The sequence below is a fragment of the Pseudarthrobacter sp. MDT1-40-2 genome (genome assembly GCF_059383595.1).
Map to the genome: position 1 here is coordinate 787,496 of NZ_JBWZCL010000002.1, position 57,370 is coordinate 844,865.

52 protein-coding genes (1 of these 52 only partly in view) are annotated in these 57,370 nt (G+C 64.7%); 37 read left to right on the forward strand and 15 right to left on the reverse strand.

Annotation, left to right across the window (positions count from 1 at the left end; all coding sequences use genetic code 11):
• Positions 1-174: 174 nt before the first annotated feature.
• Entirely contained in the window at positions 175-1,494 is a 1,320-nt protein-coding gene (locus AC50X5_RS09900) for an MFS transporter (RefSeq protein WP_494975898.1), read from the reverse strand.
• Between the two features lie 346 nt (positions 1,495-1,840).
• On the opposite strand from AC50X5_RS09900, the gene AC50X5_RS09905 reads away from it, so the two are divergent.
• The 22 genes from AC50X5_RS09905 (at position 1,841) to AC50X5_RS10010 (ending at position 23,827) form a co-directional block, all read left to right on the forward strand.
• Complete coding sequence (locus AC50X5_RS09905) at positions 1,841-2,581, forward strand: IclR family transcriptional regulator (protein WP_494976089.1); 741 nt, start codon at positions 1,841-1,843, stop codon at positions 2,579-2,581.
• Between the two features lie 183 nt (positions 2,582-2,764).
• Positions 2,765-3,646, forward strand: coding sequence for a shikimate dehydrogenase (locus AC50X5_RS09910; protein WP_494975899.1), 882 nt, complete (start codon positions 2,765-2,767; stop codon positions 3,644-3,646).
• The gene (locus tag AC50X5_RS09915; protein WP_494975900.1) at positions 3,646-5,541 is read left to right on the forward strand and encodes a bifunctional sugar phosphate isomerase/epimerase/4-hydroxyphenylpyruvate dioxygenase family protein; all 1,896 of its coding nucleotides are present in this window, start codon (positions 3,646-3,648) and stop codon (positions 5,539-5,541) included. Before AC50X5_RS09910 ends, AC50X5_RS09915 begins: the two co-directional genes overlap by 1 nt.
• 64 nt (positions 5,542-5,605) lie before the next feature.
• On the forward strand, positions 5,606-6,391 hold the full coding sequence (pcaH, locus tag AC50X5_RS09920; protein WP_494975901.1) for a protocatechuate 3,4-dioxygenase subunit beta: 786 nt from the start codon (positions 5,606-5,608) through the stop codon (positions 6,389-6,391).
• Positions 6,392-6,394: 3 nt separating this feature from the next.
• Entirely contained in the window at positions 6,395-6,952 is a 558-nt protein-coding gene (pcaG, locus tag AC50X5_RS09925; protein WP_494975902.1) for a protocatechuate 3,4-dioxygenase subunit alpha, read from the forward strand.
• The gene (locus AC50X5_RS09930) at positions 6,949-8,382 is read left to right on the forward strand and encodes a lyase family protein (RefSeq protein WP_494975903.1); all 1,434 of its coding nucleotides are present in this window, start codon (positions 6,949-6,951) and stop codon (positions 8,380-8,382) included. Before pcaG ends, AC50X5_RS09930 begins: the two co-directional genes overlap by 4 nt.
• Entirely contained in the window at positions 8,375-9,199 is an 825-nt protein-coding gene (locus AC50X5_RS09935) for an alpha/beta fold hydrolase (RefSeq protein WP_494975904.1), read from the forward strand. The genes AC50X5_RS09930 and AC50X5_RS09935 overlap by 8 nt, the downstream gene beginning before the upstream one ends.
• Complete coding sequence (pcaC, locus tag AC50X5_RS09940) at positions 9,196-9,639, forward strand: 4-carboxymuconolactone decarboxylase (RefSeq protein ID WP_494975905.1); 444 nt, start codon at positions 9,196-9,198, stop codon at positions 9,637-9,639. Before AC50X5_RS09935 ends, pcaC begins: the two co-directional genes overlap by 4 nt.
• Before the next feature lie 97 nt (positions 9,640-9,736).
• The gene (locus AC50X5_RS09945; protein WP_494975906.1) at positions 9,737-10,936 is read left to right on the forward strand and encodes a thiolase family protein; all 1,200 of its coding nucleotides are present in this window, start codon (positions 9,737-9,739) and stop codon (positions 10,934-10,936) included.
• Positions 10,937-10,953: 17 nt separating this feature from the next.
• Positions 10,954-11,619 (forward strand): 3-oxoacid CoA-transferase subunit A, encoded by a 666-nt coding sequence (locus AC50X5_RS09950; protein WP_494975907.1) that lies wholly within the window; start codon positions 10,954-10,956, stop codon positions 11,617-11,619.
• Positions 11,616-12,314, forward strand: a complete 699-nt coding sequence (locus AC50X5_RS09955) for a 3-oxoacid CoA-transferase subunit B (protein WP_494975908.1) — start codon at positions 11,616-11,618, stop codon at positions 12,312-12,314. The genes AC50X5_RS09950 and AC50X5_RS09955 overlap by 4 nt, the downstream gene beginning before the upstream one ends.
• A gap of 26 nt (positions 12,315-12,340) precedes the next feature.
• On the forward strand, positions 12,341-13,156 hold the full coding sequence (locus tag AC50X5_RS09960) for an IclR family transcriptional regulator domain-containing protein (RefSeq protein ID WP_494975909.1): 816 nt from the start codon (positions 12,341-12,343) through the stop codon (positions 13,154-13,156).
• A 79-nt stretch (positions 13,157-13,235) separates the two neighbouring features.
• Positions 13,236-14,165 carry an aldo/keto reductase gene (locus AC50X5_RS09965; protein ID WP_494975910.1) on the forward strand — a complete coding sequence of 310 codons (930 nt, stop codon included), beginning with the start codon at positions 13,236-13,238 and terminating at the stop codon, positions 14,163-14,165.
• 124 nt (positions 14,166-14,289) lie between these two features.
• The gene (locus tag AC50X5_RS09970; RefSeq protein ID WP_493983281.1) at positions 14,290-14,631 is read left to right on the forward strand and encodes a non-heme iron oxygenase ferredoxin subunit; all 342 of its coding nucleotides are present in this window, start codon (positions 14,290-14,292) and stop codon (positions 14,629-14,631) included.
• Positions 14,632-14,657: 26 nt separating this feature from the next.
• A complete protein-coding gene (locus AC50X5_RS09975) occupies positions 14,658-15,848 on the forward strand; it encodes an NAD(P)/FAD-dependent oxidoreductase (RefSeq protein WP_494976090.1) in 1,191 nt (396 codons plus the stop codon).
• 145 nt (positions 15,849-15,993) lie between these two features.
• Positions 15,994-16,881 (forward strand): endonuclease/exonuclease/phosphatase family protein, encoded by an 888-nt coding sequence (locus tag AC50X5_RS09980; RefSeq protein ID WP_494975911.1) that lies wholly within the window; start codon positions 15,994-15,996, stop codon positions 16,879-16,881.
• Positions 16,882-17,229: 348 nt separating this feature from the next.
• Positions 17,230-18,660, forward strand: coding sequence for an MFS transporter (locus tag AC50X5_RS09985; RefSeq protein WP_494975912.1), 1,431 nt, complete (start codon positions 17,230-17,232; stop codon positions 18,658-18,660).
• Positions 18,661-18,989: 329 nt separating this feature from the next.
• Positions 18,990-19,202: a heavy-metal-associated domain-containing protein gene (locus AC50X5_RS09990; protein ID WP_494975913.1), complete on the forward strand. Its 213-nt coding sequence runs from the start codon at positions 18,990-18,992 to the stop codon at positions 19,200-19,202.
• On the forward strand, positions 19,199-20,191 hold the full coding sequence (locus AC50X5_RS09995) for a DUF8832 domain-containing protein (protein WP_494975914.1): 993 nt from the start codon (positions 19,199-19,201) through the stop codon (positions 20,189-20,191). Before AC50X5_RS09990 ends, AC50X5_RS09995 begins: the two co-directional genes overlap by 4 nt.
• A 72-nt stretch (positions 20,192-20,263) precedes the next feature.
• Complete coding sequence (locus AC50X5_RS10000) at positions 20,264-22,579, forward strand: heavy metal translocating P-type ATPase (RefSeq protein WP_494975915.1); 2,316 nt, start codon at positions 20,264-20,266, stop codon at positions 22,577-22,579.
• Positions 22,580-22,608: 29 nt separating this feature from the next.
• Complete coding sequence (locus tag AC50X5_RS10005) at positions 22,609-22,857, forward strand: YHS domain-containing protein (RefSeq protein ID WP_494975916.1); 249 nt, start codon at positions 22,609-22,611, stop codon at positions 22,855-22,857.
• A 91-nt stretch (positions 22,858-22,948) separates the two neighbouring features.
• A complete protein-coding gene (locus tag AC50X5_RS10010; RefSeq protein WP_494975917.1) occupies positions 22,949-23,827 on the forward strand; it encodes an alpha/beta hydrolase family protein in 879 nt (292 codons plus the stop codon).
• A 24-nt stretch (positions 23,828-23,851) separates the two neighbouring features.
• Here the strand turns inward: AC50X5_RS10010 and AC50X5_RS10015 are convergent, their stop codons facing one another.
• The 6 genes from AC50X5_RS10015 to AC50X5_RS10040 form a co-directional block, all read right to left on the reverse strand.
• Positions 23,852-24,193: a metal-sensitive transcriptional regulator gene (locus tag AC50X5_RS10015; protein WP_494975918.1), complete on the reverse strand. Its 342-nt coding sequence runs from the start codon at positions 24,191-24,193 to the stop codon at positions 23,852-23,854.
• Between the two features lie 260 nt (positions 24,194-24,453).
• A complete protein-coding gene (gene atzF / locus AC50X5_RS10020) occupies positions 24,454-26,325 on the reverse strand; it encodes an allophanate hydrolase (protein WP_494975919.1) in 1,872 nt (623 codons plus the stop codon).
• Positions 26,322-30,053, reverse strand: coding sequence for an urea carboxylase (uca, locus tag AC50X5_RS10025; protein WP_494975920.1), 3,732 nt, complete (start codon positions 30,051-30,053; stop codon positions 26,322-26,324). The genes atzF and uca overlap by 4 nt, the downstream gene beginning before the upstream one ends.
• A complete protein-coding gene (locus AC50X5_RS10030; RefSeq protein ID WP_494975921.1) occupies positions 30,050-30,727 on the reverse strand; it encodes an urea amidolyase associated protein UAAP2 in 678 nt (225 codons plus the stop codon). Before AC50X5_RS10030 ends, uca begins: the two co-directional genes overlap by 4 nt.
• Entirely contained in the window at positions 30,724-31,602 is an 879-nt protein-coding gene (locus tag AC50X5_RS10035; RefSeq protein ID WP_494975922.1) for an urea amidolyase associated protein UAAP1, read from the reverse strand. The genes AC50X5_RS10030 and AC50X5_RS10035 overlap by 4 nt, the downstream gene beginning before the upstream one ends.
• Before the next feature lie 58 nt (positions 31,603-31,660).
• Positions 31,661-33,172 (reverse strand): amino acid permease, encoded by a 1,512-nt coding sequence (locus tag AC50X5_RS10040; RefSeq protein ID WP_494975923.1) that lies wholly within the window; start codon positions 33,170-33,172, stop codon positions 31,661-31,663.
• A 218-nt stretch (positions 33,173-33,390) separates the two neighbouring features.
• Here AC50X5_RS10040 and AC50X5_RS10045 point away from each other — a divergent pair, with 218 nt between their 5' ends.
• From AC50X5_RS10045 to AC50X5_RS10060, 4 genes are all read left to right on the forward strand, one after another.
• Entirely contained in the window at positions 33,391-34,074 is a 684-nt protein-coding gene (locus tag AC50X5_RS10045; protein WP_494975924.1) for a TetR/AcrR family transcriptional regulator, read from the forward strand.
• Between the two features lie 105 nt (positions 34,075-34,179).
• Entirely contained in the window at positions 34,180-35,127 is a 948-nt protein-coding gene (locus AC50X5_RS10050; protein WP_494975925.1) for a diacylglycerol/lipid kinase family protein, read from the forward strand.
• Positions 35,128-35,198: 71 nt separating this feature from the next.
• Positions 35,199-36,107 (forward strand): aldose-1-epimerase, encoded by a 909-nt coding sequence (locus tag AC50X5_RS10055; protein ID WP_494975926.1) that lies wholly within the window; start codon positions 35,199-35,201, stop codon positions 36,105-36,107.
• 151 nt (positions 36,108-36,258) lie between these two features.
• Complete coding sequence (locus tag AC50X5_RS10060) at positions 36,259-37,335, forward strand: FUSC family protein (protein ID WP_494975927.1); 1,077 nt, start codon at positions 36,259-36,261, stop codon at positions 37,333-37,335.
• On the opposite strand, the gene AC50X5_RS10065 is transcribed toward AC50X5_RS10060, so the two are convergent.
• The 3 genes from AC50X5_RS10065 to purB all read right to left on the reverse strand — a co-directional run bounded on the left by AC50X5_RS10065 (position 37,332) and on the right by purB (position 40,489).
• Positions 37,332-37,835, reverse strand: a complete 504-nt coding sequence (locus AC50X5_RS10065) for a GNAT family N-acetyltransferase (RefSeq protein WP_494975928.1) — start codon at positions 37,833-37,835, stop codon at positions 37,332-37,334. The two genes, AC50X5_RS10060 and AC50X5_RS10065, sit on opposite strands and share 4 nt — an antisense overlap.
• 391 nt (positions 37,836-38,226) lie before the next feature.
• Positions 38,227-38,898 carry a histidine phosphatase family protein gene (locus tag AC50X5_RS10070; protein ID WP_494975929.1) on the reverse strand — a complete coding sequence of 224 codons (672 nt, stop codon included), beginning with the start codon at positions 38,896-38,898 and terminating at the stop codon, positions 38,227-38,229.
• Positions 38,899-39,046: 148 nt separating this feature from the next.
• Positions 39,047-40,489 carry an adenylosuccinate lyase gene (gene purB / locus AC50X5_RS10075; protein ID WP_494975930.1) on the reverse strand — a complete coding sequence of 481 codons (1,443 nt, stop codon included), beginning with the start codon at positions 40,487-40,489 and terminating at the stop codon, positions 39,047-39,049.
• A gap of 207 nt (positions 40,490-40,696) precedes the next feature.
• On the opposite strand from purB, the gene AC50X5_RS10080 reads away from it, so the two are divergent.
• Both AC50X5_RS10080 and AC50X5_RS10085 read left to right on the forward strand, forming a co-directional pair.
• Positions 40,697-41,038 carry a hypothetical protein gene (locus tag AC50X5_RS10080; protein WP_494975931.1) on the forward strand — a complete coding sequence of 114 codons (342 nt, stop codon included), beginning with the start codon at positions 40,697-40,699 and terminating at the stop codon, positions 41,036-41,038.
• Positions 41,039-41,094: 56 nt separating this feature from the next.
• Positions 41,095-42,438, forward strand: coding sequence for a hypothetical protein (locus AC50X5_RS10085; protein WP_494975932.1), 1,344 nt, complete (start codon positions 41,095-41,097; stop codon positions 42,436-42,438).
• A gap of 22 nt (positions 42,439-42,460) precedes the next feature.
• Here the strand turns inward: AC50X5_RS10085 and AC50X5_RS10090 are convergent, their stop codons facing one another.
• Positions 42,461-42,883: a phage holin family protein gene (locus AC50X5_RS10090; protein WP_494975933.1), complete on the reverse strand. Its 423-nt coding sequence runs from the start codon at positions 42,881-42,883 to the stop codon at positions 42,461-42,463.
• Between the two features lie 82 nt (positions 42,884-42,965).
• Entirely contained in the window at positions 42,966-43,970 is a 1,005-nt protein-coding gene (locus AC50X5_RS10095; RefSeq protein ID WP_494975934.1) for a LacI family DNA-binding transcriptional regulator, read from the reverse strand.
• 130 nt (positions 43,971-44,100) lie between these two features.
• Here AC50X5_RS10095 and AC50X5_RS10100 point away from each other — a divergent pair, with 130 nt between their 5' ends.
• The 5 genes from AC50X5_RS10100 to AC50X5_RS10120 all read left to right on the forward strand — a co-directional run bounded on the left by AC50X5_RS10100 (position 44,101) and on the right by AC50X5_RS10120 (position 49,908).
• Entirely contained in the window at positions 44,101-45,219 is a 1,119-nt protein-coding gene (locus tag AC50X5_RS10100) for a histidinol-phosphate transaminase (protein ID WP_494975935.1), read from the forward strand.
• A 145-nt stretch (positions 45,220-45,364) separates the two neighbouring features.
• Positions 45,365-46,621 (forward strand): pyruvate dehydrogenase (acetyl-transferring) E1 component subunit alpha, encoded by a 1,257-nt coding sequence (gene pdhA, locus AC50X5_RS10105; RefSeq protein WP_494975936.1) that lies wholly within the window; start codon positions 45,365-45,367, stop codon positions 46,619-46,621.
• Positions 46,621-47,601: an alpha-ketoacid dehydrogenase subunit beta gene (locus AC50X5_RS10110; RefSeq protein ID WP_494975937.1), complete on the forward strand. Its 981-nt coding sequence runs from the start codon at positions 46,621-46,623 to the stop codon at positions 47,599-47,601. The genes pdhA and AC50X5_RS10110 overlap by 1 nt, the downstream gene beginning before the upstream one ends.
• An 11-nt stretch (positions 47,602-47,612) precedes the next feature.
• Positions 47,613-49,226 carry a dihydrolipoamide acetyltransferase family protein gene (locus tag AC50X5_RS10115; RefSeq protein ID WP_494975938.1) on the forward strand — a complete coding sequence of 538 codons (1,614 nt, stop codon included), beginning with the start codon at positions 47,613-47,615 and terminating at the stop codon, positions 49,224-49,226.
• 43 nt (positions 49,227-49,269) lie between these two features.
• Positions 49,270-49,908: a phosphatase PAP2 family protein gene (locus AC50X5_RS10120; protein WP_494975939.1), complete on the forward strand. Its 639-nt coding sequence runs from the start codon at positions 49,270-49,272 to the stop codon at positions 49,906-49,908.
• Here AC50X5_RS10120 and AC50X5_RS10125 read toward each other — a convergent pair.
• The 3 genes from AC50X5_RS10125 to AC50X5_RS10135 form a co-directional block, all read right to left on the reverse strand.
• Positions 49,905-50,333 (reverse strand): universal stress protein, encoded by a 429-nt coding sequence (locus tag AC50X5_RS10125; RefSeq protein ID WP_494975940.1) that lies wholly within the window; start codon positions 50,331-50,333, stop codon positions 49,905-49,907. The two genes, AC50X5_RS10120 and AC50X5_RS10125, sit on opposite strands and share 4 nt — an antisense overlap.
• A gap of 74 nt (positions 50,334-50,407) precedes the next feature.
• Complete coding sequence (locus AC50X5_RS10130) at positions 50,408-51,700, reverse strand: aminotransferase-like domain-containing protein (RefSeq protein ID WP_494975941.1); 1,293 nt, start codon at positions 51,698-51,700, stop codon at positions 50,408-50,410.
• A 185-nt stretch (positions 51,701-51,885) separates the two neighbouring features.
• Positions 51,886-52,446, reverse strand: coding sequence for an NAD(P)H-dependent oxidoreductase (locus tag AC50X5_RS10135; RefSeq protein WP_494975942.1), 561 nt, complete (start codon positions 52,444-52,446; stop codon positions 51,886-51,888).
• A gap of 124 nt (positions 52,447-52,570) precedes the next feature.
• Here AC50X5_RS10135 and AC50X5_RS10140 point away from each other — a divergent pair, with 124 nt between their 5' ends.
• The 4 genes from AC50X5_RS10140 to AC50X5_RS10155 form a co-directional block, all read left to right on the forward strand.
• Positions 52,571-53,179, forward strand: coding sequence for a TetR/AcrR family transcriptional regulator (locus tag AC50X5_RS10140; RefSeq protein WP_494975943.1), 609 nt, complete (start codon positions 52,571-52,573; stop codon positions 53,177-53,179).
• Between the two features lie 311 nt (positions 53,180-53,490).
• Entirely contained in the window at positions 53,491-54,474 is a 984-nt protein-coding gene (locus AC50X5_RS10145) for an ABC transporter permease (protein ID WP_494975944.1), read from the forward strand.
• Positions 54,471-55,472, forward strand: a complete 1,002-nt coding sequence (locus AC50X5_RS10150; protein ID WP_494975945.1) for an ABC transporter permease — start codon at positions 54,471-54,473, stop codon at positions 55,470-55,472. The genes AC50X5_RS10145 and AC50X5_RS10150 overlap by 4 nt, the downstream gene beginning before the upstream one ends.
• On the forward strand, positions 55,469-57,370 hold the 5' portion of the coding sequence (locus AC50X5_RS10155) for an ABC transporter ATP-binding protein (RefSeq protein WP_494975946.1). 246 nt of this gene lie beyond the right edge of the window; the window shows 1,902 of its 2,148 coding nt (coding positions 1-1,902); its start codon is at positions 55,469-55,471; its stop codon lies off the right edge, out of view. Before AC50X5_RS10150 ends, AC50X5_RS10155 begins: the two co-directional genes overlap by 4 nt.

Genomic DNA, 57,370 nt, shown 5'->3' on the forward strand with positions numbered 1-57,370 from the left:
CTGTTATTGGAACGACGCATGTTCCCATCGCCGCAGGCGCGCCTGGGAAAAACGTAACATAACCATCACTACGGGGCCCGCACGTCTCCTTCGCCCTCGATCCTCTGGAGACACGGCGAAGGCCCGGCGCGTTGTTCACGGCGCCGGGCCAAGCCTTCAGGGAGCGGGACGGAGCTACTTCACACCAAGTTTCTGGGTGGGGACCCTGAATGTTTCCTTGGCCGTGAGTGCCGAGATGGCTGCGATGGAGCAGATGACGGCCGTGAAGATGCTGATCTGTACCCAACCGCCGGGCCTGATGCCGCCCATGGCTGCCACGATGGCCGGCGCAAAGCCTGCCATCAGGAAGCCCAGTTGCGTGCCGATGGCCAGGCCGGAGAAGCGGACCTTGGTGCTGAACATCTCCGCGTAGAAGGACGGCCAGACGGCGTTCGAGGCTGCGTAGCCGCAGGAGAAGAAGGCGATCGCGGCAAGGAACATCAGCAGCACGCTGCCGGATTCCAGGCTGAGCAGAAACACAGGAGTCAGGACTGCGCTGGAGATTGCGCCGTAGATGAAGACCGGCTTGCGGCCGATCCTGTCCGCCAGCATGCCAAACAGCGGCTGTGTCCCCAAGGCCACCAGGTTCGCGCCGACAACGAGCCACAGCGTGGTGGTGCCGTCCACTCCGGCCACGGTCTTGGCGTAGCTGATGGCCAGTGTGCCGAACACCGTGGAGACGGCGGCGATGAAGGCGCAGCAGACCACACGGAGGACGTCGCGCCAGTGGGTCTTCAGGAGGTCGGCCACGGGGAGCTTGGAGATCTGGGCGGTCTTTTGGGCTTCTTCGAATGCCGGCGGTTCGTGCAGGGTGCGGCGGATGAAGAACGCGACGATTACCACCACGGCACTGAGCCAGAACGGAATGCGCCAGCCGATGCCGTACTTGATCTCGTCAGGCAGTGCGAGCACCGGGATGAAGACGAGGGCTGCGAGGATCTGGCCGCCCTGCGTGCCGGTGAGGGTCCAGGAAGTGAAGAAGGACCGCCTGTTGTCCGGCGCGTGTTCCAGGGTCATGGAGGAAGCGCCGGCCTGCTCGCCCGCCGCTGAGAGGCCCTGGCAGAGGCGGGCCACCACCAGCAGCGCAGGCGCCCACCAGCCGACTGTGTTGAAGTCAGGGAGGCAGCCAATAAGGAAGGTGGAAGCGCCCATCAGCAGCAGTGTGAACATCAGCACCTTCCGCCGGCCTACCCTGTCACCGAAATGGCCAAGAATAACGGCCCCCACCGGACGTGCAACGTACGCGAAGCCGAACGTTGCGAAGGACATGATGGCGGCATTGGCATCAGCATCCGGGAAGAAAACCGTGGGGAAGATGAGGGCAGCTGCCGAACCGAAAATGAAGAAGTCGTAATATTCAACGGCGCTGCCCAGGAAGCTGGCGACGGCTGCCTTCTTAGGTGTCCCGCCTTGGGTAGCAGTACCCGCCCCGGCGGACGGAAGTGTCTGGCTCATGGAGTTCCTTTGATGTGACTACGTTGTCGCGGAATGGTGACGCTAGGATCTGGGGCCGCATCTGCCGCAGCCGGGGTTGGTGGCTGGTACGTGCTAGGCGGCAATAGCCCCATGGAAACGGACCCGTAGCCACATGGTGAGAGCTACTGGTGCGATACAGCAATAATGACTGTGAGTGGGATCACCTGTCAAGAAAAACAATCACCATCTAGAAATAGTTCTCACGATGTGGCAACATCGACTCATGAGTGTGAACCAAGACACAGCCACTGACCTGACTGACGCAACGGAAGTGGAGTCCGGCACTGAAGCCGGCGCCGCATCTGTCAAGACCGACCGGACGGACATGGTGGGCAAGGCCCTGGGCCTGCTGGTCCTTCTTGGCGACGAGCCGCGGGGCGCCACTGCCGCCGAGCTTTCGCGGCGGGCCGGCTTACCGTTCAGCACCACGTACCGCTTGCTGGGTTCACTGACGCGGGACGGGTTCGTGGACTATGAGGAGGACGGCCGCCGCTACCACCTCGGGCTTCGGATTTTCCAGCTGGGCCAGCGGGTATCCAACCATCACGGGTTCGCAGGCACGGCGATGCCTATCCTGCGCCGGGTCACCGAGGAGACCGGCGAGGCCACCATCCTCAGCGTCCGGGACGGCCACCACCACCTCACGGTGAACAAGGTTGACGGCCCGCAGATGTTCCGTGTCACCAGTGATCCGGGCCATCTGGGCTCGCTGCACACCACCGCGGTGGGCAAGGCCCTGGTGGCCTTCGCAGAGGACTCCGAGCGGGAGGCTCTTCTGGAGGGGCTTGAGCTGAAGCCCCTAACTGAGCGGTCCATCACGGACCGGCAGGCTTTCCGTGCCGAAATAGAGCGGGTCCGCAGCCAGGGCTACGCGGTAATGGATGAGGAAAACGAAATCGGCATGCGGGCCGTCGCCGTGCCGCTGCTTAACTCCCAAGGGCAGGCATTCGCATCCCTTGCCACGGCTGTTCCTGTTTTTCGGTTGAGCCTTGAAGCGTTGGTGGCACACGTTCCGCTGCTGCAGGCGGCAGCGGCCGAACTTGCAGCTCGGCTGCCGCAGCGGTGATGAGGACCGTCTGTGCAGGCCCGAGAGCCTGGAAGATGCGGCGTCATCGGATTCGATTGTTCGTATGTAGAACAAGAGTGCAAGAAGTGAACATCTGCTGTACTGTACTTTCTATCGCCCGGCCCGCCGCGGTTGCCCTGTGCAACAAGGCCCGCCAGGTGCCGTACCAAAGGAGCTGCCCGGATGAGTAATCGAACTGAGTCCTACCTGGTGGGACTGGTCGGCGATGGCGTGACGCCGTCACTCACCCCGCCCATGCACGAACGCGAAGCCGACGTCCACGGGTTGCGCTACCTCTACCGCCCCATAGACCTGCAGGAACTTGGGCTTCCTGCAGAATCCGTGGGCGAGCTGCTGCGCAGTGCGCGCAGCCTGGGCTTCAACGGCCTGAACATCACCCACCCATGCAAGCAGCTGGTCCTGCAACACCTGGATGAGGTCACGCCGGACGCCCTGAAGCTGGGTGCGGTCAACACCGTCGTGATCCGGGAAGGCCAGTTCATCGGGCATAACACAGACTTCTCCGGCTTCGCATCCGCGCTCGCCACTGGCCTGCCCGCTGCCCGCCTGGATCGCGTGGTCCAGTTGGGAGCCGGCGGCGCCGGTTCCGCCGTGGCCTACGCCCTGCTCACCGCTGGAGTCCAGACGCTGGACCTGGTGGACACAGATCCTGCCCGCTGCGCCGCCCGCGCCACGGAACTGGCCGGCTTTTTCCCGGACCGCACCGTCACGGCACGCCCGACGGCGGAGCTGCCGCGCCTGATGGCCCTCGCCGACGGCCTGGTTCACTGCACCCCGGTGGGAATGGCCTCGCATCCCGGCACCCCGCTGGACCTCGAACTGCTGGAGCAGAGGCATTGGGTAGCAGACATCGTCTACCGCCCCATCGACACCGAACTGGTCCTGGCCGCGCGCGCCAAAGGCTGCCAGGTGCTGGACGGCGGCCGGATGGCCGTGGGCCAGGCCGCGGACGCATTCCGGATTTTCACCGGCCGGGAAGCGGATGCGGAACGGATGCGGGCGCACTTCCTGGAGCTCGTGGCGTCAGAAGGAGCGGCTGCCTGATGCGCACTGGAATTGCAACCGTATGCCTCTCCGGCACCCTCAAGGAGAAGATGCAGGCCTGCGCCATCGCTGGTTTTGACGGGATTGAAATCTTTGAACAGGATCTGGTGACTTCCTCGCTGACGCCTGAGGAGATCCGCAAGATGGCAGCGGACCTAGGCCTCACGCTGGACCTCTACCAGCCGTTCCGCGACTTCGACAGTGTCAGTGAGGACCTCCTCGCTGCCAACCTCCGCCGGGCCGGGGCCAAGTTCCGCCTGATGTCCAGGCTGGGCATGGACACCATCCTGGTCTGTTCCAACGTGGCAACCGCCAGTATCGACAGCGACGAGTTACGGGTGGAGCAGCTGGGCCGGCTGGCTGCACTCGCCGGGGAGCACGGCGTTAAGGTCGCCTACGAGGCGTTGGCCTGGGGCAAGTACGTCAGCGACTACGAGCACGCGCACCGCCTGGTGGAGGCGGTGGACCACCCCAACCTGGGCACCTGCCTGGACTCCTTCCACATCCTGTCCCGGGACTGGGATACCGCGCCCATCGAATCCTTCAATCCAGAGAAGATCTTCTTCGTTCAGGTGGCTGACGCCCCCAAGCTCTCCATGGACGTGTTGTCCTGGAGCCGCCACTACCGGGTGTTCCCGGGCGAGGGCCAGTTCGAACTGGCCAAGTTCATGGGCCATGTGGTCCGTGCCGGCTACGCGGGGCCGGTATCCCTGGAAATCTTCAACGACGTCTTCCGCCAGTCCGACGTCGAACGCACCGCCGTGGACGCCATGCGTTCGCTCATCTGGCTGGAAGAGCAGAGCGCCAAGTGGCTGGAGGCTGCGGCTGCGGCTGCCGGCACTGCCGCGGCTGGACCTGCTGCCGGCAACCGGGCCGCTTTCCGCCGTCGGTATCCCATGGAACTTGCCACGCTCCCACAGGTCGCCGACCCCACGGGCTACAACTTCGCCGAGGTCAGGGCAGGGGACACCCAGGGTCTGGAGACGCTGCTGGGCCAGTTGGGCTTCGGGTTCAACGGCCGGCACCGCACCAAGGACGTCCAGCTCTGGACCATGGGGAACGCCCGGGTAATCATCAACGAGGCGGCACCGGAAACGGACGGGGCGGCTCCGGCCATTGCCGCTCTGGGCTTCGACGTCGAATCTCCGGTGATTGCCTCCGCCCGGGCCCAGCAACTCAAAGCCCCCGTGGTACCCCGCAAAAGCCAGGCCAACGAGGAGGTCTTCCAAGGGTTCGCGGCCCCGGACTCCACGGAAATCTTCCTGTGCCAGGGCAGCGCCGACGGAACAGCCGCGTGGACCCATGAGTTCGGCGAGGGGCTGGAGCTGCCTGCTCCTGCCGGTTCCGCGGTGATCGACCACGTAAACCTTGCCCAGCCCTGGCAGCACTTCGACGAGGCCGTGCTGTTCTACACCAGTGCCCTGGCCCTGGAGCCGCAGCCGTTCGCGGAAGTGCCAAGCCCCACCGGCCTGGTCCGATCGCAAGTAATGCTTACCGAAGACCGTGCGGTGCGCCTGGTGCTGAACCTGGCCCCTCTCCAGCAGCAGCGCAGGAGCTACCAGGAACACATCGCCTTCGCGGTGGACGACCTGGTGGCCACCGCACGGGCCTGCCGAAAGCGCGGCCTCGACTTCCTGCAGATCCCGGCCAACTACTACGAGGACCTGGACGCCCGTTTCGCGCTGGAGCCGGATTTCCTTGCGACCCTGCAGGAACTGAACCTCCTGTATGACCGGGACGCGGACGGCGAATTCCTGCATTTCTACACCGCCACCGTGGGCAACGTGTTCTTCGAAATGGTGGAACGCCGCGGCCGCTATGACGGCTACGGGGCCCCGAATGCCCCGGTGCGGCACGCGGTCCAGTATGACGGTCCGCAGCAGGCCCGGCACTAACAAAACCCGAACACGACCCAGCAGAACACAGCTACCAGAACACAGAAGAGAAAAGGAGGCCGCAGTGGAGACACAGCAGGATCTCAGTGCAGAAATCAACGCCATGGGCGATGCCTACGCGCGGGCACTCAAGGACGGCGCCCCTGCGGAGACCCAGCCCCGGCTGGACTACCCGCCCTACCGCAGCTCCATCCTGCGGCACCCCACCAAAAGCCTGCACCATGCGGACCCGGAGACCATAGAACTGCACTCCCCGGCGTTCGGCCACCAGGACGTGCACGCGCTGGAAGCAGACCTGACCATCCAGCACAACGGTGAACCCCAGGGCGAGCGGATCATCGTGGCCGGCAAGGTGTTGGACGGCGATGGCCGCCCGGTGGCAGGCCAGCTGGTGGAGATCTGGCAGGCAAACGCTTCAGGGCGCTACATCCACAAGCGGGACCAGCACCCGGCACCGCTTGATCCCAACTTCACGGGCATTGGCCGCTGCATCACCGGCCCGGACGGCTCGTACCGCTTCACCACCATCAAGCCTGGCGCTTACCCGTGGAAGAACCACCTGAACGCCTGGCGTCCGGCGCACATCCACTTCTCCATGTTCGGCACCGAGTTCACCCAGCGCATCATCACGCAGATGTACTTCCCGGGTGACCAGCTCTTCCCGTTGGATCCGATCTACCAGACCATCGTGGACCAAGATGCCCGGGATCGCCTGGTGGCTAGGTACGACCACAACCTCACGGAACCCGAGTGGGCGCTGGGCTACAACTGGGACATCATCCTGACCGGCCCTAAGCGGACCTGGACCGAAAACGAGGCGCTGGGCGCCGACGGCGACGAGAGCGAGTAACAGATGAACCAGAAACTTGTTCCCACCCCGGGCCAGACCGTAGGCCCGTTCTACGGCTACGCCCTGCCGTTCGCCAAGGACAACGAGCTCCTGGCGCCCGGCTCGCCCGGTTCCATCCGTCTCCAAGGCACGGTCTACGACGGCGCCGGGCAGACCATCCCGGACGCCATCCTGGAAATCTGGCAGCCCGACGTCAACGGCAACGTGGTGCAGAAGACCGGTTCGCTGGTCCGTGACGGTTACACGTTCACCGGTTGGGGCCGCGGCTCCGTAGGCTACTCCGGCGTGTACACGTTCACCACGGTGAACCCGGGACCCACCGAGGAAGGCGCCGCGCCGTTCATCTCGGTGGCCATCTTCGCCCGCGGCCTGACCAACCGGCTGTTCACTCGGATCTACCTCCCGGAAGACCAGGAAGCCCTCGCCAAGGACCCGCTGCTGAGCTCCCTCGAACCGGAGCGCCGCCAGACGCTCATCGCCCGCCGCGACCCGGATGGCGGGCTGACGTTCGACATCCGCCTGCAGGGTGAGGGCGAGACGGTCTTCCTGGACTTCCAATGACCGACGGCGGACTCCTCAGCCCAATCTCCGCGTCGCCTTTGGTGGGTGCCCTCACGGGTGACGGCGCGGTACTCGGAGCGATCCTGGCAGTCGAGTCCGGCTGGGCTGCCGTCCTTGAAAAGAACGGGCTGGCACCCGCCGGTTCTGCCGCCGTCGTCGCGTCAGCTGCCGATCCGCACCGTTACGACGCCACCGATATTGCCGTCCGTGCCTTGGGTGGCGGCAATCCCGTGATCCCGCTGTTGCAGGACCTGCGCGCCCACGTGGCGGAACTGGATACTGCCGGGACGGATGCTGCGAGGCACGTGCACGAGTCGCTGACCAGCCAGGACGTCCTGGACACCGCGCTGATGGTGCTCTCGCACAATACCGTTGCGGCCGTGCTGGCAGAGCTGGGGAAGATCACGACGGCGCTCGCCGCTTTGGCCGAAGAGCACGCGGGCACGCTGTGCGTGGGCAGGAGCCTCACCCAGCACTCACTGCCGTTCACCTTCGGGTTGCGGGCTGCCCAGTGGCTCCATGGTGTTGCGGCGGCGGGAAGCCAGCTGGCCGCCGTCGAACTTCCCGTGCAGTATGGCGGGGCGGCCGGAACCCTCGCGGCCGGCAGCCGCCTTACCGCAGGCACCGGGACGGACCCGTTTGAGCTGGCGGAAAAGCTCGCCGCGCAGTTGGGCCTGGCCATGCCGCCAGCGCCGTGGCACACCAACCGGTTGGCCGTCACGTCGTTGGGCAACGCGCTGGCAACCGTCCTTGATGCATTCGGCAAGATTGCTGCGGACGTGTTGTTCCTCAGCCGGCCCGAGGTGGCGGAGCTGGCTGAACCGCGGGCGGCCGGCCGGGGAGTTTCCTCCGCCATGCCGCAGAAACAGAACCCGGTGCTGTCTGTGCTGATCCGCAGCGCCGCGCTGCAGGCGCCGCAGCTGGTAGCGCAACTGCACGTGGCCGCTGCCAACTTCAACGACGAGCGGCCCGACGGCGCGTGGCACGCCGAGTGGCCTGCACTCCGGCAGCTGTTGGCGCTGACGCTCGGCGCCGCCGGCCAGGTGCGTGTGCTCGCCGAAGGGTTGCAGCTTTTCACGGAGGCCATGCGCCGGAACCTGGACAGCGCCGGTCCGCTGCTGCTGGCGGAAGGCGTCGCCGCCGCGGTGGCGCCACTGCTGCACGCTTCGAGCTCCGGGCCCGGCACTGCGGGGCAGACAGGCAAGCAACAGCTCCAGTCCGTGGTGGACCAGGCCCTGCAACTGCCGCCCGCGGAGCAGGGTGGGGGGTACCGCAGGCTTCTGCGGGCCGCCATTGCGCAGGATGTGCTCCCGGACCCGGAACTCGCCCGGCTGCTGGATCCCGCGAGCTACCTGGGTGAAGCCCGGGCCATCATTGGCCGGATCCTGGCGGCGTACCCGCAGGCCTCGAAGGGAGCAGAGCATGACTGAACAGCCCTCGCCCGGCACCATGCCCACCGTGAAGGGGGTGCTCCTTTCGCCTCAGCGTGAACTGGGCCGGCGCCCGCTGCTGGTGCTGGGCCCGTCACTGGGCACCTCCACCATCCTGTGGAACGAGGTTGCCCCGTTGCTGGCTGACAGCTACGACATCGTCGCCTGGGACCTGCCCGGCCACGGCATCTCGCCGGTTCCCGCCGTGGGGTTCGATCTTCCCGCGCTGGCCCAAGCCGTCATGGCCCTGGTGGACTCCATCAGCCCGGGCGCACGCTTCCACTACGCCGGCGTCTCGTTGGGCGGGGCCACCGGGCTGCATCTGGCCTTGCAACACCCGGACCGGATCAGAAGCCTGGCCGTCCTGTGCAGCGGCGCCAAGCTGGGCACGGCCGAGGCGTGGCGGGAACGGGCCGGGACGGTCCGTAAACTGGGCACCGCCGTGATGATCCAAGGATCCGCCGAGCGCTGGTTCGCGCCGGGATTCATGGACCGCAAACCGGACGTGGCCAGCCGGCTCCTGCACTCCCTCCGCGACGCCGACCGTTTCGGCTACGCGTATGCCTGCGAGGCACTCGCCGGCCATGACGTCCGCTCCGAACTCGAAAACATCTCCGTCCCCACCCTGGCGATGGCCGGCGTCGAGGATGTGGTGGCGCCGCCGCCGTTCGCTGTAGAGCTGGCGGACGGAATTACCTCCGGCGGAGGTACCGCGCGTGCAGAGCCACTTCCCGGCGTCGGACATCTTGCCCCTGCAGAGGATCCCGGAACGGTGGCTGGACTGATGGCCGCATTTATGGAAGAGAACAGCAAATGAACGAGTCCAACCTTCAGCGGCATGGTGCGGTCCAGCCGGACGCCACCAGCCAGGAAATTTACGACGCCGGGATGGCAGTCCGGCGGGAGGTGCTGGGATCGGCGCATGTGGACCGGGCCAACGCCGCCAAGGATGACTTCACCGGCGACTTCCAGGACATGATCACCCGGATCGCGTGGGGCGGAATCTGGACCAGGCCAGGGCTGAGCCGGCAGATGCGCTCCGCCGTCACGCTGACCGCGCTGGTGGCGCACGCGCACTGGGATGAGCTGGCCATGCACGTCCGCGCGGCCCTTACCAACGGGCTCAGCCGGGACGAGATCAAGGAAATCCTGTTGCAGACGGCGATCTACTGCAGCGTGCCATCCGCGAACTCAGCCTTCAAGGTTGCCCAAAAAGTCTTCGCCGAGATCGACAACCCCCCAACCCCTCCCAACTAGGTAGCACTAACTGCCGTTTTGGGCGCTCATAACGGCACTTACTGCTACCTAGTTGGGAAACCACACGCAGAACGCACGAAAAACACGAGGAAATCTTATGAACCAGGCATTTGTGTACGACGCGGTGCGCACGCCCTTTGGCCGCTTTGGCGGGGGCCTGGCGGGAGTCCGTCCGGATGATCTCGCCGCCCACGTCATCAAGGAAGTGGTCAGGCGCGCTCCGACGCTGGACGTTGAGCGGATCGACGAGGTGGTGTTCGGCAACGCCAACGGCGCGGGTGAGGAGAACCGGAACGTTGCCCGCATGGGCACGCTGCTGGCCGGCCTGCCAGTCTCCCTCCCCGGCACCACGGTGAACCGGCTGTGCGGTTCATCGCTGGACGCCGCCATCATCGCCTCCCGCCAGATCAACACCGGCGACGCCGAACTGATGCTGGTGGGCGGCGTCGAATCCATGAGCCGCGCCCCCTGGGTCCTGCCCAAGACGGAGAAACCCTACCCCGCAGGGGACATGACGCTGGCCTCCACCACCCTTGGCTGGCGCCTGGTTAACAAGGCGATGCCGAAGGAATGGACCATCTCGCTGGGCGAATCCACCGAGATGCTCCGGGAAAAGTACAACGTGACCCGCGAGCAGCAGGACGAGTTCGCCGCCACCTCCCATCAGTTGTCCGCCGCCGCCTGGGACGAGGGGTTCTACGACAACCTGGTCACCCCCGTGCCTGGCACCGAACTGGTCCGCGACGAAGGGATCCGCGCGGACTCCACCCCGGAAAAGCTCGCCGGGCTGCGCACCGTCTTCCGGACCGAAAACGGTACCGTCACCGCCGGAAACGCTTCTCCGCTTAACGACGGCGCCTCCGCAGCCTGGATTGGCAGCGAACGTGCCGCCGGGCTGCTGGGGATGGATCCGCTGGCGAGGATCGCCGGCCGCGGAGCGCACGCCAACGATCCGCAGTACTTCGGCTTTGCGCCGGTGGAAGCGGCGAACAAAGCCCTCGCGAAAGCGGGGATCGGCTGGGACCAGGTTGGCGCCGTCGAACTTAACGAAGCCTTCGCCGCGCAGTCCCTGGCCTGCATCAACGCCTGGGGCATCGATCCCTCGATCGTGAACCGGCACGGCGGCGCCATCGCGATCGGCCACCCGCTGGGGGCGTCCGGCACCCGCATCCTGGGCACGCTCGCCCGCAGCCTGCAGGCATCCGGCCAGCGGTGGGGCGTGGCCGCGATCTGCATCGGTGTGGGTCAGGGCCTGGCCGTAGTGCTGGAAAACGTCACCGCCACCCCCGCGGCCTAAGGAAGAGCTGGAGAAAAATGCTGAATTTCGTAGACACCGTCCAGGAGGCGGTAGCCGGCATCAAGGATGGCTCCACCGTGATGATTGGCGGCTTTGGCAACGCCGGTCAGCCGTTTGAGCTGATCGATGCGCTGATGGACTGCGGCGCCCGGGAGCTGACGGTGGTGAACAACAACGCGGGCCAGGGTGACCAGGGCCTGGCGCTGCTGATCAAGGAAGGCCGGGTGCGCAAAATGATCTGTTCGTTCCCCCGGCAGTCCGACTCATGGCACTTTGACGCCAAGTTCCGGGCCGGTGAAATAGAGCTGGAACTGGTTCCGCAGGGCAACCTTGCCGAGCGCATCAGGGCAGCCGGTGCCGGAATCGGCGGCTTCTTCACGCCCACCGGCTACGGCACCATGCTGGCCGAGGGCAAGGAGACCCGGATCATCGATGGACGCGGCCAGGTGTTCGAGACGCCCATCCATGCGGACGTCGCCCTCATCAAGGCGCTAACGGCGGACGAGAAGGGCAACCTGGTGTACCGCAAGACCGCCCGGAACTTTGGCCCCATCATGGCCGCTGCCGCGAAGCACACCATTGCACAGGTGTCCGGGATCGTCCCCGCCGGTGGCCTGGATCCGGAGAACGTTGTAACCCCTGGCATTTACGTCAACAGCATTGTGAAGGTGGCCGACAGATGAGCTTGCAAACCTCTGAAACTCCGCTGGGCCGTGACGACCTTGCCCGGTTGGTTGCCCGGGACATCGCCACCGGTTCCTTTGTGAACCTTGGCATCGGCCAGCCCACCGCGGTGTCCAACTACCTCCTGCCTGAACAGGACATCACGCTGCACACGGAGAACGGCATGCTGGGCATGGGACCGGTTGCCACAGGCGATGCCATTGACGGCGACCTCATCAACGCGGGCAAGATTCCCGTCACCGAACTGCCGGGGGCTTCCTACTTCCACCACGCTGACTCCTTCGCGATCATGCGCGGCGGCCACCTGGACATCTGCGTGCTGGGCGCCTTCCAGGTTTCGGCCACGGGGGACCTCGCCAACTGGCACACCGGGGCGCCGGACGCGATCCCCGCCGTGGGCGGCGCGATGGACCTCGCCACCGGCGCCAAGGACGTTTTTGTGATGATGACACTCCTCACCCGGGAGGGCGCCTCCAAAATTGTCCAGTCCTGCAGCTACCCGCTCACGGGCGTTGGTTGCGTGACCCGGGTGTACACGGACAAGGCTGTTTTCCTGACCGGGCCCGACGGCGTCCGGGTACGTGAGACGTTCGGCTGCACCTTCGAGGAGCTGCAGGAGCTCGTTCAGGTTCCGCTGACCGCCGTACCGGCCACCGGATCTGCCAGCCCCGCCTCCTTGGAGCCCACGGCGTAGCGGGCCGCCACCTAGGATTGGAAACCATGACCGACGCCGCCCGCACAGACACCCGGCAGGCCCCCCAGGCCAGCGACCAGTACGTCCAGTCGCTGGCCCGCGGCCTGGCGGTGATCCGCGCCTTCGACACGGACCATCCGCTGATGACGCTCACCGAGGTGGCTGCCCGGACCGGGCTGACCCGCGCCACGGCACGGCGCTTCCTGCACACGTTGGTGGAACTGGATTATGTGCGCACCGACGGCAAGACCTTCGCGCTGACAGCCAAGGTGCTGCAGCTGGGCTACGCCTACCTTTCCGGGCTCTCGCTGCCGCAGCTTGCCCAGCCGCACCTGGAAGAGCTGTCCCTCAAACTCGGAGAATCGACGTCGGCCGCTGTCCTGGACGGGACGGACATCGCCTACATTGCCCGGGTGACAACGCGACGGATCATGAACGTCGGCATCACCGTGGGCACCAGGTTCCCGGCGTACGCCACAGCGATGGGCCGGGTGCTCCTGGCCGCGTTGCCGCCCGCCCTGCTCCGGGAACACCTGGAACAGACCGAGGTGAAACCGTTGACGCCGCGGGGCCTGGCCGGAGAGCAGGAACTGCTGGCCGTACTGGACACCGTCCGAAGGCAGGGCTGGTGCCTGGTTGACCAGGAGCTGGAGCTGGGACTGATGTCCGTTGCCGCGCCGGTGTATGACGGACCCAGCAAGGTGGTGGCCGCGGTCAATGTGTCCTTGCAGGCGCAGTCCGTGGCCGCGGAGCAGGATCCGGACGCCTACCTCGCCTCCGTAGCCCAGGAAATAGTGGCGACGGCGAAACTCATCTCTGCGGATCTCAGCGCCAGGTCGTAGGGCTGCAGGAAGCCCGAACCGTGCATCCGGCCGATCCGGCTGGTTGAATGGCAGCATCCGTCCACGTACAGGAGCAGGCATGCAGTTCAATAATCTTCGTCGCCTTGGCCTCACCAACATCGAGGTTTCCCCCGTGACACTCGGCACCTCGTTCCTGGGCAATCCGCCGCAGCCGGACAACATGCCTGCGCCGGAGGCCTATGACCTGGCCCGGGAGATGCTCGCCAGCCGGTTCGCGGCCGTGGATACGTCCAACAACTATGCCCAAGGGCGGAGTGAGACGGTGCTTGGCGAGGTCCTGCGCGAGGGCGGCTTGCAGGACGGCCACCTGGTGATCACCAAGGCCGACGCCGATCCAGTCACCGGCAGCTTCGACCGGGACCGTGTGTGGAGGTCCTTCGAGGAGAGCACCCGGCGGCTCGGGCTGGAAAAGCTGCCGCTGTTCCATCTGCACGACCCGTTTTCGCTGAGCTTCGAGGAAGCCTTCGCCCCGGGGGGTGCTGTCCAAGGCATGGCCGAACTGAAGGAACAGGGCCTGGTGGGCGCCATCGGCATCGCCGCAGGAGAGATCACTCCAATGCGCCAATTCGTGCGCAGTGGGGCTTTTGACGTGGTCCTGACCCACAACCGCTACACCATTGTGGACCGGCGGGCCGAGGACCTCCTCCAGGATGCAACGCAGCGCGGCATGGGCGTCTTTAACGCGGCACCCTTCGGCGGCGGACTGCTGGCAGGCAAGGGAACCAGCTACGCGTACCGGGAGAGCCCGCCCGCGCTGCTCGAATGGCTGGACAAGGCCAAGGCGCTCTGCGGCGAGTGGTCGCTCGAGCTGCCGGCCGTGGCACTGCAGTTCTCACTGCAAAGCCCGCTGATCCACTCGACGGTGGTGGGGGTCAATAAACCCGGACGGCTCGAGGACCTCCAGCGCCTCCAGGCGGTATCCATTCCAGCGCAGTTCTGGACCGAACTGGACAAGCTGGGGACACCGCCGTCGACCATTGAGGACTGACAGCGGCGCATTGGCCGGCATCTGCAGACCGGGACTTTGGTGGCGGCTTTTTTACTACCATTGAACATGGGTGCAGGAACTGCACGCCCGGTACGAGGACACTATAGATACCCCTGGAGTAAGCGTGAGCGAACCAATCAAGGTCGGCACCGTCGACGAAATCGACGAAGGTACGGCGAAGGTAGTTCCCGCTGAGGAAAACGGAACGGGCGAGGACATTGCCATTTTCCATGCCGAGGACGGCAATTTCTACGCGCTGAACGACACCTGCACGCACGAGACAGCGTCCCTGGCAGAAGGTTGGGTTGAAGGCGTGGAGGTGGAATGCCCCATGCACTCCGCCAGGTTCAGCCTCAAGACGGGCGCGGCCCTATGCATGCCGGCGTTCATTGCGGCCCGCACCCACAAGGTTGAGGTCAAGGACGGCGAGATCCTGTTGTTCCCGAATGTGACGGCGGAGGTGTAGTACTGGGCACCAACTCTGTAGCCATCATCGGTGGCGGCATGGCCGGCTTTACCGTGGCAAAGGAACTGCGCGGCCGGGGCTTCGAGGGCACCGTGACCATCATCGACCCCGCCGGCACGCCCTACGACCGGCCGCCGCTCAGCAAGGATTACCTGCTGGGGAAGCGCGACCATGCCGGAATCCAGCTCGCTGCCGACCACTGGTTCCAGGAGCAGAACATCACCATCGTCACCGGCAAAGCTGTTTCCCTGGATCCCGACGCCGGCACGGTAGTCCTGGAGGACGGCCGGGAAGTCACGGCAGACCGCGTTGTGCTCGCCACCGGCGGTACCGCCCGCCGCCTGCCCATCCCGGGCGGGGACCTGGACTCCATCCTGGAACTGCGCACCAGGGAAGACGCCGATCGCCTGCGCGCAATGCTGAAGCCGGGCGCCCGGCTTGCGATCATCGGTGCCGGCCTGATCGGGGCGGAAGTGGCGTCGTCGGCGCTTCCCTTTGGCGCCGCCGTCGTACTCATCGATCCCGTGGATCCGCCGCTGGTGCCGGCCGTGGGGCATGAACTCGCCAGCAGGTTGCACGCAATGCACCCGGAACGCGGCGTTGACGTAGTCAGCGGAGCGCCTACGGCCATCACTGCCGACGCTGACGGCAAGCACCACATTGACCTTGCTGCCGGCGGAACCATCACCGCGGACGCGGTACTGGTAGGCATCGGCATCGTCCCCGAAACCAGGCTGGCCGAATCCGCCGGACTGGAAACGGACAACGGCATCATCGTCGACGAATCCCAGCGGACTGCGCACCCGATGGTCTACGCCGTGGGCGACAGCTCGCGTGTCCGCCTCGCCGACGGCACCCTGCTGCGCCGCGCCGAGCACTGGGAACACGCCATGAATACGGGAGCCACGGCTGCTGCCGCGCTGCTGGGACAGGAACTCCCAAAGCACGGCGCCAGCTGGTTCTGGTCCGACCGACACGGCGTCCACGTCGAGGGCGTAGGAAGCATGGTGGGCGACGGCACGATCGTCGTCCGGGAGAAGGACGGCAAGCCGTCAGTGGTGTTCCGGCTGGATCCGGAAGGCTTCCTGGCCGGTTGCGCCGCGGTGGACGGCGGCCTCGCCGTGCGCGCCGCACGGCGCCTCATCGACCGCCGGACCGCAGTCGATCCGGCCCAGCTCGCGGACCCCACGGTGGACCTTCGGAAACTTGCTCGGTAGGAGCAGAGGCGCGGCAGGAGCAGATAGGGGCCTAGTGACGGCCACGGTTTTCATCCGGGTGTTGCCTTGCATTCATCTGCGCTTGGCGCCAGGCTAACTTAGCGGGCAATGATGGAAGGGTGAGTCCGACCAGTGGAGCCAGGCGATGACCAGCACTTCGGTACTAACCCGTAGCCATCATTCGAGTGACGCCGCGGGGAACGGCAGGACCGCTGTGATCGGTTTCGCCGGCCATACCGACCTGCACATCATGAGCTTCAACATCCGGCTGGACATCACCGACACCCTGCCCGGAGAGGCCGATTACTGGCCGGAACGTTTCCTGGCACTCACTGCGCTGCTGGCACGCGAGGCGCCTACCGCCGTCGGCGTCCAAGAGGCCATGTTCCACCAACTCAGTGCCATCACCGACGCGCTGCCCGGCCATTACGAGTACATTGGCAAGGGCCGTGACGGCGGTGAGGATGGCGAGTACTCGGCCATTTTCTACGATGCCCGGCGCTTGGATGTCATCGAGTGGGACCAGTTCTGGCTCTCCGACACTCCTGACATCGCCGGCTCCACCACCTGGGGGAACTCGGTGACCCGGATTGTTACCTGGGGCCGGTTCCTCGATTTGTCCACGGGCAGGCAACTCGTCCTGGTCAACACACACTTTGATCATGAGTCGGAGAATGCCCGGCTCCGCAGTGCCGCCGCCATCCTGGAATTGATGGACGGCTTCAGCCCCAAGCTCCCTGCCATCCTGACCGGTGACTTCAACGCGCCGGCCGCGGGTTCAGGAGCCTACGATGCACTGGTGGGCTCCGGCATTTTCGACGACGCCTGGGACGCGGCCGCGCAAAAGCTGACTCCTGCTTACGGCACCTTCCCCAACTACAAGGATCCTGTTCCCGGCGGCACCCGGATCGACTGGATCCTGGCCACTCCGGACGTCAGCGTCCGCCAGGTCGCCATCAACACTTTCACCCTGAACGGCCGATACCCCAGCGATCACGCCCCGGTCCAGGCACTGGTGCGGCTGCGGCACTAAACGCCTTATTTCTGTCAAAGCTCCCATGAACGGACCTAACTTATTGCTTTAGGCGGTTCACGGAGAGAACCGGGTGCACCGGTCATGGGCTCCCGTTGATGAACCCGCTGCCACCACTGAAGAAGCGGTGGACGGGGAAAAGGTCGGGGTCCCTGTCAGACCGAAGCCCTTGCGCCGGCGGCCCGCCTTGCGTGGCTCTCTCCTTTGGCTCTGAAGCGCCTATCGCTCCGGCGCCCCCACAGCGCTTGACTTCCATACCCCCCATGGGTATACCATGAGCTGCACCCATACCCCCTACGGGTATATTCACCGGACGCCTGCCGTCCGGAGTTCTCAGGAGGAAGTCAAATGTCTACACAACCACCCCTATCGCCAGCGAAGCGGTGGCTCGGCCTGCTGCTGATCGCTACAGCGCAGTTCGTCGTCATCATGGACACCTCGATCATCGGTGTCGCTCTGCCGGATATTCAAAAAGACCTCGGCTTCACGCCAGAGTCGCTCTCGTGGGTGTTTAACGCCTACGTGGTCGCCTTCGGAGGCCTTCTCCTGTTGGGAGGTCGCCTTGCTGACATCTTCGGCGCCAGGAAGATTTTTGTGCTGGGTTGGCTGATTCTGATAGCAGGATCATGGCTGGCCGGAGCCGCCAACAATGCCGGACTCGAGATCGCAGGCCGCGCCATCCAAGGCGCAGGTTCCGCATTGATCGCACCAGCGGCACTTACTCTGCTGATGATGCTCTTTGGCGGGACGTCCGACCTTCCCAAAGCTTTCGCAGTCTACGGCGCCGCAGCACCCATCGGAGGCACTGCTGGCGTCTTCCTGGGAGGAGTGCTGACCGAGTATGCGAGCTGGCCCTGGGTGTTCTACGTCCAGATACCGATCGCGGTCGTCGTACTCGCATTTGCAGCAGCAGCGCTTCCCGCAACCCCACGAAAGGCGTCGGGATCAATCGACATCGCCGGGGCGCTGACAGTCACAGGCGGACTCGCCGCTGTCGTCTACGCCGTCGTTAACGCCCCGGAAGTCGGTTGGCTCACCCTGCCCACCCTCAGCGTGCTGGCCGGAGGCCTCGTCCTCCTGATTGTCTTCTTCGTCATCCAAGCACGAAGCCGCAACCCGTTGCTGCGGCTCGGACTGCTTCGCGCGCCCCAGCTCGGAGCTGCCAACGGTGCCCAGCTACTGCTGGGTGCGGCATGGGTATCGATGTGGTTCTTCTTGAACCTGTATCTACAGCAGGTACTCGGCGCGACTGCCTTTGCTGCCGGCGCAGCGCTCCTCCCGATGACTGGCCTGGTAGTTCTCGTCATGATCGCCTGGGCGCCACGGCTTCAAGGGAGGTTCGGCGCGAAATCGCTGATTGTCACAGGCCTCCTCCTCTTGGCCGCCGGACTTCTGTGGCTCTCCTTCGTGCGTCCCGACGGCAATTATGTTGTTGACGTCCTACCCGCATCGCTTCTGGCAGCCCTGGGAATGTCGCTGGCGTTCGTGCCTTCTCTCGGTACCGCTATCAACGCGGCCCCGCCGTTGGAAACCGGCGTCGCTTCAGGGTTGGTGAGCACCAGCTACCAGATTGGGTCCGCGCTCGGGCTCGCAGCCCTCACGGCATTCGTTTACGGCATCTCCGGTAGCGATCCCTCTCGGGTAGAGCTGACGGCGGGTTATTCCGCAGCCTTTATCGGCGCAGGTATCCTCGCCCTGGCCGGAGCAGTGATCATAGCCTTTGCGATGACTAAGCCAAAGGCCTCCACGCCTGTGTCCGACGAGTCGATCTCGGTGTAACAGACGGGCGGGTTCGGGAAGCTGCGTCCCTCCGGCCACGGGCCACCCGGCACTGGAGGAAGTACAGGTTCTGGACGCTGCAGCGGTGGACTTTTCAGAACAGATTGCCGCCGAAGGTGCCGACTGGCCCGCAGCTTAGGCCTGATCGCTGGACCGTTTGTTGCTTCCACCACGCCTGGCTGCCGGATTCTCGAGCATAAATGCACGGTGGACCCGGCAGTCAGGCCAGCAGACTCCTAGCTGTAACCTGCTTGACTTAATACCCCCCATGGGTACCTTAGCAACTATACACATACCCCCTAGGGGTATTAACGAAAAGGAGTGAGACCATGACTACCACTGAATTTCAGGTAACCGGCATGACCTGCGGTCATTGCGAGATGTCCATCCGGGAAGAAGTCCAGGAAGTGCCCGGTGTTGAGTCCGTAGAGGTCAGCCACCAGACCGGCAAGCTCGTGGTCAGAGGCAACGGAACAGTCGACGACTCAGCTGTCATCGCGGCTGTTCAGACGGCCGGCTACCAGGGGGTGCGGTCGGTATGAACGCAGCCGGCCGACTGGGCACTTACGCAGCGGGGCTCGCTGTGGTCTTTGCCGGGGGTTACTCTGTGGCGGGAGCCGTAGTGCCGGAGCAGACGGTAACCGCATGGGAGCAGTCCGCGGAGAATTCCACTGGTGGGCATGCCAGTGCCGGACACGCGGAGTCACCCGGGCATGCTCCGGCTGTAGGCGGGTCTCCGGTACAGGGCGTCACCTCCGAGCGGGGCGGATACCTGCTCGGTGGGATCACCGCCCCGCCGGCAACCGGAGCTGCAGGCGAGCTGGCATTTACGGTTACCGGCCCCGGAGGGTCCCCCGTGACGCAGTTTGAGACCTCGCACGAAAAGCAGGCCCACCTGATTGTGGTGCGTTCCGACGGGTCCCATTACCGTCATGTGCATCCTGTGATGGACCAGGCCGGGCGCTGGTCGCTGCCATGGCAGTGGGAAGCGGCAGGCACGTACCGGATTTACGCCGACGTTCAGCCGGCCGGAGCCGGTGAGGGCCTGACGCTGACCCGCACAGTAGATGTGGCCGGGCCTTTCGAGCCCGCCTCCCTTGGAGTGTCGACCGCCGATGAAGTAGACGGATTCGAGGTTCTCCTGAACGGTGATTTGGTGGCCGGATCAGCGGCGGCTCTGACGGTCAGTGTCAGCCGCGATGGCCAGCCGGTGACCAGCCTGCAGCCCTACCTAGGCGCCTATGGGCACCTGGTGGCGCTGCGTGCAGGGGACTTAGCCTACCTGCATACCCACCCTGAGGGTGCTGGGGCTGCGGCTGGCGAACTCTCCGGACCCGAGGTGAAATTCGCAACTACGGCTCCGACCCCTGGCCGCTATTACCTCTACTTCGATTTCCAGGTCGACGGACAAGTCCATACCGCCCGGTTCACCATCGACACGGCGGGATCATCGCGGGACGTTATCGCACCAACCCCCACACCGGCATCAACCGACAGCAGCACAGCCGACGACGGGCATGGCGGTCACTGACCCGCACCACCTAACACCCCGAGGAGCCCGACCAGACAGGTCAGGCCCGGGCCGGGAGAAAGAAGTCACCCAATGTCTGAAACTACCGCGTGGCAACAGGCGCCGGGCATCGATATAGAACTTGCGATTGGCGGGATGACGTGCGCTTCGTGCGCCAACCGGATTGAACGCAAACTCAATAAGCTCGACGGCGTCATCGCCTCGGTGAATTACGCTACCGAGAAGGCCCGTATCACCGCCCCCGCCGGCTATGATCCCCAGGCCCTGGTCGCCGAGGTGGAAAAGACCGGATACACCGCAGCCTTACCCAGCGCCCGGCGGGAACAACAGCAAGGCGAGGAAACCGACCGTCCTGACAGCGAACTGCTTTCCTTAAAACACCGGCTTATCGGCAGCGCAGTGCTCTCGATACCTGTCATCGCCATGGCGATGGTCCCGGCGCTGCAGTTCGCCTACTGGCAGTGGCTGTCCCTGGCGATGGCTGCACCGGTGATCCTCTGGGCCGGTTGGCCATTCCACAAAGCCGCTTACACCAACCTGCGCCACGGTGCCGGGACCATGGACACGCTGATTTCCATGGGCACCACGGCAGCATTCCTCTGGTCCCTTTACGCGCTGTTTTTTGGCACCGCCGGGATGCCGGGGATGACGCACCCCTTCGAACTGACCGTTGCTCCCACTGACGGGGCTGCCAACATCTACCTGGAAGTCGGCGCAGCGGTGATCTTGTTCATCCTGGCCGGACGCTACTTTGAGAAGCGTTCCAAGCGTCAGGCTGGCGCGGCGCTGCGCGCGCTGCTGGAGCTCGGCGCCAAAGACGTTGCGGTACTGCGCGACGGCGACGAAATCCGCATTCCTACCGACCAGCTATCGGTCGGTGATGAGTTCCTCGTCCGTCCCGGTGAGAAAATCGCCACCGACGGCGTCGTAGTCAGCGGCCGCAGCGCGGTCGATGAATCCATGCTCACCGGCGAGTCCGTTCCGGTGGAAGTCGGGGAGGGCGGCAAGGTAACGGGCGCTACGGTCAACTCCGGAGGACGCCTGATCGTCCGCGCAACCCGCGTCGGGTCCGACACCCAGCTGGCACAGATGGCCCAGTCCGTGGAGAACGCCCAGTCCGGCAAGGCCGAAGTCCAGCGCTTGGCCGACCGAATCTCCGGAGTGTTCGTACCCATCGTGATCGCCATCGCCACAGGCACGCTAGCTGCCTGGCTCGGTGCAGGGTTCCCGGCAACGGCAGCATTCACCGCCGCGGTGGCCGTCCTCATTATTGCTTGCCCGTGTGCACTGGGTCTGGCAACCCCTACTGCACTGTTGGTTGGCACAGGCCGCGGGGCCCAGTTGGGCATTCTGATTAAGGGCCCGGAAGTGCTCGAATCCACCCGCAAGGTCGACACCATCCTGCTGGACAAGACCGGCACGGTCACCACAGGCAAGATGACCCTGCAGGGCGTGCACGCCGCAGCAGGCGTCAGCGCAGAGGAACTGCTCCGCATCGCCGGGGCACTGGAAGACTCTTCCGAGCACCCGATTGCCCAAGCCATCGCCCGCGGCGCCACCGAACGCGTTGGCGACCTGCCAACCCCTGAAACTTTCACGAATGTCGAAGGACACGGTGTGCAGGGTGTGGTCGAAGGACACCTGGTCATCATCGGACGCGAAGCCATGCTTGAGGACTGGTCACTGACCATGCCCGCAGACTTGGCCATGGTCAAAGCACAGGCCGAAGCAGCCCGTGAAACGGCGATAGTCGTAGCCTGGGACGGGCAGGTCCGCGGAGTGCTCACCGTCGCCGACGCGATCAAGGAAACCAGCGCCGAAGCCATCGCACAGTTCCGCGCCCTTGGCCTGGCGCCGGTGCTGCTCACCGGTGACAATCGGGTAGTCGCCGAACAGGTCGCCGCCCAGGTAGGGATCGAACAGGTCATTGCCGAAGTCCTGCCCCAGGACAAGGTCCGTATTGTCACGGACCTGCAGAAGCAGGGCAAAGTCGTGGCCATGGTCGGTGACGGCGTTAACGATGCCGCAGCCCTGGCCCAGGCAGATCTGGGCCTGGCCATGGGCACCGGCACCGACGTCGCCATCCAGGCTGCTGACCTCACCTTGGTTCGCGGAGATCTGCGGGCGGCAGCAGATGCGATCCGGCTTGCCCGGAAAACCCTTAGCACTATCAAGGCCAACCTGTTCTGGGCGTTCGCCTACAACGTGGCTGCGATCCCGTTGGCCGCCCTGGGGCTGCTCAACCCGATGCTCGCCGGAGCCGCGATGGCGTTCTCCAGCATCTTCGTCGTCACCAACAGTCTCCGTCTGCGCTCCTTCAAAAGCCAGGCGGGCAACATGTCTGCGGCCGCCGAGCACTCTCGTGCACGGCAGCCGATCGACGCCTGAATCCCAACCCACCCACCGAAAGGAACCCCATGGGAAGCTGCTGCAGCACGTCCGCCACGGACACTTCAACCGAGAACCTGACTCTCACCGATCGTCCTGTAGAGGCCGATGACGCCCTTACCACGTGCCCGGTCATGGCCGGCACCCCCGTAGTTAAGGCTCTCGCGGAAGCCACCGGCCTCTTCCGGGACTACGAAGGCAAGCGCTACTGGTTCTGCTGCGCAGGCTGCGGACCGGCCTTTGACGCCGACCCAGCCAAATACGCAAACGCCGACTGACGCCGTCGGCGGCAGGAACGCACACCATTGGGCGCGGTGACCAATAGTCACCGCGCCCAATGCTTACCGCCCAAGAAAGGACCCCACAGCTATGACTGGTAGGCCCCTGACCATTCGCTGCGAAGACGGCTACGAACTGCATGGACACATTTGGGAACCTTGCGCACTGCAGGTGGAATCATCCGGCTCTGTAGTCGTCATTGTCGGTGCCACCGGAGTTTTAGCCTCGTATTACCACCGCTACGCTTCCTTTCTCGCGGAGAACGGATTGGTCGCCATCACTTTCGATTACCGCGGGATCGGGCAATCGAGGGGAGTGAACATCAGAAACCTGGAGGCCAATTGGTACGACTGGGGACTGAAGGACATTGACGCAGTTCTCGAGTGGGCTGTAGCCAACGTCAGCCACGACCTTCACGTCGTAGGCCACAGCTTTGGCGGATTCGGGGTCGGACTGGCACAACACGGCCAACAGGTAAAGCGACTCTTAACCGTCGGCGCTCAACACGCCCACTGGCGGGACTACCGTCCGGGACACCGGCTGCACTTCTGGTGGCGTTGGCACGTCCTAATGCCTGCCATGACGCTTCGGCATGGGTACTTCCCCGGCAAGCGTCTCGGATGGCTCGAAGATCTGCCCAAAGGCGTCGCCCTGAACTGGGCGCGAAGCCCAAAAGACTTTGCCGCCGGGGCGGGCCCTAGGAGGAGAGCGGTATACGCAAATCAATCTTCCTTCACAGCTGCGACCCTTGCCGTTTCTGCTGCCGACGATCCTTTCGCATCCGAGGCCGCCATCGCGCGCGGACTGGGCTACTATCCGAATAGCCCCGCCATCGTTGTGCAGCTAAAGCCGCAGGACTTCAACAGCTCAGAAATCGGGCACTTCGCCCTCTTCCACAGCCGCTTCCGTGGCACATTCTGGACCGGAACCCTCCGTTGGCTGCGTAACGGGACTAATCCTTGGGCCTAAGTAGCACGGTTCGGCCTCAACATCCTAGGCGCGAACGAAGCGGGCGATAGCCTCTGTGGCTTCCTGCATTTTGGCCAGTCCAGCCTCATCACCGAGCTGGGCTGCATCCAGGACGCAGTGCTTCATGTGGTCATCCAGCAATCCCAAAGCGACGCCGCGCAGGGCGGCCGTCAGGGCTGAGACCTGGGTGAGAATGTCGATGCAGTATTGCTCTTCATCAACCATCCGGGCAATGCCGCGGGCCTGGCCCTCGATGCGCTTAAGCCGGGCCAGGTAGCGCTCTTTGTCAGTGATGTAGCCGTGGGTCGTGTGGCACTGCTCGTCGTCGTTGGAGGCGACAGGCGGTTTGGTGGTGGATGGAGTCATGATTTTCCTTGAGGTATGACGGACGAGGGGGATCCTGTGCCCCGACGCAAGGACGGCTCCTGCATGATACGGGCGGCGGCATCCACCGCGCACCGAAGCAAGCAACCCGCTGCCCAGCCGATCACTTTGCTTAAAGGACCGCTCAGCCGGCCAACGCTTGCCCCCATACTTTCACGGGTTTCCATGCGGCTCCTTCACGAATGATACCCCCTTAGGGTATAAGACTCCCGTAGTGATCTCAAGGCCGTTCGCTCTCGGCATCAGGAGCGGCGGCCCCGGCTGAAGCCCGCCAGCAGCGCCTCCTTGAAGGAAACCCCCTGCTCCGTCCCGCCTTGTGTTGTCGTTGTTGGCGCACCTCCGGATACCGGTGCTGCAGCAATAGCGGCCAGCCAGTCCCCGTAGTGTGTGATGTCCTCACACTGGGATGCTGCCACCGCGTCACAGGCGAAACCGACCGCCGTCGTGCCATCCTCCAGCAGGATCGAACCAAGGAGCATGGGCTCCGGAAGCGCTGCCAGGAACTGTCCCAGGGCTGCATGAGGCAGCAGCCAACGCTCCGCCACGAGCTCCGCACCGTCGTTCGAGCGGAACAGGCCCGGCTTGGGTGGCTGGCTGTCCAACCGCACCATCCGGTACCGCGCGGCCGTGCGCACAGGACCGGCCCAGGCCGCTCCCAGCCTCTCGAGATCACGGGCCAGCGGCTGACCCCGCCGGTGTGCTCCAACTACAACCAGGGGCACGGCGGATGCGCCGGCACGAACCGGCCACGGTACACCGGCGACAACGGAAGCGCCTGCGGCACCGGTGCTGAACAACGACGGCGGAACGGGGGGCGTTTCAATCAACCGGGCAATGTCCGCCGCCACGGCATCGTGGAAGGTCCGCCCCACTACGGTCAGGCCGAACTGGGCTCCGTCCACTTCGCCGGCAGGGACAGCAACAGCGCACAGATCGAACAGGTTGCAGAAGTTGGTGTAGGTTCCCATCCGGGAGTTCACGCCTACCGGATCCGCTGCCACCTCGGCCAGGGTCGGATGCAGCGGAGCAGTCGGGATCACCAGGGCGTCACAACCGTCCAGGCGTGCCAGCGCCTGCCGCTTCAGGTCCTCCAACCGGCCGGTATCAGCAACGTAGCGATGTGCCGGAATGTCCCCGGCGCGGCTGACAATTCCGGCCACCGTGGGATCAAGCCCTGCGGGGTTGCCGGCTGAGTGGTCGGTTGCACCGTGGGCGGATTCGATAAACGCCCCCACTGCGGCATAGCGCTCAGCTACCAGTCCGCCGTTGTACAGCAGCCGCGCAGCCTCGAGGAAAACGTCGAACTCAATTGCTACTGGCTCTACGCCTGACGCCACGAGCCGGCTGATCTGGCGATGAAACTCATCCGCCCAGGCCGGTGACAATTCAGGCAGGTTGGACGGGTAGGCCACCCGCGGCCGGGGCGGTGCGGCGAGGGGTGCATCCGACGGCCACTGGCGCGCGTTTCCGGCCATAACTCCCATGGCCAGTTCTGCGGTCGGCAGGTCCCGGGCAAAGATGGTGACGGCATCCCATGAGCGGCAGGCCGGAACCACGCCGGCCGTGGAGACCACATTCAGGGTGGGCTTGATGCCCACGAGTCCCTGCAGCCCGGCGGGAACGCGGCCCGAACCTGCAGTGTCCGTCCCGATCGCGATGTCCGCCAGGCCCAACGCAACTGCCACTGCCGAACCCGAACTCGATCCTCCGGAGATGCGGTCCGGCCGGCGCGAGTCCCGGACGGCGCCGTGGGGACTCCGGGTGCCCACCAGACCCGTAGCGAATTGGTCCAGGTTGGTAGCTCCCAGAACCAAGGCACCCGCTGCGCGCAGCCGGGCCACCGCTTCCGCGTCCTGCTCGGGCAGATAGGCAAAACCGGGGCAGGCAGCGGTGGTGCTGATGCCTGCAACATCCACGTTGTTTTTTACCGCCAGCAGCAGTCCGGCCAGTGGCAGTTCCTCACCGCTAGCCACCGCGGCATCCACCCGGGCTGCTTCAGCAAGCAGTTGGTCAGCGTCCCGGAGAGTGATCCAGATTTCCGGGCGGTCCACTGCCTCGTTAGCGGCCAGTGCGGCGCGTACGCGTTGGACCGTACGCCCTTCGGTGCCAGTCATACTGTTACTCCAACGCGCTCGACGGCGTCCTCCGCAACCAGTGCCAAAACCACCAAGGCGTCGCCACCCACCACCTGTGAGCCGGCCACGGGCAGTACCTGCTGCACCACGCCGTCACAAGGGGCAACGAGGACCGTTTCCATCTTCATGGCCTCCAGCGATACCAGGGGCTGACCTTGTACTACGACGTCCCCGGGCGCCACATCAACCTTCCACACGCTTGCAGCGAAGGGCGCGGAAACCAGCGTTCCGCCGTCGGGCACTACAAGCTCTTCGGTGACGGAAACCACGGCAGCGGCAGCGTCCGCGCGGTCAAACTCTCCCGCGTCTTCCCAGACCTGGCGCTCGACGGCGAAGGCCGCCGACTGCTTTTCGCGGAATTCTGCGATGGAGACGCTGTTCGCGGCGAGAAAATCCTCATGTTCGGCGAGGGAAAACGTGCCGTCCTGGATCTCCACGCCACGCCCACGTCCTGCCGCCATGTCCGCACGGAGGTCCAGGAGCTCTTCGGGGCTGACCGGGTACCAGGAGATGCGGTCAAAGAAGCGCAACAACCAGGGGGAGCCGGGCTCGAACGGGGCGGAGTCTGCGTAGCGGGACCACACCTGCGTGGTGCGGCCTACAAACTGGTAGCCGCCGGGTCCTTCCATGCCGTAGATGCACATGTAGGCCCCGCCGATTCCAACGGCGTTCTCCGGGGTCCAGGTCCGGGCCGGGTTGTACTTAGTGGTGACCAGGCGGTGGCGTGGATCGAGGGGTGTGGCCACGGGGGCGCCCAGATAGACGTCTCCGAGTCCAAGAACCAGGTACTCGGCGTTGAAGACGGTGTCGAAGACGTCATTGACGGAGTCCAGGCCGTTGATCCGACGGATGAACTCGATGTTCCAGGGGCACCAGGGCGCATCGTCACGGACACCGGTCATGTACCGTTCGATGGCCTCGCGGGTGGCAGGGTCATCCCAGGACAGGGGGAGCCGGACCGTTCGGCTGGGAACCACCAGTTCCGAGCTTGCCGGCAGCGCGGCCTCGATGTCCTGCACAAGCCCCAGCAGCCGGGCGGTGGTCAACACCGACGGGTCAGCCTTGATCTGGAGGGAGCGGATCCCCGGCGTGAGGTCCACGATTCCGGGCAACCTGAGGTCTTGAAGGACCTGGTGCAAAGCGTGCACCCGGGCTCTGAGGCCGAGGTCCAGGACCATGTCACCGTACTCCACCAGCAGGTTGTCATCACCGGAGCGCCGGTAAGTGACAGCAGGCCGGCCGGGACCCTCGGGCACCCGGCCGAGGACGCCGTCGTCGCCATCTCCACGCCGGACCGGCCGGGAGGGCCGGGAAGAGGAAGTGGACGGGCTGAAGTCTGCATCGCCGGGTAGCAGCAGCTGCCGGCCCGGACCAAGGTCCCTGGCCGACGGCGCCTGGCGGGCCTGCACAGGGACGAACCTGACCTTGTCTCCCGGGCGCAGTTGCCCCAGCTTCCAGCGGTCCGCCGTCACTACCGTTACGGGGCAGACAAACCCGCCCAGGCTAGGACCGTCCGGACCCAGAAGGATGGGGGTGTCGCCTGTGAAGTCGAGGGCACCCACGGAGTAGGCAGTGTCGTGGATATTTGACGGGTGCAGGCCTGCTTCGCCGCCGTCCTGGCGGGCCCAGCGGGGCTTGGGGCCGATCAGGCGGACACCGGTCCGCGCCGAGTTGAAGTGCACCTCGTAGCTGGCGGAGTAGAGGTCCTCAATGTCTTCACGGCGGAAGAATTCCGGAGCGCCGTGCGGGCCTTCCACCACAGTCAGCTCCCACTCCGAGGTGAGCGCGGGCCGGCTGTCCGGATTGACCCGGCCAGTGGGACCTGAAGTGGTACCCGTTGGATTTGTTGCGGAGTCCTGTCCCGGCGTCATGGGGACTGCCCGCAGCACGTCGCCACTGCGCAGCACCCTACCCCCGTGGCCGCCAAACTGGCCCAGGGTGAAGGTTGATGCGCTGCCCAGGTACTGGGGCACATCGAGTCCGCCCTTGAACAGGATGTATCCGCGCAGGCCGTGGCCTGTGGCCGTGCCAACGTCCAGGGTGCTTCCTGCGGGTACCGTTACCGGTTCCCAGGCGGGAACGTCTTTCCCATCCACAGTCAGGGCGACCTGGGCGCCGGTGACGCAGACGGTGGTGTTGTGGGTGAAGTGGAGGCTGGGCCCGGTCATGGTGAACTCGAGCCCGGGAGCCCCTTCCGGGTTCCCCAGGGCCTGGTTTCCGAGGCGGAAGGACAGGTCATCCATGGGGCCGCTGGGCGGAACTCCGACTTGCCACAGCCCGGTACGGCCCGGCCAGTCCTGGACTGAGGTCTGGAGCCCGGGGCGGTCCACGGTGATACGGGCCTCGGGATCACCAAGGTCATCGAGCGTTCCGGTGGAGTGCCTGGCGGAGCGGACGACGTCCAATGCAGCCACCGCCCGGAGCATGCCGAGGTTGGTCTCGATGCCGTCGATCCGCGTGGATTTGAGGGCATCGCCAAGGTTATTGAAGGCCTGGTCCCTGGTCTCGCCGGTGGTAATTACCTTGGCCAGGAGGGGATCGTAGTTAGTGGATACTTCGCTGCCCGTTTCCACCCAGGCGTCCACCCGCACCCCGGCCGTGGCGGGGAACGCGGCGTTGGTCACGGTGCCGGAGCTGGGCTGGAAGTTCCGGGCCGGATCCTCCGCATAGAGACGGGCTTCCACGGCGTGGCCGGATAGGGGAATGCTGTCCGGCAGCCCGGCCAGTACGGACTGTGCCTCGGTGCCACCCTGGGCCAGGCGAAGCATCCACTCCACCAGATCGACGCCGGTGATGGCCTCGGTGACGGGATGCTCCACCTGGAGCCGGGCGTTCACTTCCAGGAAGGACGCCTCCTTGCGGACGGGATCGTAGACGAATTCCACCGTGCCGGCAGAGCGGTAGTTCAGGGAGGCGCAGAGGGCACGTGAGCTGCGGTGCAGTTCCTCCCGGAGCTCGTTCGGGAGGTCCGGAGCAGGCGCTTCCTCGACTACCTTTTGGTGGCGGCGCTGCAGGGAGCAGTCGCGGTCCCCCAGGCTCACCACCCGGCCTTCGCCGTCGCCGAAAACCTGGACTTCCACGTGCCGTGCCTGCTCCACGTAGCGTTCGGCGAAGACACCGGCGGTGCTGAAGCTCGCGTTCGCCAACCGTGCCACGCGGGGGTAGCTTTCCGTGAGTTCCTTCTCGGTGCGGCAGACCGTCATGCCGATTCCGCCTCCGCCGCCGGTTGCCTTGAGCATGAGCGGGTAACCGATGCTGCGCGCGGCCAGCACCGCGGCATCGGTATCCGGCAGCAGCCCTGACCCGGCAATCATGGGAACGCCGGCGTCGCGGGCGGCGTCGCGTGCGGTGTGCTTGGTGCCAAAGACCCGCAACTGGTCAGCGGTCGGACCTACGAACACCAGGCCTGCGGCTTCCACGGCCTCGGCAAAATCGGCATCCTCGGAAAGGAAGCCATAGCCCGGGTGGATGGCGCCCGCGCCGGTTGCGGCAGCAGCCGCCAGAAGGGCCTCCACCCTAAGGTAGGACTCCTTCGCAGGCGCCGGCCCCAGGAGGACAGCTCCATCGGCGAGCCGGACGTGGCGGGCACCGCGGTCCGCTTCGGAATACACGGCTATGGTGCGCAGGCCCAGCTCGCGGGCTGTTTCGATGATGCGGCAGGCGATTTCGCCGCGGTTGGCGATCAGCAGGGTGTCGAAGCGGGTCACAGTGCGGCCTCCGGACGGGTAACGATCATGCGGACAGGGGTGGGGTTGAAGCCGTTGCACGGATTGTTGATCTGCGGGCAGTTGGAAACCAGCACCAGCGTGTCCACCTCGGCCCGGAGCGCCACGCGTTTGCCCGGGGCGGACAACCCGTCCACGATGCCCAGGGCACCGTCAGGATCAACCGGCACGTTCATGAACCAGTTGATGTTGGAGACCAGGTCCCGGGCGTCCAGCCCCCAGCGGGAACCTTCGATCAGGAAGTTCTCCACGCAGGCGTGCTGTTCCCGGGTGTGCTGGCCGTAGCGCAGGGTGTTGGACTCCTGGGAGCAGGCGCCGCCGATGGTGTCGTGGACGCCCACCTCGTCCGCCACTACGGTCATCAGCTCGGCATCGGTGTCGGCCCGAAGGACGGAACCGGTGGTGAGCACGATCGAGCGCTGGGCCGCGATGGTTACGGCGGCCGAATAACGCACCGTGGTGTCCGACGCGGCATAAAGCAGGCAATCCACAGCCTGGTTGCCTTCCAGATCCACGATGGTCAGCACGTCCCCGGCCTTCACCACGGCGGACCACGGCCCGCGGGCTTCCACGTACTGGTCCAGCACGACAGCGCCGGGAACCAACGCTGCATCGGTTACGGAGGCTTTGGTCGAGACGAAACTGGTGGTGGTCATCGTGCGTTCCTTGCGGTGAGGTCGTGGTTGGTGTTGTTCAGTGCCTGCCGGTGTTCGGGTGGCAGCGAACCGGTCAGCAGCCCTGCCTCGAGCAGCTCCAGGTCCTCCGGCGCGTGCCAGGCAACTATGTCCACCGCCGTTCCCGTGAACTCCGTCCTGGGGTCAAGCGGATGGGCGGTGTTGGCCAGGACCAGCGTGGTGTCCATCTGGAGCAGCAGCTCGAGGACGGCACCAGGGCCGGCTCCCTCCGCGAAGCGGATGCTGCCGTCCGGATCCACCCTGGTCCCCTTGAACAGCGATATTGACGGCGGAACGTCCCGTGGGCCCATGCCGAGCTTGAGTGCGCCAAGAGTGAGCAGTTCGCGCCCCGCGGGTGAACTGCTGTGTGCAGTCCCGGCACCATAGCGGGCTGCGTTACCTGCCAGGGTGGTGGTACCCGTGAGGGAGTCGTGCGTGGCGGACGTATCGCTGACGATGGTGGCCATCAGCCGCCCCGCGCCCGTGAGTAGCGGATGTCCTGTCCCCAGATAGGCCTGCCACGGAACCTTGACGGTGTCTGCCGTGTTCAGCCGTTCGTGCAGGGCGCCGGTGCGGTAGAGCAGGGCATGGACGCAGGCATCGCCGTGGGTGTCAGTGAGCCGGAGCCGTGTGCCGCGGGCCAGTTGGAGGGTGGTGTAGCGGCCGAACGCTACTGATTCGGCCCATGTGAGGGCTTCTCCTGCCCCGTCCGGCAGGCCGGCGCGGAGCCGTTCCGGTGCCGAAGCGGCGGGAACATGCCGCATGGTCTCCGTGGTGCGGCCGTGCTGCTCCCGCGCGTGGGCCCGGGCACCGGCGGTGGTGGCCGTTGCAGTGGAATTTTCAGTAGCGGTTGTCATGTCAATCCTTGGGAAGAGCGTTGCGTGGGGGTTCGGGCGGGAAGGAATAAGCCGGGGATCAGGCAGCGGCGTTGGTCCTGGCAATGGACCGGCGGACCCAGATGCCAAGGAGGAGGACGGCGCCCACCATCAGCGGGGCGGAGTAGAGGAGCAACCCGTTCTCGCCGGAGGGGTCATAGACCTCAGCCCGGGGCCAGGAAAGGTTGATCACCATGACGGCTCCGTAAAGGACAGCGAGGATGTTGACCGGCAGGCCCCAGCGGCCCAGGGAGAACAAACCTTGCGGCATGGTTTGGCCAACGCGGTCCCAATCGCCTTTGAGCCGGTTGATCAGCTGCGGCACGGTGACCAGCAGGTAGGCAAGGTACACCATCACGATGCAGACGCTGCACAGCGTAGTGAAGAGGGCCGCGTTGCCCACGTTGATGGCGAGTACCCCTACAGCCAGGGCGCCGATGGCGATGGACGGCCACATTGGGGTGCCGCGCTTGGGGTGGACCGAGGAAAGCAGTGCGGAAGCGGGGAGCTTGCCGTCCCGTGCCATGGAGAACACCAGACGGGAACCGGCCGTCTGGATGGCCAAAGTGCAAACGAAGATGGCGACGGCGACGTCAACCAGCAGGACTTTGCCCCAGAAAGTGCCGAGAACTGCTGTCAGGACGTAGGGGAGGCCCTCGGTGGCCAGGCGGCCGTCGTCGAGGCTGGGAGCCGCCATCAGGGCGGTGATGATCATCAAAGCGCCGCCGATGCCGGAGATAATGAGCGCGGACAGGATGGTGCGCGGTGCGGTCCGGCGGGGTGATTTGGTTTCTTCAGAAAGCTCACCTGCTGAGTTGAAGCCCACCATCACATAGGCCGCCATGAGGCCGGAGACCATGAAGGCACCCACGGCTCCCAGATCGGAACCTTCCATGGCGGTGGTGTCCATGACCACGTCAGGTCCACGCTGGGCAGCGGTGATCAGTGCCAGGATGACGGCGATGACGCCGACGATTTCACAGGTGACACCGATCGAATTCACGTGTGACATGAGCTTCACACCCAGTGAGTTGATGACGGTGGTAACCACCAGGAGGACGGCCCCCAGGACTACTGCGTTGGCCGCACCGGTCACCGTGTTGAGGGCGGTGTCGCCGCCCACCAGTTGGAATCCGTCCCACAACTGGGGGAGTACTACCTGCAGGGCGATTGCTGCAGCGGCCGCGGTGACCACCTGGGCCAATGCCATGAACCAGCCGGCGAACCAGCCGACGGTTTCCCCGCCTACTCGCCGGGACCACTGGTAGACGGCGCCGGAGAGCGGGTAGCGGGCGGCGAGTTCTGCAAAGTTCAGCGCCACCAAGAACTGGCCGATCAGCACCACGGGCCAGGTCCAGAAAAAGGCCGGACCGGCAAAGGAATAGCCAAAGGCGAAGAGCTGGAAGATGGTGGTCAGGATCGAGACGAAGGAAAAGCCTGCCGCAAAGGAGGCGTAGCGGCCCAGCTTGCGGTGCAACGAAGGCTCATAGCCAAGCGACGTGAGGTCTGCATCATCCGTGGGGGCGGATGGAGGGAGAACTGTGGATGTCATCGAATACTCCGGGGCTGGGACGGCGTTGGGGGGTGGTGCCTTCCGGCATTGCAGGCGGTGGCGCCGTCGCTGTGGAATACCGGTCAATTGATAGTTTTCCAGCCGGTTATCCCGGAACCGTTTCGCGGATGTAAAAGGTTCGTTGTGGGTAGGTTTCCGGCGTATTTCGGGGACCTCACCGTCGCGTGAAGCCCACGCCATGGTGCAAGAATGATGCCGTGACCTCGATCTCCGCAGGACCCGGACGCCCCCGCAGGCAGCAACAGTCCAGGCCTGGTGCTACTGCCCGGGAAGAAATTCTCGACGCTGCGGCAGAGCTTTTCACCACCCAGGGCTATGCCACTACCTCCACCCGCTCCATAGCCGATGCCGTGGGCATCCGGCAGTCCTCCCTCTACCACCACTTCGGCACCAAGGACGACATCCTCGAGGTGCTGCTTGCCGGCACAGTCGCAGGAGGATTGCAGTTCGCCCGAACTGTTTGTTCTTTGGGGGATTCTCGGGAAGGGATGACCGGGTGGGCTGCCCGGCTGCATGCTGTGGCACTCTACGACGGAACCCAGCTGTGCACGGCACGGTGGAATCTCGGCATTTTGTACAACCTTCCTGAAGCGCGCGGTGAACGGTTCCGGAGTTTCATGGAGAACAGGGCTGAACTACGGAGCCTCTACCGGAGGCTGGGCGAGGAACTTCCCGAAGTGGGTTGGGGAGGTGGCAGCAGCCAGAACGGCGATCTCGCCTTCCGGTTGGTTGAGTCGCTGGTGAACCTTCGCGCTGATGGTCTGGCCACGGCCGATTCTCCGTTGCATGTGGCAGACGCAGGAATAGCCCTGGTGAGCCTGGCGGAGCACTTGCCTGCCATCCGTGACGAAAGCGCGGCACTGATATCCGCCCTGGGGTAAAGCGTGCCACCCGCGGTCCTGTGGAAAGCTCCCGGTACCGAACCAGTCCCGCCGCGTTACGCTATGACGGTAGGCCGCATCAGCGCCCCCGCAGCGAAGGACGACATGACTAATTCAGGATCGATGGCAGCCAGGCGGGCAGCCGTCATTATTAATCCCGCCAAGCCCACCGACGTGGACGTTCACGAGATGGTCAAGCGCCATTCACGGGACAACGGGTGGGGCGAGCCCATGTTCTTCGAAACCACTATCGAGGATCCGGGGCTGGGTCAGGCGCGGAAGGCGATGGAGCAGGGAGCCGACGTCGTTATCGCAGCAGGCGGGGACGGTACCGTCCGTGCCGTTGCTGAGGCAGTAGCTGGAACGGATACCCCGCTGGGATTGGTCCCGATGGGCACCGGAAACCTCTTGGCCCGGAACCTCGGTATGGACGTGACGGATTTCGAGGCTGCCGTTGTAGCTGCGCTGCTGGGCGAGGAACGAAGCATCGACGTCGTCCGGGCGGTTCAGAACGGCAAGGGCGGCGAGGAAGCTGACAAGGTGTTCCTGGTGATGGCCGGGCTGGGGTATGACGCCACCATCATGGCGGACACCGACGAGGAGTTGAAGGACAAGGTGGGCTGGCTGGCCTATGTTGACGCCGGTATCCGGAACCTGCCGGGAAAGCCTGTGAGGGCCACGATTTCCGTTGACGGGCGCCTCGTTGCCCACCGCCGCGTCCGCAGCATCATGGTGGGCAACTGCGGGAAGGTGCAGGGCGGCGTCGAAATTTTCCCGGACGCCAAGGTGGACGACGGGTTGCTGGACGTAGTGATCCTGGCCCCGCGCGGCAGGTTCGGCTGGTTCTCCGTCATCGCCGGAATGATCGTCAAGGGCCGCAGCAAAGATACGTCGGTGGAGTACTACCAGGGTAAAAAGGTTGAGGTGCGCCTGGAACACGGCGAGGACTATCAGCTTGACGGTGACTATGAAGGCAGCAGCAAGCACGTCACCATGACCCTGCAGCAGGCCGCAGTGTCGGTCAGGATGGTTTCCCCCGGCCCTGTCAGTTAACCGTCAGTAACCCCTACCCCACCATTTGCCCCGGCTGAATCCCGGGCAGCATCACGTTGAAAGGAAGAGTCATGCCCAGTGCCACGCCCAATGGAGAGCTGATCACTTTGGAGGCTGGGAGCTACAAGGCAACTCTCGCCAGCGTCGGCGCGGGACTGGTTGGCTTGTCGTACCAGGGCAAGGACATCGTTCTGCCCTTCCCTACAGACCAACTGCCGCCTGCTTATGCCGGAAAGGTGCTCATGCCGTGGCCGAACCGGGTGACCGGCGGTGCCTACAGCTTCGGCGGGCAACGCTATGAACTCCCGGTGAATGAGGCTGCTACCGGCAGCGCGCTGCATGGGCTTGCGTTGTGGAACGACTGGCAGGTTGAGCAGCGCTCCGACACCGAAGTGGTGTTCACGCATCTGCTGCACGGCGAACCCGGTTACCCGTTCCAGCTGGCGCTCTCGGCGCGCTACTCCCTGGACGCTGACACAGGACTGCACATAGAGCTGGGTGCTGCCAACAGCGGCGCTGCCCCGGCGCCTTATGGCTGCAGCTCCCACCCTTACATCACCGTAGGCGGGGAGGACGTGGCCAATTGTGAGCTAAGCTTCCGGGCCGGCAAGGTGCTCCTGACGGACGAGGCGCTGCAGCCGACTGAACTTCTCGACACCCGGGGTACGGAGTTCGACTTCTCCGGACCCCGGTTGCTGGCTTCCCAGTCCCTCGACCACGCCTATACTGCCCTTTCCGAGGGGACCTGGGACGTCACGCTCCGTAACCCAGCCCTGAAGCTCGCAGCTGTGGTGGAAGCCAGCGGAACCGACGCCCCCTGGGTACAGATTTACTCAGGAGAGCTGCGGGGCCGGAAGGGGCTTGCTGTTGAGCCGATGACGTGCCCGCCGGCCGCCTTCAACTCCGGCCAGGACCTGATCGTCCTCGCACCGGGCCAGTCGCATTCCCTCACGTTCCGGATCCACGCTGTAGAGGGCTAGGGCCGGGGCAACTGTAAAGCCGCCGTTCCCCGGGCGTCACGATCTTGCTCACGTTGAGGCGGTTTTTGGCGGGAACGGCGCGGCTCCGGGCATAGAATCCGGAAGGACGACGGCGTCCGCAGCACCTGTCCCGCCGCCCCGAAAGGCTCCCGTGAAAGTCCTTGCCGATCTTTTTGCCATGGCTCCCGGCAATAAGGACCACCACCCGGCTCTCCGTTGCGCAATTGGCGTGTTCGTCCCGTTGACCACGCTGGTGTTGTTGGGACGGGTAGACCTGGCCATTTTTGCCTCCTTCGGGGCCTTCACCGGAATATACGGGCGCGGCGAACAGCACGGCCCCCGGCTTGTTTACCAGCTCAGGGCCGGTGGCCTGATGCTGGCCGTGATCCTGATGGGGGCGCTCACCGCCAGGACGGGACCGGCTTGGGCCATGAGTGCGGAACAGCACATGTGGCTGGTGGTCGCGGCAACCACCGTGGTGGCCGGTGGCTGTTCCGTAGCCATCTCGCTGTGGCGCATCCGCCCGGCCGGGTCCCTGTTCCACATCTTCGCGTTTGCCGCCATTGCCTCCATTCCCGGTCAGCCGCCACTTTGGCAGGGCATGCTCGTCTCCGTCCTGACCGTGCTGTTGTGCCTGCTGATCGGGTTCTCCTCCCGGGTGCTGCCGAGCCGGCGGACGCAGTGGCGGCTGCCGCCTCCCATCCGGCACACCGAAGGCGAGCGGCGCGCCGCCTGGCTGGAGGGTGCCGGCTACATGGTGGCAGCGGGGTTAGCGGGTTCGCTGGCCACACTTGCCGGGCAACGACTGGGCTTCGGCCACAACTACTGGGCCATGGTGGCGGCCGTGGTTCCGCTGGTGGGCCACAGCACCCGTCACCGGGTCAGCCGCGGCATTCAAAGAATTTTGGGAACCGTGATTGGCCTGGTGATACTCGCCGGCGTCCTGCTGCTTGATCTCCAACCATGGCAAACGGTTCTGATGATGGCTCTTTGCCAGTTTGGTGTGGAACTGTTCATCATCCGGCAGTACCTGGTGGCGCAGATATTTGTCACGCCCCTGGCTTTGAGCGCGACGCTTCTGGCCGGTTCGGCCGCCCCCGGCAGTCTGCTGCGGGACCGGATCGTGGAGACGGTGATCGGCGCTGCCGTGGGGATCGCCGTCGTCCTCTCGCCTGCGGTGCTTGCCCGCCTTCGGGCACGGCGGCATCAGCACAAATTACGGGGCTAGGCCATGGCGGTGTACGCGGCGCTGTGCGAGTTGATGGTCTTCGCGTAGCAGCGCGACTGCGGGCTGTCCGAGTATGGGCCGAACGCTGGTATCTCCGCGAATCCTGAGTGCTTGTAGAAGGTGTGTCCGTCCGGCTGGGCTGAGCCCGCTTCCGCCGTGATCCTGGTGATTCCCTGCTTGTATGCCTCTGCCTCAAGCGCTGCCAGGATGGAACTCGCCACTCCTGAGCCGCGCGCGTACGGGATCACATAGAGCCGTTTTATCTCCGCGGTTTGCGCGTCCAGGAGCCGTAAACCGCCACACCCCACGGGGTTGCCGGAGCTCTTTTCGTAGGCCACCAGGAATACGGCACAATCAGCGCCCGACGGCGGATTGCCGGGTTCGTGGTCCAGGGAACCGAAGCGGGCGTCCAGTTCGGCCTGCTGGGCTTTCCGAAGGTCCGCACCCACCGGATTCGACCAGGGGACCTGCCTGATGTTCAGCCGGGGATTGGTCTGCATGACTGCCTCGATTCGCTCGGTTCACCGAAGGGGTATGCCGAGTAAGCCTAGATTTGCGCGGTTACGGCGGTGTTTCCACTCGGTAAGGGCTTCGAGAATTTGTGGTCCCGGGGTGAATAGTATGTATGCTTACTATCGGAAAAATGCCCAATGAAGCGTAAGGAATGTGTGCCATGACCCTGGTCAATGAAAGAGCAAGCATGGATTCCTGGTTCGTCGCAGGCGACCGCGCAGGCCATGCACCTGTCCACTGCGGAACGCCTATGGAGTTTGCCCGGCCCTCCCTCGGGAAGCGCAGCGACGTGATTGTTGGCTACACTTTCGAACGGCGGGAAGGACACGTCACGTTGCCCCCGGTGTGGCGTTGTGCCTGCGGCTTCCAGCTGGACGCTCAGGCCTCCCGGCCCGTGGGATCCATGGCCGTGGGATCAGCAAATGCCAGGCCGCCAATGGGGCTGCCATCCCAGTGAACCAGCTGCCAGCCGGCGTCAGGGTCGCCTTCAAGGATCACGATGCCGGTGTTCAGCAGAACGTGCTGGACGGCGAAGTCGTGGTTCACCCCCCTGGCGCGGGCGCCCGACCAGCAACGGATGGCGGCCCCGTGGCTGACCACCGCAACAGCGGCTGAGTCTTCCAAGGCTGCGGCGTCCCGGGCGATTCCGGCGATGGCGGCGTCGAAACGCTCGAAAAACTCGTGGCCATTGGGTCCGGCAGGCATCCGCTGGTCCAGGTCTCCGGCCGTCCATGCGAAAACTGTGCCCAGATAGCGGGCATGTGACTCGTGGTCAGTCAGCTTTTCCAGGGCGCCTGCCTCGATCTCGTGCAGCCCGTCCACGATCCGGGTTTCCAGGCCCAGCGACTTTCCCAGCGGGGCGGCCGTGACTTGGGTGCGCAGCAGGGTGGAGGCATACAACGCAGCGATGTTTTCGCCGGCAAGGGAACGGGGCAGGGCCTCCGCCTGGCGTTGACCCAGCTCAGTCAGTCCCGGACCAGGATGCGCCGTGTCCAGCTGGCCAAGTACGTTACCGGGAGTTTGTCCGTGACGGATCAGCAGCAGCCTCATGGGTCCAGTTTCGCATGCCCGGCTGCAAGCAGGATCCAGTCAGGGGCCCGCCGGGGTAGCTGCCCGGCAGACCCCAGGGAAACAGAAGGCGCCGGCCCCACAGGAGCCCGGCGCCGCCGTCGTGATGATTCTTTTGCTGCGGGGAACCCTACTTGAGGTGGCTTACCAGCTGGTCCGCGATGCCCGTGTACTTGCCCGGCGTCAGCGCGAGCAGGCGGGCTTCGGCCTCCGGCGAGAGCCCCAGGCTCTGGACGAATTCCTGCATGCGCTCAGCATCCACGCGCTGTCCGCGGGTCAGGTCCTTCAGGCGCTCGTACGGGTTTTCCATACCTTCGACACCGGCAATCGCCTCCGCGCGCATGACCATCTGGATGGCCTCGCCCAACACTTCCCAGTTGGTGTCCAGGTCAGCGGCCAGCACGTCTTCGGCAACGTCGAGGCGGTCCAGGCCCTTGGCCACGTTGGAGATGGCAAGCAGGGAGTGGCCGAAGGCAACGCCGATGTTGCGCTGGCTGGAGGAGTCCGTAAGGTCCCGCTGCCAACGCGAAGTCACCAGGGTAGCGCCCAGGGTATCGAGCAGACCGTTGGAGATCTCCAGGTTTGCCTCGGCGTTTTCGAAGCGGATGGGGTTTACCTTGTGCGGCATGGTGGAAGAACCGGTGGCGCCCGCCACGGGGATTTGCGCGAAGTAGCCGATGGAGATGTAGCTCCAAATGTCCGTGCACACGTTGTGCAGGATCCGGTTGAAGCGGGCCACATCCGCGTAGAGCTCAGCCTGCCAGTCGTGGCTTTCGATCTGCGTGGTGAGCGGGTTCCAGGAGAGCCCCAGGCCCTCGACGAAGGACCTGGAAACCTGCTGCCAGTCCGCTCCGGGAACGGAGGCAACATGCGCTGCATACGTACCCGTGGCGCCGTTGATCTTGCCCAGGTACTCGGTCCTGGCGATCCGGTCCAGCTGGCGGGTCAGGCGGTGGGCGATCACCGCCAGTTCCTTGCCCAAGGTGGTGGGCGTGGCGGGCTGGCCGTGCGTGCGGGACAGCATGGGAACGGCGCGGTTATCCTCCGCCATCTTGCTGATCTGCTCCACCAGTGCACGGGCTGCAGGCAGCCACACGTCCTCCACAGCGCCCTTGACGCCCAGCGCATAGGAAAGGTTGTTGATGTCTTCGGAGGTGCAGCCGAAGTGCACCATGGCCGTCAGGTTTTCGACGCCGATGGCCGGCAGGCGGCGGCCGATGTAGTACTCCACGGCCTTGACGTCGTGGACGGTGACGGCTTCGATCTCGGCCAGTTCACGCACTGACGCGGCATCGAATTCGGTGACGATGGAACGCAGCTGTTCCTGCTGTTCCGAAGTGAGCGGATCGGCGCCAGGGAGGACGTTGTTGCTGGTCAAGTGGATGAGCCACTCAACCTCGACGGCGACCCGGTCCCGGTTGAGTGCCGCCTCTGACAAATAGTCGACAAGCGGCGCGACGGCGGACTGGTACCTGCCGTCCAAGGGGCCAAGAGCGATCTGTTCCGGGGAAGCGGCGAGGGCCAGGCGTCCGGAGGGCGTGCGGGTGTCAGCTGTGGCGGCAGTTTCAGGCATGAAGCGATTCTTTCATGAACACCGGCCGGCCCTTAAGCGGTGGCTGCGTATGACCTTTCCGCCACAGCATCGCTCCGCTGCCGTTCTTGCCCGGGCTGGTGCCGTTGTCCACATAACGCGGCGTGAGCTGCCGTTCGCCGGACGTGCTGCGTAGCGTCGGTTCCGGCAGAGAAGTTGTTGAGGCGTGGGGATGCAGGGAGGTAAAACGTGGACGGATGGCCGGGCATGGGCGGAGTGGGAGGAGCCCCTGGAGTAGATGACTTGGGCGGTGCGGATCGCGGTGAGCGGTCAGGGCAGCTGCGGCTCCTGGCGGGGCGGATTGGTCAATGCGGGGACGACGGCGAACGCATCGTGGCCGGGCTGCGCCACGTCCAGTTGCTGGACTGGCAGTCACCGGCCGGGCGGGCTTACCGCAACAGTCTGGCCAGGCACTGCGAAGCCTTGTCGCTGGCGGGACACACTCTCCATTCCGCCCGGGCCGCGGTCACCAGGCATGCAGAGGCCGTTGCGGATCAGGAAACCCGGGGCGGTGTCCCATGGTGGACCTAAGGGACCTTGAACCTGGACAGGTCGGCCAGCTCCGGGTCCGTGGGGGCGTAGGCGGCATGACTTTCCAGCTTGAGGAACTGTTGGACGGGGCGCGGCGGCTTGAGCTGTTTTCCGCGGAATTGAGGAACATCGAAACCCGGCTGCAAGGGGCGCAGGGGAGTCTGTTCTCCTACCAGTTGGATACACCGGCAACCGGTTCGGCCGCCGTGATGGCCGTCCGGCGTGCACTCTCGGAAATGACTGCGGTCCGTTCCGGTCTGGAGGACATCAGCGGAGGTGTCCGGGCGGCACACCGCGATTATGAATACAACGAGGCCATGACTGCCCTGCAGCGCACCTTGGGACCCTTCAGTCCGCTGTCCGACGGACCCATCGAAGGGCTCCTGGACTTGTGGCCGCCAAGCCGCGAAGCCACGGAGTCCCTGGTGGGAAGTGCGCCGGTGGCGTTGGGGCTCTTGCTGCTGGGGCTGCCCCGGAAAGAGGCCTTTAGGGTACTCGCCGCCCATGTGGCGGCCGGCCGCAGTGCCTCGGATGTCCGCAGCCTGGTCCGGTTCGTGGCTGAGTCCTATGGCTCCCGCTATCGGCCGAGGGCGATCACGGCCAGTGCCGGACCCGCCCATCGGATCGTGTTGGACGCCAGTCCTGCCGGACTGTTGGAGCGCGCCCGGCAGCTGGAGGACGAGCCCGGCGCCGCGGTGGAGGTGATCAGGGTGGAGGGCGGGGACGAACCGGCCTACATCGTGATCGTCCCCGGCACCCGCAGCGTCGAGGCCGGCGGCAGTGATCCTTTCGATGCCGCCGGGATAGTTGAAGGCTTGGGGTACGACTCCGCTGAGACGGCGGCGGCAATCCGGGACGGGCTACATGCCGCGGGCGCAACCCAGGGCAGCCACGTGGTGGCGGTCGGCTACAGCCAGGGCGGGATCCATGCCATGAACCTGGCCCGGAACCAGGCCTTCCTGGACGAGTTCGAGCTCAAATATGTCCTGACCGCAGGTTCCCCTGTTGGCGGGGTGGAGGCTGTTCCGGAAATAAGCAGCCTGCACCTGGAGCACCGGCAGGACTGGGTGCCGGGCAGCGACGGCATGCCAGGCCCGGATGCCAGGAATCGGGTGACTGTCACGCTCACCGGACACGCAGAGACCCCGGAAGGAGAGGAGTTCGGGCTGGGGCCCGGCCACTCGCTGGAAAACTACCGGGATGGTGCGGCCGAACTCCCTGGCAGCGCGGATCCGTCGCTCGTCGAATCTCTGGGCCTGCTGGGCAGCGTCGTGGGCGTGGGTGGCCTCGCGACCGCCACGAAAGTGGGGCTGACCCGGGTGCCGGAGCCTGCCCGCCAACCTCCGCCGTTACCGCAGCGCACCTCTGACCGGCCGCCGGAACGGATACGCGGCCGCTAGCTCTGGCGGGCCGGTCCGGTGGTCAGCGCTTGCCCGGAAGCAGCCCTGACACCAGCGAGATGAGGGAGATGATGATGGCGCCCAGGATGGCCGTCCAGAAGAAGGAGTCGATGGTGAAGTGGATGGGCGTGTAGCTGCTGATCCAGGCCGTGAGGTACAGCATGGCGGCATTGATGATCACCGTGAACAGGCCCAGCGTGAGGATGGTGATGGGCAGCGACAGCAAGCTGACCAGCGGCCTCACAAACGCGTTAACCACTCCGAAAATCAGGCCGATAAAGAGGTAAGCCAGGATGACCCCGATGACGTCGGTGCCCTCCGTGACTCCGGAGTTGGCCACCGCATTACTGGTGGCGCTGCTGGATATGTCCATCCCCGGCAGCAGCCAGCTGGCCACCCAGAGGGCAAGACCGTTGATCAGGACCCGAACGACGAATGAGCGCATGCGCCCATGCTGCCATACCGTGGCCGCGGCCCGGGCTCCGGTTGGGAAGGGGCGGGCTCAGCTGTCCCCGGCATCAGGAGTATCAGGAAGCGGGGCCTACCGATTCGCGCCAAATGATGCGGTTGAGGGGAGCGGGGGACGGGACGAACGCTTCGCCGCGGATAACAGCCACCAGCCGGCGCAGGGAGTCGGCTCCGATCCGTTCCAGGTCCACGTCAACGGTGGACATGGACGGTGCCAGGTACTCCGCCACCTCCAGGTTGTCCCAACCCGTCACGCTGATATCCTCCGGAACGCGCCAGCCGCGCATCAACGCGCCACGGACTACGCCTGCGGCCACCACATCGTTGGCGGCTATAACGGCTGTGGGTTGCCGGCCTTCAGCAAGGGCCAGCATGGCTTCCATCCCTGACCTTGCGCTCCAGTTGCCCTCCACCGCGCCGGCGGACTCCAAGCCCAGCCGCTCGATAGTTTCCAGGTAAACCTGCCGGCGTGCCCGGGCGGAGGCGAACTGCCCCGGTCCACCTACATGCAGGAAACGCCGGTGCCCCAGACCGGCCAGGTGCTCCATCATTTCCGCTACCGGAGAAGCGTCTGCCAGCGCTCCGATACCGCGCATCTCGTCGTCGAAATCAGCGGAGACCACGATGGCAGCGCCCGCCGGGAGGCTGCTTCCTATGCCTTCGGCAAGAGGCGCCAGCGAAAGGATTCCTTCAACCTGTCCGGAATCGGCAAGCTCGAGCATCCGCTCCGTCCTGGACGCCGCATCGGGAAGGCTCAGGATTTCCAGGACAAAGCCGGCGTCATGGGCAGCAGCGCTGGCACCGGCCAACATCCGTGCCGGACTGTACGTGGCGGCAGGCAGCAGCACTGCCAGGCGGCCGGTGCGCCGGGTACGCATGGAACGGGCTACCAGGTTGGGCCGGTAGTTCAACTCTTCGATGGCGGCGCGTACGCGCTCGCGGGTGGGCGGCTTCATGCCCGCATCGGAGCGCAGGTAGCGGGACACGGTCTGATGGGAGACTCCCGCGGCCTTGGCTACTTCCATGATGGTGGGCCGCCGGGAAGGGCTGCCGGGCTTTTCCATCGTGCCGCCTCTCCCGCCGCCGCCGTCACTGAGTTGATGAACGTTCACCACGTTAGCAGCGGTGGAGGCCCCGGCAGTCGGGACAGCCGGACCATACCGATAGGGGAATGCCAACAGTAGGCTGAGTGCCATGATGCCATCTCCCACTCCCGCGGAGGGTGTGAGGCCGCGTCCCGTTGTGGGCCGCCTGCCCCGCTATTCCGCAGGTAAACCGCCCGCCGCCGTAGACGGGCTCGCCAGCTTCAAACTGTCCTCGAACGAGAACCCGCTTCCGCCCCTGCCGGAGGTTACCGCTGCCATCGCGGCCCGGACGGACTTCAACCGCTACCCGGATCCGCTGTGTACCAGGCTGAGGACTTCGCTCGCCGGCTTCCTGGAGGTGCCGGCGGAAGACATCGTCACCGGGGCCGGCAGCCTGGGTGCCCTCGGCCAGGTGCTGGCAGCTTTTGCGGGACAGAACGACGACGGCGAACCGGACGAGGTAATTTACGCGTGGCGTTCCTTCGAGGCCTATCCGATCAGCATTGGATTGAGTGGCGCAACCGGCGTCCAGGTCCCCCTCACTGCGGACGGCAGGCACGACCTCGACGCGATGGCGGCCGCCGTCACCGCCCGCACCCGGGTGATATTGCTCTGCACGCCGAACAATCCCACCGGGCCGGCCATCACTGCCGCCGAAACCGAAAACTTTCTCCGGGCAGTCCCGGAGGATGTAGTTGTTGTCATTGACGAGGCCTACTTCGAATTCGTGCGGGCAGATGGGGCAGTCAACGGCATTGATATCTACCGCAAGTACGCGAACGTAGTGGTCCTGCGGACATTCTCCAAAGCCTTCGGACTGGCCGGTCTCCGAGTGGGCTACAGCATTGCCCAGCCCGGACTCACCCGTCATCTGCGTGCTGCAGCAACCCCTTTTGCGGTGTCACAGATTGCCGAAGAGGCAGCGGTGGTGTCGCTCGAACACTACGGCCGGATTGTAGAAAGGGTACAAACGCTGGTCGATGAACGGACGCGGGTGGTGGATGGACTGCGGGAGCTCGGCTGGCGTGTCCCGGACGCCCAAGGCAACTTTGTCTGGCTGGACCTCGGACCCGATGCGGCGGACTTCGCAGGTCAGGCCGCGGCCATGGCACTCTCCGTCCGGGCGTTTGCCCACGAAGGCGTCCGTGTCAGCGTCGGCGAACCGGAAGCTAACTCGCGGTTCCTGCGGTTGTGTGCGGACTATACAAAAGCGCCACGGGGTTCCTAGCGCTTAACATTAGGCCTTTACGGACCCTACTGAAGATAAAGTAAGAGGCATTAAGCCAAAATATATGCACAAACCGGAATGCATTCCATCTGAGGCATATATCCCAGCGATTGCCGCATCCGGATGCGGCAAGCAAGGAGACGGTATGGGCGCTACACATTTGCCCTCCACCGAGTTCGACGGAACCGCCGTCGACGAGCAGCGCGAAGCGAGTGCCGAGACCCTTCTGGGCGGGCCGGGCGTGGACATGGTCCAGCTGCTCGACGTTGACGGCAGGCTTGGCGAAGACGAAACCTTTTCCAGCTATGCCAAGCGCCTGGACCCGGAAAAACTCCGTGGTTTCTACGCGGATATGGCCAGGATCCGCCGCTTCGACCAAGAGGCCACGGCTCTGCAGCGCCAGGGCCAGCTGGCCCTGTGGGTGCCGTTGACGGGTCAGGAGGCCGCACAGATCGGTTCCGGCCGCGCCACGCAGCCGCAGGACTACATTTTCCCCACGTACCGGGAGCACGGTGTGGCCCTGACCCGGAACGTTGATCTGGCTGAGCTGCTGCGCCAATTCCGTGGCGTGTCCAACGGCGGCTGGGATCCCAGGGAGACGAACTTCCACCTCTACACGCTCGTGCTGGCTGCCCAGACCCTCCATGCGGTCGGATACGCCATGGGAATCCAGCGGGACCAGCTGCTCGCGGATGCCATCGGTGCGGATTCGATCGGAACAGAAACAGCCGTTGAGCCTGAGGAGCGAGCCGCAGTCGTCGCCTATTTTGGCGACGGTGCGAGCTCCGAAGGCGACGTCCACGAGTCCATGGTGTTCGCGGCGTCCTACAACGCCCCGGTGGTGTTCTTCTGCCAGAACAACCACTGGGCCATTTCGGTCCCCAGCACCGTGCAGACCCGCATCCCGCTGGCCAACCGCGCCAAAGGCTACGGGTTCCCCGGCATCCGGGTGGACGGCAATGACGTCATCGCGGTGCACGCCGTCACCGAGTGGGCCTTGGAGCATGCCCGCAGCGGCAAGGGCCCCGTGCTGATCGAGGCGTTCACCTACCGGGTGGGCGCGCACACCACGGCAGACGATCCCACCAAGTACCGCGAACAGGCGGAAGAAACGGCATGGCGGGCCAAAGACCCGCTGGACCGGCTGGAAAAGCACCTTCGTGCCGAGGGCTATGCTGACGATGCCTTCTTCGAGCAGGTCAAGGCCGACGGCGACGAGCTGGCAGCCTACGTCCGGCGCACCGCCTACGACCTCAAGTCCCCTGACATCCGCGAGAGCTTCGCCAATGTCTACGCGGAGGCCCATCCGCTGGTGGCAGAGGAACTCGCCTGGTTTGAGCAGTACAGCGCGGGATTCGCCGCCGAAGAAGCAGACGCCGACGCAAGCGAGGATGCCCGCTGATGACCACCATGACCATCGCCAAGGCCATTAATGAAGGCCTCCGCGCCTCACTGAAAAGCAACCACAAAGCGCTGCTCATGGGTGAGGACATCGGTGCCCTGGGTGGCGTATACCGCGTTACCGAAGGCCTGCTCGCCGAGTTCGGCCCCTCCCGGGTAGTGGATACCCCGCTGGCTGAATCGGGCATCATCGGCACGGCCATCGGCATGGCGCTGCGGGGGTACAGTCCGGTGTGCGAGATCCAGTTTGACGGTTTTGTGTTCCCGGGCTTCAACCAGATCACCACGCAGTTGGCCAAAATGCATGCGCGCAGCAGTGGTCGCCTGTCGGTTCCCGTGGTGATTCGCGTGCCGTACGGGGGCGGCATCGGCTCGATCGAGCACCACTCGGAGTCACCCGAGGCGTTGTTCGCGCATACGGCAGGCTTGCGCATCATCACGCCCTCCAACCCGCACGATGCCTACTGGATGATCCAGCAGGCCGTGGAATGCAAGGATCCGGTGATCGTTTTCGAGCCGAAGCGCCGGTACTGGCTCAAGGGCGAGGTGGATCTTGATTCGCCCGGAGTTGCCGCAGATCCCTTCAAAGCCCATGTGCTTCGCGAAGGAACCGACGCCACCATCGTCGCTTATGGCCCGCTGGTTCCGGTGGCCCTGGCTGCTGCCAACGCGGCCGCGGAGGATGGACGCAGTATCGAAGTGATTGACCTGCGCTCCGTTTCGCCCATCGATTTCGATGCCGTGACGGCGTCTGTCGAGAAGACCGGCCGGCTGATTGTGACCCATGAGGCCCCCACCTTCGGCGGCATTGGCGGGGAGATCGCAGCCCGCGTCAGCGAGCGGGCGTTCCTGTCCCTCGAAGCGCCGGTGATCCGTGTGGGCGGCTTCCACATGCCCTACCCGGTGGCCAAGGTGGAGGAAGACTACCTGCCGGACATCGACCGCATCCTTGAGGCGCTGGACCGCGCCTTCGCCTACTGACCTAGGACATCATGACCCTGAAGAAATTCAACCTCCCGGACGTCGGCGAAGGACTCACAGAGGCGGAAATCGTCTCCTGGAAGGTCAGGCCCGGCGATTCGGTGGCCATCAACGACATCCTTTGTGAAATCGAAACGGCCAAGTCGCTGGTGGAACTGCCGTCCCCGTACGCAGGCACCGTGCGCGAGCTGCTGGTCCCCGAAGGCGTAACCATCGACGTCGGCACCGCCATTATCAGCGTCTCTGAGGGTGTGGAGGGGGATCCAACGCCTGCTGACGCGCCGGTGCCCGCTGCCGCCGCGCCGACTGCGCCGGCCGACCGGTCAGGCGCCGAGCCGCTGATGTACGGCACGCTGCCCGCTGACGCCTCGGATGCCTCAGGTACCGCCGGTGCCGCTGATGGCATGGCGGACCGCCCGCTGGTGGGCTCCGGTCCCAAGGCCGACGCCGTTAAGCGCCGCCCGCGGATTTCGACAGGCCCAGCCAACGGCCCGGCAGGCTCACGGACCGGCGGGGCCACCGGCGCCCTGACGGTCAATGCCCCGGAAGTGGAACCCGTCCAGCCCCATACCCCGGCCGCCGTAACCCAGCCGCCGGCACCTGCTGCAGCATCCATCCCGGCAGGCGCTGAAAGCCAGGCCCCCGGCGCCCGTTCCGCCGTCGAACATTCCATCGCATCCACGGCAGCCGCTGCGCAGGCCGGCATCGCGGGCATCACCGGACTGGTGAATCGCGTGCTGGCGAAGCCGCCGGTCCGCAAGATCGCCCGGGACCTCGGCATCGACCTGGCTGACGTCGTCGCCACCGGCTCCCACGGTGAGGTGACCCGTGAGGACCTGGTGAGCTACCAGGCCCAGCGCGATGCTGAACTGGACAAGGCGGAGGGCTTCTGGGGCAAGGCGGGACGGCCGCAGGAGCAACGAATCGAGCGGATCCCCGTTAAAGGCGTGCGCAAAGCCACCGCCAAGGCCATGGTGGATTCGGCCTTCGCCGCGCCGCACGTGAGCATTTTTGTGGACGTTGACGCCAGCCGGACCATGGAATTCGTCAAGCGGCTCAAGGCGTCCCGCGATTTTGAAGGCATCAAGGTATCGCCGCTGCTGATCCTGGCCAAGGCCGTGATCTGGGCTGCGGCACGGAATCCGAGCGTCAATGCCACCTGGGTGGACAACGCAGAGGGCGGGACGGCGGAGATCCACGTCAAGCACTTCCTGAACCTCGGCATAGCCGCAGCCACGCCGCGCGGGCTCATGGTGCCGAACATCAAGAACGCGCAGGACTTGTCCCTGAAGCAGCTGGCCCTGGCTTTGAACGAGCTGGCCACCAGCGCCCGGGCGGGCAAGACCAAACCCGCGGAAATGCAGGGCGGCACGCTGACCATCACCAACATCGGCGCCCTGGGCATCGACACCGGCACGCCGATCATCAACCCGGGCGAGGTGGCGATCGTGGCTTTTGGCACCATCAAGCAAAAACCGTGGGTGCTGGATGGCGAAGTGATTCCACGCTGGATCACCACCCTCGGCGGGTCCTTCGACCACCGGGTGGTAGACGGCGACCTCTCCGCACGCTTTATGGCCGACGTCGCCGCCATCCTTGAGGAACCGGCGCTGTTGCTGGACTGACCGGAGCCGGTAACGCACAGCATCCCGTGATTGACTGGACCCCGTGAAAAGCGCCACTCCGACTGCCGGGATCCGTGAAACCAGACGCCGGGCCGTAAAAACCAGGGCGGCGAACGTCCTCTCCGAGGTTTTCCAGCCCCCGGTGACGGTGTTGGCCATGCTCCTGCTGAGTCCCGCCGTCGAGCCCGGTTTTCCGTCCACCGCCGGCTATGGTGCGGTTGCCGGGCTGTTTGTCTGTGTCCTGCCGCTGATCCTGGTCCTAATGATGGTCCGGCTGGGCAAGGTGACGGACCACCATGTCAGCACCAGGAGCCAGCGGCCGCTGGTGCTGCTCATGGCGCTCGTGTCGGTGCTGGCGGGCATCGGCGTGCTGGTCGCCGTGGACGCGCCGCGGAGCGTGCTTGCCGCCATGCTGTCCGTAGTGGCCGGCGTCTTCATAGTCGCCATCATCAGCGCCTACTGGAAGATCAGCGGACACGCGGCGGCAGTGTCCAGCGCCGTGGTGGTGATCATCGCCATCCTGGGGCCTGCCTGGCTGCCGCTTCTGGTGATCATCCCGGCCGTCGGCTGGGCACGCCTGGTACTCCGCGCCCACACGCTTGCGCAGGTGGTAGCGGGAACACTTTTTGGCGCCGTGGTGATGGCCGGAACGTGGTGGCTGTTCCTGCAGTGGCTGCTTTAGCCGGCGTCGTAGGTGTTGGCGATGTAGACGTCGCAGGAGGCGTTGTGCGCCACGCTGTTGGCTACGCTGCCCAGCACGCGGGCGATGCCCAGCATGCGCCGGTTTCCTACCACGATCATCTGCGCTTCCAGGCGTGCCGCCTCATTGATCAGCGCTTCCGCGGGTTTGCCGCGAGCGGCCGAATAAGTAACACTGACGTCCCGGCCCAGGGATTCCGCCACCGTGCGCGCTACGTACTCGGCGCCGTCGGCATCGGAGATGATGACCTGGTCGCTGCCGCTGCCAAAGACTTCGGTGCGGTCCTTGTCGAAGGCAGAGATCACATGGAGTCCCGCCCCCAGGGCCAAGGCCAGGGTGTGCGCCTTTTCGGCGGCCTTTTTAGCTGTAGGGCTGCCGTCCACTCCGACAACGATGATTCCACTCATGCGGGTACTCCTTTGTTCCGTAGCGCTCGGGCGTCCTGTTCAGTCCGGTGGGGCCTAGATTACAGTGCTGCAGGCTAAAGCGCGTCGATGGCCCGGCGCAGCACTGGAGCAAGCCGGCGCACGCCTTCCGCGATGGCTTCGGGAGGAACGGCACTGAAAGCGAGACGCAGCTGATTGGACGGCTCGTCCGACGGCGTGAAGGCAGCTCCCGGGATGAACACCACTCCGGCATCAATCGCCTTTTGCAGCAGGGGGTAGGTATCGACGCCATCGGGAAGGGTAACCCAGACGAAAAAACCACCCTCCGGCCGCGTCCAGCTGAGGCCTTCGGGCATGTGCTCTTCCAAAGCGGCAAGCATGGCCCGGCAGCGCTCGGCGTACAGGCCGCGGTAGGTTTCGATTTGGCCCAGCCAGTCGTAGTCGCGCAGGTAGGCAGAGACGAGCATCTGGTTCAGCGACGGCGGGCAGAGTGTGACTGCCTCTGCGGCCAGGTAGTAGCGGCGCTGCAGGTGCTCCGGAACCAGTGCCCAGCCAATCCGCAAACCCGGGGCGAAGATCTTGGAGAAGGAGCCCATGTAGATCACGTCGTGGGGGTTCGCCGCCCGGAGCGGCGTGAGTGGCTGGCCGTCAAACTTCAGCAGGCCGTAGGGGTTATCCTCCAAGACCAAAACATTCGCCGCGCGGCATATATCGACGATCTGCTGGCGCCGGGCCGGGGCCAGTGTGATGCCTGAGGGGTTGTTGAAATTGGGGATGGTGTACAGGAACTTGACGTTCTTTCCTGCTGCCTGGAGTGCTGCGATTCGTTCCTCGAGGACTTCAGGCACCAGGCCGTCGTCGTCCATGTCTACAGTCTCCACCTGGACCTGGTAGGCCTCGAACGTGTTTAGAGCCCCCACATAAGTTGGGGTTTCAACCAGGACGACGTCACCCGGATTGCAGAACAGCTTGGTGGCGATGTCCTGGGCGGACTGTGATCCGGCGGTGATGACAACATTTGCGGGCTGAGCATCGGTGATGCCCTCGGCGGCCATTACCTGGCAGATCTGTTCGCGCAGTTCCAGGGTGCCCTGACCGTTGCCGTATTGCAGCGCCGTGAGGCCTTCGTCGGCGATGATCCGCGAGGCGGTCTGTGCCAGCCTGTCCAGCGGTAGTGATTCCAGATAGGGGCTGCCCCCGGCCAGGGACACCAGTCCCGGTCTCAGCGAAATGTCAAAGACATCACGGACTGCGGACTGCTTGATGTTGGCGGCGCGCTCCGAGAAGAGTTCATCGTGGCGGTGGGCGGATGTTGCGGCACGCTCAAGGGCGTCAATAGCTTCTGCCGGCAGCAACTCTGCTGCGGAATCAAGTGTTTCGTGGGTCACAGTGCAAGGATACCAACAGGGGTTGTCTCATATGCAACCCCTGTTGCCACTAGGGCTGCGGAAGGTGCGTCGCGTGGCGCAGGACTTCTTGCATGTGAATAAGCTCCGCACACCGCCAGTGGGCGTGCGGAGCTTGTCCATAAATCCCGGACTGCGTAAATTCCCGGTACCCGATTTCGTGAGGACTAGGAAGCCGCGGGCTGTGACGCGGTGAGGACGTCGAAGATGCCCTTGATCTGTTCCACTACCTCGGCGTCGTCCTTCGGGTGGATCTCGGCGAAGCGGACCATGGAGCCGGGTACGGCAAGCTTGACGTCCTCCAGCACCTCGGCGCCGGCAATGCCAACGGCCTTGCGCGCCTCATCCTGCGCCCAGACTCCGCCGTACTGGCCAAACGCGGTGCCGACGACGGCTGTGGGCTTGCCGGTCAGCGCGCCGGCGCCGAAGGGGCGGGACAGCCAGTCAATGGCGTTCTTGAGCGATGCGGGGATCGTGCCGTTGTGCTCGGGGGTGACCAGGAGCAGGGTGTCCGCCTCGCTTGCTGCAGCGCGCAGGGCGGCGGCGGCGGCAGGGACCTGGCCTTCGACGTCAATATCCTCGTTGTAGAAGGGGACGTTGCCCAGGCTTTCGTGGATGATCACGTCAACGTGCTCCGGAGCGTTCAGCTGGATGGCTTCGGCAAGCTTCTGGTTGGTGGACCCGCTGCGCAGGCTGCCTACGAGGGTGAGGACGGTGCTCTTGGTCATGATGACTCCTTGGGATCTGGTCCGGCGGTGACCGGTTGTCTGTTTGGAATGTCCAGCTTTGAAGGCCTTCAGACGACTAAACGGACTACGGTCCGGTTATATTCCGAAGATTAGACTAGGGAACGTGAGCTTCATCCCCTTGCCGCCCGGGGGTTCCCTGGGAGCGGCCGCCGAACGCCGCGATGCCGCGCGTAACCGGGAGCGCCTGCTCTTAGCCGCTCGGGAGCTGATCGACGAGTGCGGAGCCGAGGGACTCACGATGGACCAGCTGGCCGAACGAGCCGGCGTGGGCAAAGGGACCGTGTTCCGGCGGTTTGGCAGCCGGGCCGGACTGATGCTGAACCTCCTCAACGAATCCGAAACAGCCTTCCAGACGCGCTTCATGTTCGGACCACCGCCGCTGGGACCAGGGGCACCAGCCCTGGAACGGCTCATTGCCTTCGGGGTGGAGCGGATTGCCTACGTGATGGAATTCGGGGACCTGCTGCTGGCGGCCGAAGCTGCGCCGTACCACCGCCTGGACGTTCCGGCCACAGTCCTCCACCAGCGCCACCTCGAAGTATTGCTGCTGGAGGACGGAATACAGGAGGAGACCTGGCTGCTGGCCGGTTCCCTGGTGGCCACGCTGGAACCCGAACGCCTGATTCATGAGGTCCGGGTACACGGGGTGGGCACCGAGCGCCTGGCTGGTTCCTGGCGCCAGCTGGTCACCAGGCTGGTCCACGGCGGATAGCGCGACAATCATGTAACGATCTTGACACGCTGGTCAGGATATTTGACTGCGGCCGACGACGGCGCTGGATCATGTGATAGTTTCCTCTGGAATGTGACCCGCAACACAGTCCGGATGGGCTGGCCTGATCGGCGGCGGGGTCCGGCTACAAGCCGGCAGGTCTCACCCCGGCGACGGCGAAACCCATGCTTACGGCCGGAACAACGGAAGGATTAAGATCGTGAATATTGTTGAGGGCGCCCGCACGGCAGCAATGGGCATGAGTTCACCCCGAATGCAGCTCAAGGCGCCGGTGACCACGAAGTAACGCAATGGTCCGCTACTTGGCCAAGCGCGCGGCCACCTACATCTTCATGATCTTCCTGACCACCTCAGCCGGATATTTCCTGGCGGTGAGTTCACTGAAGCCGGCCCTTTTGGAACAGGAAAAGATTCCCCGGCCAACGCCCGAGCAGGTGGCAGCGTCCATGCGGCTCAAGGGCCTGGACCCTGAGCTGAGCCCGTGGGAACGTTACGTGGACTGGCTGGTCGCGATTGTGACCCGTTGGGATTGGGGTCGTAGCCCCAACGGTGCGTTCATTAACGCCGAGTTTGGCGATCGCGTCTGGATCTCCACACGGCTTTTCCTGGCCTCAATCGTGCTGACGCTGGTGATCGGCGTTGCGCTTGGCGTGTATTCCGCCGCCAGGCAATACAAGTTCCAGGACCGCGTGATCACTTCCTACAGCTACCTGGCGTACATCGTCCCGGCGCCCATCGCGTACTTCCTGGTGCAGCTTGGGGCCATCCGCATCAACGAGGGAGTAGGGCAGAGGATCTTCTTTGTCACGGGCATCTCCACACCGGGCATGAAACCTGGGTGGGACCAATTCGTGGACATACTGGCCCACTATGCGGTTCCCACCATCGCCATCACCTTGGTGGGTTGGGGCTCCTACCAAATCGCACAACGGCAGTACTTGCTGGATAACGTCAATGCAGACTTTGTGCGGACGGCCCGGGCCAAGGGGCTGACCCGCAACCAGGCGATCAGCCGGCACGCGCTGCGGGTGTCCTTCATCCCCGTGGCGCAGAGCATTGCCTTCACCATCCCGGCCATCTTTGCCGGTGGATTCTTCGCCGAAAAAATCTTCGCGTGGCCAGGCATCGGGTCCTGGAGCATCGATGCCATCGGCAACCAGGACGTGAACGCGGCCACGGCCACCCTGGCGTATGGCTCCATGATTTTTGCCCTCGGTGCCATCCTGGCGGACTTCGCGACCTCGTTGGTTGACCCGAGAGTGAGGGTGTCATGACCATCCCAAACGCCATAGACCCAGCAGCAGTCACAGACGCCCACCTTCAAGACGGGGAGGTGGTCATCAACAAGACCACCATCATCCTGCGCCGGTTCATGAGGAATAAGACTGCGGTTGCGGGGCTGGTCATCTTCCTGGCCCTGACGCTTTTCTCCTTCGTCGGTGGGTTCTTCACCAGCTGGGACAAGTCCACTATCGACCCGTTCAACATCGGGATGCCCCCGTCAGCAGACCACCTTCTCGGTACCTCCCAGGCTGGAATCGACCTCTACGCCATGGTGGTGGAAGGGACCCGGATCTCCATCCTGATCGGCCTGATCGTCGGGCTGGTATCAGTCCTGGTGGCTGCCGTCTACGGCTGCACCATGGCCTACTTCGGCGGCAAAGTGGACAAGGTCATGTTGTTCATCCTGGAAGCCCTGATCATGATGCCGGCGCTGCTGGTGGTAGCAGTTGTGACCAGCGGTGGCGGGGCGGGCTTGCGTGACCAGCTGCCAAGCTGGCTGCTCTTGATCGTTGTACTCCTGGTTTTCAGCTGGATGGGCGCGGCCCGCCTGATCCGCTCCATGTCCATGTCGCTCATGCAGCGGGACTTCATCAAGGCAGCACAGTACATGGGAGTCCCCGCGCGGCGCATCGTCTGGCGGCACCTCGTTCCCAACATCGGTTCCCTGCTGGTCCTGGACATCACCCGCGGCGTCACCGGCGCGATCCTGGCGGAGGTTGCCTTCTCCTTTATCGGTATCGGCATCAAGGTTCCGGACGTGAGCCTGGGTGTGCTGATTGGCGGAGCTACCTCCCAGGTCCAGACGTTCCCCTGGATGTTCTGGGTACCGCTGCTGGTCATGTTCCTGCTGACCGGATCGTTGGCCATGATGAACGACGGGCTCCGGGACGCTTTTGACCCTAGCTCCAGTTCCTTCGGCAAAGCCCGGAAAATCGGAGCCCGGAAGACGCATACGCGCACGACACACGCCAAGCGGAGGCAATCATGAGTTCTGTAACTCCCGGCAGCGCCGTCCTGACCGTCAGGGATTTGAGCGTCCGCTTCAACTCCGAGAACGGGGTGGTCAACGCCGTCAGGGGAGTGAACTTTGACGTAATGGCCGGCAAAACGCTGGGTATTGTGGGCGAATCAGGGTCCGGGAAGTCTGTCACCTCCATGGCAGTGATGGGGCTGTTGCCCACCTCGGCGGAAGTTACCGGATCGGTACGCCTCAATGGAACGGAGTTGCTGGGCCTCAGCGACAAGGCCATGTGCCAGTACCGCGGCAACGACATCGCCATGGTTTTCCAGGACCCGCTGTCCTCGCTGACACCCGTCTACACGGTGGGAACCCAGATCGTCGAGGCGCTCACCATCCACAACCCGAACATGAGCAAGGCAGCCAAAGAAGCCCGCGCCGTCGAACTTCTGGCCATGGTGGGGATTCCCAGCCCCAAGGACCGGCTGAAGGCGTTCCCCCACGAGTTCTCCGGCGGCATGCGCCAGCGCGTGATGATTGCGATTGCGATTGCGAACAATCCGCGGGTGCTCATCGCCGATGAGCCGACGACGGCACTTGACGTGACCATCCAGGCCCAAGTGCTGGAGGTATTGCAGACGGCGCAGGAGGAGACCGGTGCCGCCGTCGTCATGATCACTCACGATCTGGGTGTGGTGGCGGGTATCGCGGACGACATCATGGTGATGTACGCGGGCAAGCCGGTGGAGACCGGGACGGTGGAGGACATCTACTACAACCCGCGCATGCCGTACACCATGGGCCTGCTGGGCGCTGTTCCCCGCGTGGATGTGGGGCGAAAGACCTCCCTGGTGCCGATCGACGGCGTGCCGCCCAACCTGCTCTTCGAGCACACCGGCTGTTCTTTTGCGCCGCGATGCCCGCTTGTTGTGGATGCTTGCCACGAGGGTGAACCGGGCCTGCTGAAGACGCAGGGCAGCGCAATCCACCGTGCAGCCTGCATCCGCTCAGACGAGCTTGGTGACGGTGCGGATGCGAGGGTGATCTTCCGGGCACCACCGGTGCCGGTGTCCCGTTTTGACGGAATCGCCCGGGAAAATCGCACGACGGTTCTGAAGCTTACGGATGTACGCAAGCATTTCCCCCTGCTGAAGGGCGCGCTGCTGAAGCGCAAGGTGGGGACAGTCAAGGCTGTGGACGGTCTCAGTTTCGATGTCCGTGAGGGCGAGTGCTTCTCCATTGTGGGCGAGTCCGGATCGGGCAAGACCACCACCCTGCTGGAAATCATGGAGTTCCACAAGGACCAGGACGGAGAGGTGGTAATCGGCGGGATCAGCAACAAGCAGGCAGCTGACGCCAAAACCAGGAGTGCCATGCGCAAGGAACTGCAGATGGTGTTCCAGGATCCCACCGGTGCACTGGATCCTCGATTCACCGTGTATGAGGTTCTCGCCGAACCGCTGGAAAACCAGGGAATGGCGAAACCGGACATCCGGAAACGCATCATGGAACTCATGCGCCTGGTGGGCCTCCAGCCGGACCATGTGAACCGGTTCCCTAACCAGTTCTCCGGCGGCCAGCGGCAACGGATCGGAATCGCCCGCGCCCTCGCCGTTAATCCAAAGCTGGTGGTTCTGGACGAGCCGGTATCTGCCTTGGACGTTTCCGTTCAGGCAGGAGTTATCAACCTCTTGGACAAACTGCGCGCAGAGCTGGGCTTGAGCTACCTGATGGTGGCCCACGACTTGTCCGTGGTGCGGCACATTTCGGACCGGGTGGCCGTGATGTACCTGGGCAAAATCGTAGAAATCGGTGACGTTGGCAGTGTTTTTGACAGGCCGCGGCACCCCTATACGAGGTCATTGTTGTCCGCAATTCCGGTGCCCGACCCCCAGGTGGAGCGCAACCGGGAACGGATTATCCTCCAG

Bases quoted from the DNA above. Each gene is read 5' to 3' on its own strand.
- AC50X5_RS09900 (WP_494975898.1), bottom strand. From the start codon at position 1,494: ATGAGCCAGACACTTCCGTCCGCCGGGGCGGGTACTGCTACCCAAGGC.
- AC50X5_RS09905 (WP_494976089.1), top strand. From the start codon at position 1,841: ATGGTGGGCAAGGCCCTGGGCCTGCTGGTCCTTCTTGGCGACGAGCCG.
- AC50X5_RS09910 (WP_494975899.1), top strand. From the start codon at position 2,765: ATGAGTAATCGAACTGAGTCCTACCTGGTGGGACTGGTCGGCGATGGC.
- AC50X5_RS09915 (WP_494975900.1), top strand. From the start codon at position 3,646: ATGCGCACTGGAATTGCAACCGTATGCCTCTCCGGCACCCTCAAGGAG.
- pcaG (WP_494975902.1), top strand. From the start codon at position 6,395: ATGAACCAGAAACTTGTTCCCACCCCGGGCCAGACCGTAGGCCCGTTC.
- AC50X5_RS09930 (WP_494975903.1), top strand. From the start codon at position 6,949: ATGACCGACGGCGGACTCCTCAGCCCAATCTCCGCGTCGCCTTTGGTG.
- AC50X5_RS09935 (WP_494975904.1), top strand. From the start codon at position 8,375: ATGACTGAACAGCCCTCGCCCGGCACCATGCCCACCGTGAAGGGGGTG.
- pcaC (WP_494975905.1), top strand. From the start codon at position 9,196: ATGAACGAGTCCAACCTTCAGCGGCATGGTGCGGTCCAGCCGGACGCC.
- AC50X5_RS09945 (WP_494975906.1), top strand. From the start codon at position 9,737: ATGAACCAGGCATTTGTGTACGACGCGGTGCGCACGCCCTTTGGCCGC.
- AC50X5_RS09950 (WP_494975907.1), top strand. From the start codon at position 10,954: ATGCTGAATTTCGTAGACACCGTCCAGGAGGCGGTAGCCGGCATCAAG.
- AC50X5_RS09955 (WP_494975908.1), top strand. From the start codon at position 11,616: ATGAGCTTGCAAACCTCTGAAACTCCGCTGGGCCGTGACGACCTTGCC.
- AC50X5_RS09960 (WP_494975909.1), top strand. From the start codon at position 12,341: ATGACCGACGCCGCCCGCACAGACACCCGGCAGGCCCCCCAGGCCAGC.
- AC50X5_RS09965 (WP_494975910.1), top strand. From the start codon at position 13,236: ATGCAGTTCAATAATCTTCGTCGCCTTGGCCTCACCAACATCGAGGTT.
- AC50X5_RS09980 (WP_494975911.1), top strand. From the start codon at position 15,994: ATGACCAGCACTTCGGTACTAACCCGTAGCCATCATTCGAGTGACGCC.
- AC50X5_RS09985 (WP_494975912.1), top strand. From the start codon at position 17,230: ATGTCTACACAACCACCCCTATCGCCAGCGAAGCGGTGGCTCGGCCTG.
- AC50X5_RS09990 (WP_494975913.1), top strand. From the start codon at position 18,990: ATGACTACCACTGAATTTCAGGTAACCGGCATGACCTGCGGTCATTGC.
- AC50X5_RS09995 (WP_494975914.1), top strand. From the start codon at position 19,199: ATGAACGCAGCCGGCCGACTGGGCACTTACGCAGCGGGGCTCGCTGTG.
- AC50X5_RS10000 (WP_494975915.1), top strand. From the start codon at position 20,264: ATGTCTGAAACTACCGCGTGGCAACAGGCGCCGGGCATCGATATAGAA.
- AC50X5_RS10005 (WP_494975916.1), top strand. From the start codon at position 22,609: ATGGGAAGCTGCTGCAGCACGTCCGCCACGGACACTTCAACCGAGAAC.
- AC50X5_RS10010 (WP_494975917.1), top strand. From the start codon at position 22,949: ATGACTGGTAGGCCCCTGACCATTCGCTGCGAAGACGGCTACGAACTG.
- AC50X5_RS10015 (WP_494975918.1), bottom strand. From the start codon at position 24,193: ATGACTCCATCCACCACCAAACCGCCTGTCGCCTCCAACGACGACGAG.
- atzF (WP_494975919.1), bottom strand. From the start codon at position 26,325: ATGACTGGCACCGAAGGGCGTACGGTCCAACGCGTACGCGCCGCACTG.
- AC50X5_RS10030 (WP_494975921.1), bottom strand. From the start codon at position 30,727: ATGACCACCACCAGTTTCGTCTCGACCAAAGCCTCCGTAACCGATGCA.
- AC50X5_RS10035 (WP_494975922.1), bottom strand. From the start codon at position 31,602: ATGACAACCGCTACTGAAAATTCCACTGCAACGGCCACCACCGCCGGT.
- AC50X5_RS10040 (WP_494975923.1), bottom strand. From the start codon at position 33,172: ATGACATCCACAGTTCTCCCTCCATCCGCCCCCACGGATGATGCAGAC.
- AC50X5_RS10050 (WP_494975925.1), top strand. From the start codon at position 34,180: ATGACTAATTCAGGATCGATGGCAGCCAGGCGGGCAGCCGTCATTATT.
- AC50X5_RS10055 (WP_494975926.1), top strand. From the start codon at position 35,199: ATGCCCAGTGCCACGCCCAATGGAGAGCTGATCACTTTGGAGGCTGGG.
- AC50X5_RS10065 (WP_494975928.1), bottom strand. From the start codon at position 37,835: ATGCAGACCAATCCCCGGCTGAACATCAGGCAGGTCCCCTGGTCGAAT.
- AC50X5_RS10070 (WP_494975929.1), bottom strand. From the start codon at position 38,898: ATGAGGCTGCTGCTGATCCGTCACGGACAAACTCCCGGTAACGTACTT.
- purB (WP_494975930.1), bottom strand. From the start codon at position 40,489: ATGCCTGAAACTGCCGCCACAGCTGACACCCGCACGCCCTCCGGACGC.
- AC50X5_RS10085 (WP_494975932.1), top strand. From the start codon at position 41,095: ATGACTTTCCAGCTTGAGGAACTGTTGGACGGGGCGCGGCGGCTTGAG.
- AC50X5_RS10090 (WP_494975933.1), bottom strand. From the start codon at position 42,883: ATGCGCTCATTCGTCGTTCGGGTCCTGATCAACGGTCTTGCCCTCTGG.
- AC50X5_RS10095 (WP_494975934.1), bottom strand. From the start codon at position 43,970: ATGGAAAAGCCCGGCAGCCCTTCCCGGCGGCCCACCATCATGGAAGTA.
- AC50X5_RS10100 (WP_494975935.1), top strand. From the start codon at position 44,101: ATGATGCCATCTCCCACTCCCGCGGAGGGTGTGAGGCCGCGTCCCGTT.
- pdhA (WP_494975936.1), top strand. From the start codon at position 45,365: ATGGGCGCTACACATTTGCCCTCCACCGAGTTCGACGGAACCGCCGTC.
- AC50X5_RS10110 (WP_494975937.1), top strand. From the start codon at position 46,621: ATGACCACCATGACCATCGCCAAGGCCATTAATGAAGGCCTCCGCGCC.
- AC50X5_RS10115 (WP_494975938.1), top strand. From the start codon at position 47,613: ATGACCCTGAAGAAATTCAACCTCCCGGACGTCGGCGAAGGACTCACA.
- AC50X5_RS10125 (WP_494975940.1), bottom strand. From the start codon at position 50,333: ATGAGTGGAATCATCGTTGTCGGAGTGGACGGCAGCCCTACAGCTAAA.
- AC50X5_RS10135 (WP_494975942.1), bottom strand. From the start codon at position 52,446: ATGACCAAGAGCACCGTCCTCACCCTCGTAGGCAGCCTGCGCAGCGGG.
- AC50X5_RS10145 (WP_494975944.1), top strand. From the start codon at position 53,491: ATGGTCCGCTACTTGGCCAAGCGCGCGGCCACCTACATCTTCATGATC.
- AC50X5_RS10150 (WP_494975945.1), top strand. From the start codon at position 54,471: ATGACCATCCCAAACGCCATAGACCCAGCAGCAGTCACAGACGCCCAC.